The 57,671-nt window shown below is 43.1% G+C and carries 52 protein-coding genes, 1 tRNA gene and 1 rRNA gene (1 of these 54 running past the window's edge); 34 read left to right on the top strand and 20 right to left on the bottom strand.

Annotated features, from left to right (window positions below; all coding sequences use genetic code 11):
- Positions 1-2,164: the 5' portion of a Na+/H+ antiporter subunit A gene (locus tag LCL96_RS22185; protein WP_224945418.1), read on the bottom strand. Its footprint begins 242 nt before the window's first position; 2,164 of the gene's 2,406 nt are visible here — the first part of the coding sequence; it begins with the start codon at positions 2,162-2,164; its stop codon lies off the left edge, out of view.
- A gap of 305 nt (positions 2,165-2,469) precedes the next feature.
- On the opposite strand from LCL96_RS22185, the gene LCL96_RS22180 reads away from it, so the two are divergent.
- A complete protein-coding gene (locus LCL96_RS22180) occupies positions 2,470-2,727 on the top strand; it encodes a hypothetical protein (protein WP_224945417.1) in 258 nt (85 codons plus the stop codon).
- 161 nt (positions 2,728-2,888) lie between these two features.
- Entirely contained in the window at positions 2,889-3,464 is a 576-nt protein-coding gene (locus LCL96_RS22175) for a DUF5366 family protein (protein WP_224945415.1), read from the top strand.
- Positions 3,465-3,826: 362 nt separating this feature from the next.
- On the opposite strand, the gene LCL96_RS22165 is transcribed toward LCL96_RS22175, so the two are convergent.
- Positions 3,827-5,674, bottom strand: a complete 1,848-nt coding sequence (locus tag LCL96_RS22165; RefSeq protein WP_224945411.1) for a transglycosylase domain-containing protein — start codon at positions 5,672-5,674, stop codon at positions 3,827-3,829.
- A gap of 16 nt (positions 5,675-5,690) precedes the next feature.
- Positions 5,691-6,902 (bottom strand): MFS transporter, encoded by a 1,212-nt coding sequence (locus tag LCL96_RS22160; RefSeq protein ID WP_224945462.1) that lies wholly within the window; start codon positions 6,900-6,902, stop codon positions 5,691-5,693.
- 305 nt (positions 6,903-7,207) lie between these two features.
- Here LCL96_RS22160 and kapD point away from each other — a divergent pair, with 305 nt between their 5' ends.
- Positions 7,208-7,828 carry a 3'-5' exonuclease KapD gene (kapD, locus tag LCL96_RS22155; protein WP_224945408.1) on the top strand — a complete coding sequence of 207 codons (621 nt, stop codon included), beginning with the start codon at positions 7,208-7,210 and terminating at the stop codon, positions 7,826-7,828.
- Between the two features lie 49 nt (positions 7,829-7,877).
- Here kapD and LCL96_RS22150 read toward each other — a convergent pair whose 3' ends face one another.
- A complete protein-coding gene (locus LCL96_RS22150) occupies positions 7,878-8,276 on the bottom strand; it encodes a kinase-associated lipoprotein B (RefSeq protein ID WP_224945407.1) in 399 nt (132 codons plus the stop codon).
- A 95-nt stretch (positions 8,277-8,371) separates the two neighbouring features.
- Between LCL96_RS22150 and LCL96_RS22145 the strand changes: the two genes are divergently transcribed.
- The 3 genes from LCL96_RS22145 (at position 8,372) to LCL96_RS22135 (ending at position 10,157) form a co-directional block, all read left to right on the top strand.
- A complete protein-coding gene (locus LCL96_RS22145; protein ID WP_224945405.1) occupies positions 8,372-9,103 on the top strand; it encodes a peptidylprolyl isomerase in 732 nt (243 codons plus the stop codon).
- Positions 9,104-9,293: 190 nt separating this feature from the next.
- Positions 9,294-9,494, top strand: a complete 201-nt coding sequence (locus LCL96_RS22140) for a hypothetical protein (protein WP_224945403.1) — start codon at positions 9,294-9,296, stop codon at positions 9,492-9,494.
- 135 nt (positions 9,495-9,629) lie between these two features.
- Positions 9,630-10,157, top strand: a complete 528-nt coding sequence (locus tag LCL96_RS22135) for a superoxide dismutase family protein (RefSeq protein WP_224945401.1) — start codon at positions 9,630-9,632, stop codon at positions 10,155-10,157.
- 98 nt (positions 10,158-10,255) lie between these two features.
- Here the strand turns inward: LCL96_RS22135 and LCL96_RS22130 are convergent, their stop codons facing one another.
- Together LCL96_RS22130 and LCL96_RS22125 are read right to left on the bottom strand one after the other, a co-directional pair.
- The gene (locus LCL96_RS22130; RefSeq protein WP_224945399.1) at positions 10,256-11,419 is read right to left on the bottom strand and encodes a MalY/PatB family protein; all 1,164 of its coding nucleotides are present in this window, start codon (positions 11,417-11,419) and stop codon (positions 10,256-10,258) included.
- Positions 11,420-11,554: 135 nt separating this feature from the next.
- On the bottom strand, positions 11,555-12,463 hold the full coding sequence (locus LCL96_RS22125; protein WP_224945398.1) for an alpha/beta fold hydrolase: 909 nt from the start codon (positions 12,461-12,463) through the stop codon (positions 11,555-11,557).
- A gap of 179 nt (positions 12,464-12,642) precedes the next feature.
- On the opposite strand from LCL96_RS22125, the gene LCL96_RS22120 reads away from it, so the two are divergent.
- Positions 12,643-13,143 carry an Lrp/AsnC family transcriptional regulator gene (locus LCL96_RS22120; RefSeq protein WP_224945397.1) on the top strand — a complete coding sequence of 167 codons (501 nt, stop codon included), beginning with the start codon at positions 12,643-12,645 and terminating at the stop codon, positions 13,141-13,143.
- On the top strand, positions 13,140-14,309 hold the full coding sequence (locus LCL96_RS22115) for an aminotransferase (RefSeq protein WP_224945396.1): 1,170 nt from the start codon (positions 13,140-13,142) through the stop codon (positions 14,307-14,309). Before LCL96_RS22120 ends, LCL96_RS22115 begins: the two co-directional genes overlap by 4 nt.
- A gap of 185 nt (positions 14,310-14,494) precedes the next feature.
- Here the strand turns inward: LCL96_RS22115 and LCL96_RS22110 are convergent, their stop codons facing one another.
- The gene (locus LCL96_RS22110) at positions 14,495-14,866 is read right to left on the bottom strand and encodes a helix-turn-helix domain-containing protein (RefSeq protein ID WP_224945395.1); all 372 of its coding nucleotides are present in this window, start codon (positions 14,864-14,866) and stop codon (positions 14,495-14,497) included.
- Positions 14,867-15,007: 141 nt separating this feature from the next.
- Positions 15,008-16,336, bottom strand: coding sequence for a sodium-dependent transporter (locus LCL96_RS22105; protein ID WP_224945393.1), 1,329 nt, complete (start codon positions 16,334-16,336; stop codon positions 15,008-15,010).
- A gap of 322 nt (positions 16,337-16,658) precedes the next feature.
- On the opposite strand from LCL96_RS22105, the gene LCL96_RS22100 reads away from it, so the two are divergent.
- The 6 genes from LCL96_RS22100 (at position 16,659) to LCL96_RS22075 (ending at position 22,574) form a co-directional block, all read left to right on the top strand.
- A complete protein-coding gene (locus tag LCL96_RS22100; RefSeq protein ID WP_224945391.1) occupies positions 16,659-16,946 on the top strand; it encodes a spore morphogenesis/germination protein YwcE in 288 nt (95 codons plus the stop codon).
- 306 nt (positions 16,947-17,252) lie between these two features.
- On the top strand, positions 17,253-17,660 hold the full coding sequence (gene yugI / locus LCL96_RS22095; protein WP_224945389.1) for a S1 domain-containing post-transcriptional regulator GSP13: 408 nt from the start codon (positions 17,253-17,255) through the stop codon (positions 17,658-17,660).
- Between the two features lie 628 nt (positions 17,661-18,288).
- On the top strand, positions 18,289-18,852 hold the full coding sequence (locus LCL96_RS22090) for an MEDS domain-containing protein (RefSeq protein ID WP_224945387.1): 564 nt from the start codon (positions 18,289-18,291) through the stop codon (positions 18,850-18,852).
- A 199-nt stretch (positions 18,853-19,051) separates the two neighbouring features.
- Complete coding sequence (gene adh / locus LCL96_RS22085) at positions 19,052-20,572, top strand: aldehyde dehydrogenase (protein ID WP_224945386.1); 1,521 nt, start codon at positions 19,052-19,054, stop codon at positions 20,570-20,572.
- Between the two features lies 1 nt (position 20,573).
- A complete protein-coding gene (locus LCL96_RS22080) occupies positions 20,574-20,906 on the top strand; it encodes a DUF779 domain-containing protein (RefSeq protein WP_224945384.1) in 333 nt (110 codons plus the stop codon).
- Positions 20,907-21,113: 207 nt separating this feature from the next.
- Positions 21,114-22,574, top strand: a complete 1,461-nt coding sequence (locus LCL96_RS22075; RefSeq protein ID WP_224945382.1) for a catalase — start codon at positions 21,114-21,116, stop codon at positions 22,572-22,574.
- A gap of 304 nt (positions 22,575-22,878) precedes the next feature.
- Here LCL96_RS22075 and LCL96_RS22070 read toward each other — a convergent pair whose 3' ends face one another.
- Positions 22,879-24,261: a sigma-54 interaction domain-containing protein gene (locus LCL96_RS22070; protein ID WP_224945380.1), complete on the bottom strand. Its 1,383-nt coding sequence runs from the start codon at positions 24,259-24,261 to the stop codon at positions 22,879-22,881.
- Between the two features lie 310 nt (positions 24,262-24,571).
- Here LCL96_RS22070 and LCL96_RS22065 point away from each other — a divergent pair, with 310 nt between their 5' ends.
- From LCL96_RS22065 to LCL96_RS22055, 3 genes are all read left to right on the top strand, one after another.
- The gene (locus LCL96_RS22065) at positions 24,572-25,765 is read left to right on the top strand and encodes an ornithine--oxo-acid transaminase (RefSeq protein ID WP_263628286.1); all 1,194 of its coding nucleotides are present in this window, start codon (positions 24,572-24,574) and stop codon (positions 25,763-25,765) included.
- A 152-nt stretch (positions 25,766-25,917) separates the two neighbouring features.
- Complete coding sequence (locus LCL96_RS22060) at positions 25,918-27,162, top strand: Glu/Leu/Phe/Val family dehydrogenase (RefSeq protein WP_224945377.1); 1,245 nt, start codon at positions 25,918-25,920, stop codon at positions 27,160-27,162.
- A gap of 210 nt (positions 27,163-27,372) precedes the next feature.
- Positions 27,373-28,776, top strand: a complete 1,404-nt coding sequence (locus tag LCL96_RS22055; protein WP_224945375.1) for an aldehyde dehydrogenase — start codon at positions 27,373-27,375, stop codon at positions 28,774-28,776.
- Between the two features lie 45 nt (positions 28,777-28,821).
- Here LCL96_RS22055 and LCL96_RS22050 read toward each other — a convergent pair whose 3' ends face one another.
- Positions 28,822-29,055, bottom strand: coding sequence for a DUF378 domain-containing protein (locus LCL96_RS22050; RefSeq protein ID WP_224945374.1), 234 nt, complete (start codon positions 29,053-29,055; stop codon positions 28,822-28,824).
- 199 nt (positions 29,056-29,254) lie between these two features.
- On the opposite strand from LCL96_RS22050, the gene LCL96_RS22045 reads away from it, so the two are divergent.
- The 3 genes from LCL96_RS22045 to LCL96_RS22035 all read left to right on the top strand — a co-directional run bounded on the left by LCL96_RS22045 (position 29,255) and on the right by LCL96_RS22035 (position 32,654).
- Positions 29,255-30,418 carry an iron-containing alcohol dehydrogenase gene (locus tag LCL96_RS22045; protein ID WP_224945372.1) on the top strand — a complete coding sequence of 388 codons (1,164 nt, stop codon included), beginning with the start codon at positions 29,255-29,257 and terminating at the stop codon, positions 30,416-30,418.
- A 383-nt stretch (positions 30,419-30,801) separates the two neighbouring features.
- Positions 30,802-32,151 carry a glucose-6-phosphate isomerase gene (locus tag LCL96_RS22040; RefSeq protein ID WP_224945370.1) on the top strand — a complete coding sequence of 450 codons (1,350 nt, stop codon included), beginning with the start codon at positions 30,802-30,804 and terminating at the stop codon, positions 32,149-32,151.
- Positions 32,152-32,246: 95 nt separating this feature from the next.
- Entirely contained in the window at positions 32,247-32,654 is a 408-nt protein-coding gene (locus LCL96_RS22035) for a YugN-like family protein (RefSeq protein WP_224945368.1), read from the top strand.
- On the opposite strand, the gene LCL96_RS22030 is transcribed toward LCL96_RS22035, so the two are convergent.
- The 5 genes from LCL96_RS22030 to LCL96_RS22010 all read right to left on the bottom strand — a co-directional run bounded on the left by LCL96_RS22030 (position 32,647) and on the right by LCL96_RS22010 (position 37,425).
- Complete coding sequence (locus tag LCL96_RS22030; RefSeq protein WP_224945366.1) at positions 32,647-33,639, bottom strand: potassium channel family protein; 993 nt, start codon at positions 33,637-33,639, stop codon at positions 32,647-32,649. The two genes, LCL96_RS22035 and LCL96_RS22030, sit on opposite strands and share 8 nt — an antisense overlap.
- A gap of 60 nt (positions 33,640-33,699) precedes the next feature.
- Entirely contained in the window at positions 33,700-34,245 is a 546-nt protein-coding gene (locus LCL96_RS22025) for a GNAT family N-acetyltransferase (RefSeq protein WP_224945364.1), read from the bottom strand.
- A gap of 163 nt (positions 34,246-34,408) precedes the next feature.
- Entirely contained in the window at positions 34,409-35,608 is a 1,200-nt protein-coding gene (locus tag LCL96_RS22020; RefSeq protein ID WP_224945362.1) for a lactate 2-monooxygenase, read from the bottom strand.
- Positions 35,609-35,772: 164 nt separating this feature from the next.
- A complete protein-coding gene (locus LCL96_RS22015) occupies positions 35,773-37,179 on the bottom strand; it encodes a vWA domain-containing protein (protein ID WP_224945361.1) in 1,407 nt (468 codons plus the stop codon).
- Positions 37,180-37,352: 173 nt separating this feature from the next.
- Positions 37,353-37,425 (bottom strand) — tRNA-Ala (locus LCL96_RS22010).
- Between the two features lie 311 nt (positions 37,426-37,736).
- On the opposite strand from LCL96_RS22010, the gene LCL96_RS22005 reads away from it, so the two are divergent.
- A complete protein-coding gene (locus tag LCL96_RS22005; RefSeq protein WP_224945359.1) occupies positions 37,737-39,092 on the top strand; it encodes an arsenic transporter in 1,356 nt (451 codons plus the stop codon).
- 71 nt (positions 39,093-39,163) lie between these two features.
- Here the strand turns inward: LCL96_RS22005 and nagB are convergent, their stop codons facing one another.
- Complete coding sequence (gene nagB, locus LCL96_RS22000; protein ID WP_224945357.1) at positions 39,164-39,913, bottom strand: glucosamine-6-phosphate deaminase; 750 nt, start codon at positions 39,911-39,913, stop codon at positions 39,164-39,166.
- Complete coding sequence (gene nagA / locus LCL96_RS21995) at positions 39,900-41,108, bottom strand: N-acetylglucosamine-6-phosphate deacetylase (RefSeq protein WP_224945355.1); 1,209 nt, start codon at positions 41,106-41,108, stop codon at positions 39,900-39,902. Before nagA ends, nagB begins: the two co-directional genes overlap by 14 nt.
- 216 nt (positions 41,109-41,324) lie before the next feature.
- On the opposite strand from nagA, the gene nagE reads away from it, so the two are divergent.
- Complete coding sequence (gene nagE / locus LCL96_RS21990) at positions 41,325-42,707, top strand: N-acetylglucosamine-specific PTS transporter subunit IIBC (RefSeq protein ID WP_224945353.1); 1,383 nt, start codon at positions 41,325-41,327, stop codon at positions 42,705-42,707.
- A gap of 131 nt (positions 42,708-42,838) precedes the next feature.
- Positions 42,839-43,564: a GntR family transcriptional regulator gene (locus LCL96_RS21985; protein ID WP_224945351.1), complete on the top strand. Its 726-nt coding sequence runs from the start codon at positions 42,839-42,841 to the stop codon at positions 43,562-43,564.
- Positions 43,565-43,612: 48 nt separating this feature from the next.
- Here the strand turns inward: LCL96_RS21985 and LCL96_RS21980 are convergent, their stop codons facing one another.
- Positions 43,613-44,356, bottom strand: coding sequence for an SIS domain-containing protein (locus LCL96_RS21980; protein ID WP_224945349.1), 744 nt, complete (start codon positions 44,354-44,356; stop codon positions 43,613-43,615).
- Positions 44,357-44,487: 131 nt separating this feature from the next.
- Here LCL96_RS21980 and LCL96_RS21975 point away from each other — a divergent pair, with 131 nt between their 5' ends.
- The 8 genes from LCL96_RS21975 to LCL96_RS21940 all read left to right on the top strand — a co-directional run bounded on the left by LCL96_RS21975 (position 44,488) and on the right by LCL96_RS21940 (position 54,697).
- Positions 44,488-45,435: an aminoimidazole riboside kinase gene (locus LCL96_RS21975; RefSeq protein ID WP_224945347.1), complete on the top strand. Its 948-nt coding sequence runs from the start codon at positions 44,488-44,490 to the stop codon at positions 45,433-45,435.
- Between the two features lie 122 nt (positions 45,436-45,557).
- Positions 45,558-46,379 (top strand): Cof-type HAD-IIB family hydrolase, encoded by an 822-nt coding sequence (locus LCL96_RS21970; RefSeq protein WP_224945345.1) that lies wholly within the window; start codon positions 45,558-45,560, stop codon positions 46,377-46,379.
- 135 nt (positions 46,380-46,514) lie between these two features.
- A complete protein-coding gene (locus LCL96_RS21965; protein WP_224945343.1) occupies positions 46,515-47,390 on the top strand; it encodes an ABC transporter permease subunit in 876 nt (291 codons plus the stop codon).
- 1 nt (position 47,391) lies between these two features.
- Positions 47,392-48,399 carry an ABC transporter permease gene (locus tag LCL96_RS21960; RefSeq protein ID WP_224945341.1) on the top strand — a complete coding sequence of 336 codons (1,008 nt, stop codon included), beginning with the start codon at positions 47,392-47,394 and terminating at the stop codon, positions 48,397-48,399.
- Positions 48,400-48,815: 416 nt separating this feature from the next.
- Positions 48,816-50,795, top strand: coding sequence for an LTA synthase family protein (locus LCL96_RS21955; RefSeq protein ID WP_224945339.1), 1,980 nt, complete (start codon positions 48,816-48,818; stop codon positions 50,793-50,795).
- Positions 50,796-51,154: 359 nt separating this feature from the next.
- Positions 51,155-51,907 (top strand): DeoR/GlpR family DNA-binding transcription regulator, encoded by a 753-nt coding sequence (locus LCL96_RS21950; RefSeq protein WP_224945337.1) that lies wholly within the window; start codon positions 51,155-51,157, stop codon positions 51,905-51,907.
- Entirely contained in the window at positions 51,904-52,815 is a 912-nt protein-coding gene (gene pfkB / locus LCL96_RS21945; RefSeq protein ID WP_224945335.1) for a 1-phosphofructokinase, read from the top strand. The genes LCL96_RS21950 and pfkB overlap by 4 nt, the downstream gene beginning before the upstream one ends.
- Positions 52,816-52,828: 13 nt before the next feature.
- Positions 52,829-54,697, top strand: coding sequence for a PTS fructose transporter subunit IIABC (locus tag LCL96_RS21940; protein WP_224945334.1), 1,869 nt, complete (start codon positions 52,829-52,831; stop codon positions 54,695-54,697).
- A 105-nt stretch (positions 54,698-54,802) separates the two neighbouring features.
- On the opposite strand, the gene LCL96_RS21935 is transcribed toward LCL96_RS21940, so the two are convergent.
- Positions 54,803-55,495: an MgtC/SapB family protein gene (locus tag LCL96_RS21935; protein WP_224945332.1), complete on the bottom strand. Its 693-nt coding sequence runs from the start codon at positions 55,493-55,495 to the stop codon at positions 54,803-54,805.
- Between the two features lie 107 nt (positions 55,496-55,602).
- On the opposite strand from LCL96_RS21935, the gene LCL96_RS21930 reads away from it, so the two are divergent.
- Both LCL96_RS21930 and LCL96_RS21925 read left to right on the top strand, forming a co-directional pair.
- A complete protein-coding gene (locus LCL96_RS21930; RefSeq protein ID WP_224945330.1) occupies positions 55,603-56,523 on the top strand; it encodes a DMT family transporter in 921 nt (306 codons plus the stop codon).
- Positions 56,513-57,013, top strand: coding sequence for a GNAT family N-acetyltransferase (locus tag LCL96_RS21925; protein WP_224945328.1), 501 nt, complete (start codon positions 56,513-56,515; stop codon positions 57,011-57,013). Before LCL96_RS21930 ends, LCL96_RS21925 begins: the two co-directional genes overlap by 11 nt.
- 40 nt (positions 57,014-57,053) lie before the next feature.
- Here the strand turns inward: LCL96_RS21925 and LCL96_RS21920 are convergent, their stop codons facing one another.
- Positions 57,054-57,230 (bottom strand): hypothetical protein, encoded by a 177-nt coding sequence (locus LCL96_RS21920; protein WP_224945327.1) that lies wholly within the window; start codon positions 57,228-57,230, stop codon positions 57,054-57,056.
- A gap of 339 nt (positions 57,231-57,569) precedes the next feature.
- Between LCL96_RS21920 and LCL96_RS21915 the strand changes: the two genes are divergently transcribed.
- A 16S ribosomal RNA gene (locus tag LCL96_RS21915) occupies positions 57,570-57,671 on the top strand; the annotation flags it as partial.

Here is a 57,671-nt window from a genome sequence, read left to right as displayed (position 1 = left end):
CGATCGAAATCAAAGCATTTCCAAGTTTAAACCGCATCCGCTCTTCGTGCCTGCTTAATTGAGGCAGGTGATAGAAACAAAGCAAGAATAATGCCACCGACACGGTTTCAATGACAAGCTGTGTCAGCGCAAGGTCCGGTGCACGGAATAAAACAAAGAATAGTGAAACCGTGTATCCCGCAGCTCCAAGTGAAATGATCGATGTTAAACGTGATTTCGCGAACAGAATGGTGACAGAACTAATCACGAGAAGTAGAGCGATCGCAATTTCATAGACACCGACAGGAGACAGGTCTTTCGTCTCGATGGCAAATGCACCTTTGAACCACATGGCAAATAGCGAGATAGCAATCAAAAACGAGAAGATGTATACGAGATACGTACGGATGAATCCTGTCATATAGCCGCTCGTGAAGTTCTTGGCACCACGTTCGCTCCTGATTAACCCTCCATCATAGAAGGAATTCAGCGTAAAGCGTTCCGGGATCCATGTGTATACCTTTTTCCAAGATGGAAGCAGGAGATATAACAGGACTCCAAAGAGAATAACACCAAAGGTCATGAATAACTCGGGTGTAAATCCATGCCAGAATGAGATATGCGTTTCGACTGCATGTCCCTCCTGAATCAGGCTTGGTGTAATGGCAGCCACTGCCGGCTCAATGATGCGCTCTGACAGGATATTTGGAAAGAACCCGAAGATGACGACGAGTGAAGCCAAAATGATTGGTGAAATCAACATACCAAGAGGGGCTTCATGCGGTTTCTTCTCGAGCTTCTCCGGCTGGTGCTTCCCGGTAAAGGTCTTGAATACCAGAAGCATGCTGTATATAAATGTGAACACACTTCCTACCCATGCAAGGAGCGGGAAGATCATGCCGAATGTATCCAGGTTGAAAATATCCATTTCAAGGACTCTAACCATTCCTGTAAAGAACATTTCCTTGGATAGGAACCCGTTGAATGGCGGAAGGCCTGCCATGGAGAATGCTCCGATGATGGCTATGGTGAATGTGATAGGCATGAAGTTCATCAACCCGCCAAGCTTCCGGATATCACGGGTGCCCGTTTCATGATCAATGATCCCGACGACCATGAATAAACTTCCCTTAAACGTCGCGTGGTTGATTAAATGAAATACAGCGGCGAGTGTAGCCACCATATAAATGTTTTCATCCAGCTGTGTGTAGTGAAGAGCTGCCGCTCCTACCCCCAACAGGGACATGATGAGACCAAGTTGACTGACGGTTGAGAAGGCAAGGATACCTTTCAGGTCCGTTTGTTTCACGGCATTGAAAGAACCCCAGAATAAAGTAAAGATCCCGACTCCTCCAACAAGCCATAACCATACGCTTGATTCGGCGAAAACCGGGCTCAAGCGGGCAACTAAATAAATCCCTGCTTTTACCATGGTGGCAGAGTGCAGATATGCACTGACCGGTGTCGGTGCTTCCATGGCATCCGGCAGCCAGATGTGAAACGGGAACTGGGCGGATTTCGTGAAAGCTCCCAGTAGAACGAGCAGCAACGCAGGGAGGAATAGTGCCTGCGTCATCAGCTGATCAGCTTGTACAACTAATTCCCTGATGCTGAAGGTCCCACCCATAAGGTAGAGAAGCAGGAATCCTCCAAGCATGCTCAATCCGCCAAATACCGTAATGAGCATGGATTTTTGTGCTCCGTAACGTGAACGCTCACGATGATACCAGTAACCGATCAATAAGAATGAAGAAATGGACGTGAATTCCCAGAACATATAAAGAACGATCAAGTTGTCAGATAAAACAACACCCAGCATCGCTCCCATGAACATCATTAAGTACACATAAAAGTTATGTAATTGCTCCTTCTTCTTATCTAAGTAATAAATCGAGTAAAGGACAACCAGTGAACCGATTCCCGTGATGAGCATGGCAAAAAGTAAACCAAGGCCGTCCACGTAAGCAATGAAGTTGATCCCGAAGGAAGGCATCCACTCCAAGGTTTCCTTAACAGTATCCCCATTTCTCGTTATGGGAATAAATTGAAAAAAATACGTAAATAAAGCTACCGGCAACAACAGTACGAACCAGCCGGTGTGCACATTCCGGAATGCTTTATAAAGAAACGGAATGAGTATGGCAAATAAAAAAGGCGATACAATTGCCCAATGTAGTAAAGTCATTTAAAACCCCCCTCATATAAAATTCATTTATTGTTAGGCATGGTCTCTATGTCAACCTTGTTCATTATATGACAACATTCTACATAACCTCGACCGAAGCTGAACCTCAAAGAGCATTATAACGTAAAAAATAAATGCTTGCATTACTCAGCATCCCATCCATATCACAACTTTCAAGAAGTATTAAATATGAAGAGAGGCGGAAATGAAGACTGAAAAATTTGTTGGATTTTCTCTTTTAAATTGGACACTTACAGAATAGTTTCGGTCAAATTGGAGAATCCTATCCATAAGGTGGTGAAGTTATGAAAAAGAAAACAGTAGCGGTTACGACCATATTTTTTGCTTTTTTTGGCTTTGCGTGGATGGTGGAAACCGAAGACCGATTCAATCGTGGATTTATTGAATCCGAAGATCCGACGAGCATGAACATCACGCCGGTTCAATATGGTGAAACAGAAGAAGTGGAAGAAGAGTTGAAGAAAGAACCTGTCCGTGGAAGACAACCATTTGGGTCCAGGGAATATATCAGAGTTGTTCCACATTCCAACATTCATCAATGAAGCTGTCCTTTCTTTGATTTCAGAAGGGGCAGTTTTTTATTTGTAAACGGCTGGATAGATAGGCATTTTGTCATCGTTCCTTCTGTTTCTATACCCTTTTCAAGATACCCATAAACGATTATGATGAGAGTGGATGTAGAATCGTAATGGGAGAGTTTTGAGTGAAAAATACATATTTAACAAGTTATTTACCCCTTTTTTCAATATTATTGTTCAGCCTTACATTTTCCGTATACGGTGTGGAGGTATTTGTAGACATATTTAAAAAGATTGGTGTTTATCCCGGAATGAGGGAGTTTTTATCTGATATCCAACTTAAGCTAGCTATCCTGATTCTGTTAATGGTCGCGTTTTTCATGGTGTTTGCCGCTTTGAAGCTGATTGCAGAGACCATTAATGGTGTATCGATGCTGTTTTTTGCCACAGATTCTGATGGTCAATTGTATAATCTTGTTCGTTCAGGATCCATGATTTATTTCATCGGGGGCCTTGTGTCTGTTGTAAGCCTGAAGTCCTTCCTGGGCCTTCTCGTCATCTTTGCAGTTAGTTCAATCGCTTATTTTATTTATTTTGTTTATAAAATAAGTCCGTCCCTCTCTAAATGGGGGATATTCGGAGTAGTGAGTTTGCAAGTATTCTCATGGTCATCGTTATTTTTGACGATTTTCTTCGTATTTCTAAAGCTATATAACGGAGTGATGGCCAGCTTGCCGATTATGTCAAAGGTGAAATTATAATGGAAATAGAATCAGAGACAAACGAGTCTTAGTCATAGAAAAATCCGAACGATCATTCGAAATTCTATTGTGAAAATCGAAATCGTTCGGATTTTTTATTGCGAAAACATATGTCATGAATATAGCTGGTTCTAGCTATTGATTGGAGTGCAAGACGAAGACTCCTACGGGAAAAGCGGAATAGGTGAGACCCCACAGGAGCGTCAGCGACGAGGAGGCTCACCGGCCGCCCGAGGAAAGCAAAGTCTTGCACGGAAATCAACAGCGGTGTTTAGAAATCATAACAGGTCACTCATTCAGGTTGTTCGTTTTTCGATTGAATGGATTTCGTTATATCCTTGCATATTTTTTTCTCGCGAGGATCATTCCATGATTTCCTTCCAGATGTTATGACTTGGACGCTGTCGTTCGATCGCACTCATGTCACGGGGGATATCATGCCCGACCCACACACCAGTTGTAAGGGTATCGGTCAAGCCTATCACCCAATAATCATGATAATTATTCGTCGTCCCGGTTTTGATTCCCACATAAGGCTTGGATACGTATGCGGCTCGTCCGGTTCCGGTTGTTGCCCCCTCATGGAGCATTTTCCGAAGTTTCGATGTGGTATCACTCGACCAAACCTTTTTCGGTTCCTTTTTCCATTGATAGATGACTTTGCCCTGGGAGTCCTTTACATGAATGATGGCGTGACTCTCCTGATAGCTTCCATCAATAAATGACGTATAGGCATCCGTTAATTCAAGGGGACTCATTCCATACGTGAAACCACCTATGGAAGAGGCGTATGTTTTGTCATCGCTTATCACCCTTTCAAAGGAAAAAGGGGAGATGGATTGGAAGGCTCCTTCTATCCCGACTTTTTCCATAAGACGAACAGCCGATCCATTATAAGATTGTGCCAGGGCTTGATTCAATGTCACAGTACCCGGTTGGACTCCTCCGTAGTTGATCGGACAATAGTCACCGATGCAATATTGATTGGCGTTTACCTTGTCATAGATCCCTGCCTTGAATTTCTCGATATAGGGAGCGTATACAAGGAGGGGCTTTATAACCGAACCAGGTTGTCGAAAGGCTTGAAACGCGTGATTGAAATTATACTTTTTGTAGTTCCTTCCACCCGATAAGGCAACGATGCTCCGTGTCTTGTTGTCGATGGTGACGGTTGCTCCCTGTAATTCTTTCTGGAGCTGCGCATTCAGTGCATGGACGCTCTTCTGTTGAAGGATGGGGTCCAAGGCTGTTTGAATCCGTACCCCGGATGAAATGACCTCCTGAAAACGCTCCTCCAGCTTTTCTGCAATGCGATTTTTTTCCTCTTGTGAAGAAGCGTTTTCCATTTCCACTTTGAAGCCTTCGTTTCGTGCAATCAATTCTTTTAACTCATTTTCAACATAGAAGGCATAGTCTGGATAAAGATCGGTTCTCTTACGAACATTCAGGGAAATCGGAACCTTCTTCCATTTCTCCGCATCATCACTGGATAACTTCCCTGTACTCACAAGAATATCAAGGAGTCGTTCCTGACGAATCTTTGCTTGATCGAAATGGTCCAGTGGATCATATTTTCCAGGGTTATTTGGTATCGATGCAAGAAACGTCATCTCCGCTTGATTGAGCTCAGTGACACTTTTCTGGAAATAGTATTGGGAAGCTGTTTCAATTCCATATACTCCATTACTGAAGTAAATTACATTCATATACAGCTCCAAAATCTCATCCTTTGATAAGGACTGTTCGATTTCATGGGCGTAGAATAGCTCGGTCAATTTTCGGTTGTATGTTTTTTCCTGTCCTAAATATAAGTTGCGGGCCAGCTGCTGCGTAATGGTGCTGCCGCCCTGCTGAATGTGGGTGAACACCAGGTTTTTCACGACAGCCCGCAGGATCGCACCCGCATCGAAGCCGACGTGCTCGTAAAAGTGCTGATCTTCTGAAGCGACCAGAATATCCTTTAGGAATGGTGGAATCTGTTCATCCGGCACATAGAGGCGATAAGGACGATTTACCTCTGAAAATATCTTTCCGTTTTGATCCAGGAGCAGGCTCGTACGATTTAAATCGATCGTATCCGTACTCACTGCATGTTCTAACTCGTGTTGAAAGCTCTGAACCTTCTTCCACTCATCCGTTGCAAAAAACAACGTGGAAAAAAAGATGAGCATAAGCCCGATCACCGTTACATAACCTGCAAAAACTCTCATATCTCACTCTACTTTTCTAGTAATCTCTCACATGGCTGGTAGTTTCAGAATGACGTATACTCCACCATAATAATCCAAACGCTCCCAAGAATAAAGCACCTGTTACATAAAATACGGAAGAAATGCCAATATATCCGGATACGATGCCGCCAAAGGCAGGACCGATCACATTTCCGAGAAATCGAAAACTTTGATTATACCCGAGAACCTCCCCCTGCATGCTTAATGGGGCCTCCTGACGGATATAAGCCGTGACGCAGGGGATCATGCCTCCGATGGCTATCCCGAACAGGAACCGGAACAGAACAAGCTGCCACAGTTCGACTGCCAGTGCCTGTGGAACGATGAAGATGGAGGCAAGAATGAGTAGGATTGACAATACCTTTTCATACCCGATATCGTCACCGAGCTGTCCCCATCGTCTCGTCGCAATCAAATTTCCGAATCCAGTAGCTGAGAAGGCAATCCCGGCTAAAAAGGCAAGATTCGTAGATGAGGTGAGTTCATCGACATATAGGGCCAGAAGCGGCTGAATGCTGAAATTCGCCACTTGAATAAGGAAAGAAAGCAGTAATACAGTCACGAGTAATTTGTGGCTGAATATATGCTGCAGGACTTCTTTACTGGAATACTTATTTCTTTGATTTCTCTGCTCTTTGCTGCGCTCCTCATTAATCCCAATTAAGACAACGGTGGCAGCGGTTGCTATGGCAATGGAAGTGAAAATGAATGTATAAGAAAATCCTACATTGTCTGCTAGTAGGCCGCCGATCACCGGTCCGAATAAGCCGCCTGAAACAGTTCCCATCTGAAGGGTGCCAAGGGTTCGTCCAGCTTCTTCTTTAGGGGTCTGGGATGAGATAAGGGCCATAGAGGTAGGAATGAAGCCTGTCACTGCCCCCATGATCATCCGAAGTATAAACAGTCCCCATACCGAGTCCATAAAGCCCATCAAGAAAATGGACGTGGCAATCCCATAGCCCGTGATGAGAAGGATCGGTTTGTAGCCAAACCGGTCGCCGATCCGTCCCCATAGTGGAGAAATGAAGAATGCCGTCAAGAACGTAACCCCAAATACAAAACCTGACCAGCGCTGCACATATTCGTGACTGTAAGTGCCGAATGTTTCAATATAAAGTGATAAAAAGGGCAGAACCATGGTTGCACTTGCTGCCACCAGAAAATTGGCCATAAGCATGATCGTCAAATTCTTTTTTTTGTTGGTAATGGTTAACACCTTCTAATTGGATTTTATTTCGGTTACCTAAATATTCATTTTATTAAAGATCTGACTCAGAGTCCAACAAATAACATTTATTACTGTGGAAAACCCGGAATTAGTCATAATTTCTAGGCTTAGCATGATATAATGTAAGAATAAGAGGTATGGAGAAACGGCGTATTATTTGAAGATGACGGTTTTCCGAGCGTGATAAAGCAAGGACTTTGAAATACAACCATCATCCATCGTGAAAAAATTCTTTTATTATAGATGAATTGGGGTCTTATCTACATTTTGAGGAGGGAGTTTAAGTGGCGAAAGCGGAACAGCTGGTGTTTATAGATTTTGAGTTTTCTATGCCCGAACGACATAGAGTCCCCAAAGGTTTCTTCCCTGAAATCATCGAAGCCGGGGTAGTGGTTGTAGAGAATGGGAAAGTGTCAGATACGTTTTCATCATACGTAAAACCGACTGCATTTCCCAGACTGACCAACCGGTGCAAACGATTCTTATCCATTAGCCAGAATGAAGTTGATTCAGGGATATCGTTTCAATGCCTGATTGATTACTTTAAAGGATTAAATGACAAGGGTGTCGCGAAGGTAGTGACGTGGGGAAATATGGATATGAAGGTACTGCGAGATAATTGTGCCCAGTCCGGCATACCATTTCCTTTCCAAGCTCACTTCGTCGATTTATCCATGGAATACAAGCGCTTCTTTGGTGATCAAAACCAAACGGGTCTTTGGAAAGCGGTCCAGGAATATGGAAGGGAAGGAGTAGGTAAGCATCATAAAGCATTGGATGATGCACTAACCACGCAACATATCTACAATTTAGTCGAAAAGGACAAAAAATACCTCGACAAAGCCGAGCCCACCACCATCGGGGACAGAATCGACCTCTCCAAATTCTATAATCAGCTCGCATGACAAGACGAGGGACGGACCTTCACGTTGAAGGTCCGTCCCTCGTCTTTGTTTAAAATGTGAGGTTATACATCAGTTCGTATTCCCTTTGAATGGATTGCAGGGTTTCCAGACTCTTTAGGGCATGAGGGGAAGCATCGTTTTCGAGTTCGTTCTTTAGAGTCAAGTAGGTTTGAATCAAGGTTTCATTGTAATCAGGGACGTCACCATCAAATGGTTTGACCATTTTCTCGGGCATATTGGCGCGCTCACCGTGTGCAAGGGCTTTACGTTCATGGAATAAGGGAACGTCCACCTCTTGGGGATTGTGCAAGTCGCCTTGCCGGGGATGCTTTAGAACAGCAAGGATCTTTACCACATAGGCACCGGGGCGTTCGCCCGTGACTTCCCCGATATACTTACCGGTTTTATAAAAAGCTGTGACATAATCACCAATTTGAATGTTTTTCATAAAAAACCTCCTCTATTACATCGATCTCTATTATAATGAAAACAGAATGAAACTGAGAAATAACTACTATAAAGGTAACATGTGGAGGTACATATATGAAGCGTTTAATGATCGTCATCCTATGTTTACTAGGTTTAGTCCTTGCTGCTTGTGGACAAACAGAAAAAGGAGATACCACAAAAGATAAGCAGAAAGCAGACGAGAAGACTGCAGAAGAATCCAAAGGAGATGAAAATATGACATATCCTCAGCTTACGACAGAAGTTGCTGAAAACGAAAAATTAGTCGAAATGAACACATCAATGGGAACCATCAAAATCAAATTATTCCCCGAGCAAGCGCCTAAAACGGTGGAAAACTTTATCACTCATAGTGAAGAGGGCTATTATGACGGATTGAAATTCCATCGTGTCATCAAAGACTTTATGATTCAAGGTGGAGACCCGAACGGAAACGGAACGGGTGGAGAAAGCATTTATGGTGAATCATTTGAAGATGAATTCTCACCGGAATTATTCAATCTTCGCGGTGCACTTTCCATGGCCAATGCAGGTCCTGACACGAATGGAAGTCAATTCTTCATCGTTCAAAAAAGTGACATCGATCCGCAATTGGAAGACCAAATGAAATCTGCGGGATTCCCGGCAGAAATCATCGACGCATACATGGAAAATGGCGGTACCCCTTGGCTGGATCAAAAACACACTGTATTTGGACAAGTGGTTGACGGAATGGACATTGTGGATAAAATCGCGAATGTAGAAGTCGGCGCAAACGATCTGCCGAAAGAAGATGTTGTGATCAAGAACATCAAAGTTGTAAAATAATCGTTGAATAGCTGTGAACCCCATTAATGGGTTCGCAGCTTTTTTTATGGAGAGAATGAGTGAGTATTTCCTCGGAAATTGTCGGATGACCGTTCATTAAATCGTTAAAAACGTGACCAATTGAAGTTGGTTTGTCCTTTGCAGTGTTGTTATAATGGACAAAGAGTTTGTTTTTCGAAAGGAGCTTACCATGCTTTCTTCATTTGTATTGAATTTATTTCTCTATTTTCCTGAAGATAAGACAGAATATATCCCAGCCGCCATCACGATGGCCATCTTTGTAATCGCTGCCCTCTTGACATTCCGCATCATCCAGAAAGCTTCAAAGCGAGAAGAATTGAAAACGAAGAAAATGGAAGAAGAAGCAAGGATTCAGAAGAGAACAGAATGATGATAAAACCGAAACACGCCTTTGAGCGTGTTTTTTTTGATTTAGGTGCTGTACTTCCTTTATAGAAGTACGAATAATTTTCACCGCGGGAGTCAACAATGGTGTAAGAGTATGCAAATTTGGAGGAAGAGCATTATGAAAAAATCATCCCTATTATATATCATCATGGTGACAGTCTTAGCCAGTGGATGTGCCATTGAAAATCCTAAAAAAGTGGAAGTAGAAATGAAAAATGAGAACGGTGACGCCCTTGGTAAAGCAACACTGCAGGATCAATCAGACGGAGTGGAAATCGGGTTGGACCTCGAAGGGCTGCCACCTGGTGAGCATGGCATTCACATCCATGAAAAAGGGGTATGCAAGCGACCGGACTTTGTGTCGGCGGATAACCATTTTAATCCGGATGACACGAAACATGGACTGCTTCATCCTGAAGGTGCTCACGGCGGTGATCTCCCGAACCTCATCGTAGGGGATGACGGAACTGTGAAGGTGACACTCATGGCACCGATGGTTACGTTATCTAAGGGGAAAACATCGCTATTCACTAAAGATGGAACCTCACTTATCATCGATGAAAACAAGGATGATGGAATGACACAGCCTTCTGGAGACTCTGGGAAGCGAATTGCTTGCGGAGTGATTAAGAGTGATAAAAAATAATAATAGACGGTTAGGCATAAAAATGTACCAGGTACAATCGGATCGATTGTACCTGGTACATTTTTTTATTCAGGGCACTCTCAAGATAGACATTCACCTTATTCGAGTGCGGCCTTTAATCTTTCCAACCCATCTAGAAGCGTCTTTCGTGGACAAGCAATATTCATCCGGACAAAGCCTTCCCCTCCCGGTCCGTATTTCGTACCGGGTTCCAATGCGAGCTTTCCTTTATCCAGCAATCGGTTTTTCAAATCCTCATCGGATAATTCCAATTTCGTACAATCAATCCAAAGTAAATAAGTCCCTTCAGGATCAACAAGCTTCAATTCGGGAAGATGTTCTTCAAGAAAGTCCTTCGTCACTCTGACATTTTCCTGCAGATATTCCAGGATTTCTTCCAGCCATTCTTCTCCATGACGATAGGCTGCTTCCATTCCTATGATTCCAAACGTATTGAGGGTGAAGAATCCCTGCTTCCTATGAATAGAAGCGATTTTTTCCCGGATATCCGGATTGGGTGTGATCATGGCTGATGCCTGTAACCCGGCAAGATTGAACGTCTTGCTTGGAGCAATGCAGGTAATGGTCATATCACGAAAAGTATCATTTAGTGTTGCAAGTGGAGTATGGGTGTGGCTTTTATAAACTAAATCAGAATGAATCTCATCTGACACAATCACCACGTTGTATTTCTGACATAGTTCAGCCATCTTGGTGAGTTCTTCCTTCTTCCATACCCGTCCGCTCGGATTGTGAGGGTTGCAAAGGAGGAATAGCTTCACTCCGGTTTTAAGGGATTCTTCAAAAGCTTGAAAATCAATGGAATAGTTTCCGTCATGATACTCCAATTGAGTATTCACGATTTCCCGGCCATTGTCTTCTACCAGGGAGAAAAAAGGGGTGTATACCGGTGATTGGACCAGTACTTTATCGGATGGTTCAGTGAGTGCCTGGATAATGGTTGAGATGGCAGGGACGACTCCTGGGCTGTATTGCAGCCATGTTTTGTCTATTTCCCACCCATGTCGCCTTTTCATCCAGTCTTTGATACTGTCGGCTGTCAAATCCCCTACAAAGGTGTAGCCGAAGATTCCGTGCTCCAGCCTGTTCTTAAGTGCCCCCAACACGTCCTTTGGAGGCAGGAAATCCATGTCTGCCACCCACATCGGGAGGACATCGTCTCTTCCAAACACTGTTTTGGTTAGATCCCATTTAACAGAGGATGACCCTCTACGGTCAATGATTTCTTCAAATTTGCTCATCGGAAAATCCCCTTTCCATTATGTATTTATAGTCTAATCATATGATGGAAACGATAAAGATGGAAATCATATGTTTAGCATCTTTACTGATAAGCATCTTCAAAAACAAATAAGAAAGAAAAAAGGGACTTCTCCCTACGTTTCAGAAATAAGCGTTTGGGATAGTCCATTTTGAAATAGTGGTTCAGAGTGAGCTTCATCCGAAACTGCTTCTTCAGTTGAAGAGATAAATGCATAAATATGCTCCAATACTTCCGTTGGCTTTTCTTCTGGGACGAGGTGACCCGTTTCTTTCAGGACCACCAGCTTCGAGTTCGGGATATCCTCATTCAGCCTGTGCCCTGTTGACAAAGGCACTACCCTGTCATGCTCTCCCCAAACAAGAAGGCAGGGGGTTTGGATGTTTTTTAGGTCGTTCACCGATAGATCCCCTTCACGGTCCCGGATCATCCTCGTCAAGGCCTTGAAGATATCATCCTCCAGGAAAGGCTTCAGATAACCAAACATCATTTCATCATCGATTAAAGTAGAATCATGCACGACGTTTTCTAGGTTATTTCGCACCCCGGAACGGGTAAGCCACAGTTTTACATAAAGATGGAAAAATGGGATGTGGCTCAACATCGTAATGGGCCAATTCATCCTCTTCAAGTATCCTGAACTGCATAAGAGAACGCCTTTTTCTACTAGGGAAGGGGCTTTTTTCATAACGTTTAATGCGATCTGCCCACCCATGGAATGACCCGTCAAGTGAACATTGCTTACTTTTAGGTATTCCAATAAGGCGATGACCGTGTTGGCCAGGTTTTCATAAGAGTACGTAAACCGATTGTGCTTCCCGCTGTTCCCAAAGGGAGGGAGATCAATGGAAATGACATTATAATTCTCTTTTAAAAGAGGAGTTAGCCGCCTGAAGCTAAAGGTTGAGGAGAGGAAACCATGGAGAAGGACGAATGTTTCAGAGGAAGTAGGATGCTCATGGTGCTCAAAGTAAACATTTGCACCATTCACCTCAACCACTTTGGCAAAATCCAGTTCTTTCATACCTCATTTCTCCTCTCTGTCGATGTACAGATATTTTACCCGTATTTTCTCAATTAACACCTCGTTTCGAAAGTTGTAACATATCCCATCCTCTGATTGGGGAACATAACACTGCCTCTTTTCTTATGTGTGACTTCTGATATAATAAAACCATTTAGTGGTGATGAGGAGGAAGCAGAATGCAACTGAGAGAAATGGAGCTTGATTTATTAAGGATTTTACAAAAGGATGCCAGGATTTCCACTGAAGATTTAGGGAAAATGCTTCAAGTGCCAACCAAAGACATTGAAGAAGCGGTTGAAAAACTGGAAAAAGAGAATGTTCTCGTACGGTACAGTTCGGTTGTGGACTGGTCAAAGGTGGAAGGGCATGAAGGCGTCACGGCGATGATTGATGTGAAAGTGGCTCCAAAAAGGGGAGTGGGCTTTGATGAAGTGGCTCACCGTATATACCGCTATAAAGAAGTGAAAAGCGTCTATTTGATGTCTGGTGCATATGACCTTTCCGTTACAGTAGAGGGAAGATCCATGCATGAAGTGGCTACATTTGTATCGGAAAAGCTATCGACACTGGATTCTGTATTATCGACGACCACTCATTTTCAATTAAAGAAATATAAGCATGATGGAACGATTTTCGGTGATCATGGAGAAGATAGAAGAATCGTGGTGTCACCATGACAACCAAGACATCGTACATAGCGCAATCTGTGAAAAACCTGAAGCCTTCTGGAATCAGAAAATTCTTCGACCTGGCAGCTAATATGGAAGGTGTCATTTCACTGGGGGTTGGGGAACCTGATTTTGTCACTTCATGGACAGTGAGGGAGGCAGCAATCCTTTCGTTGGAACAGGGATATACTTCCTACACTGCAAACGCCGGGCTTCTTGAACTCAGGGAGAAAATAGCGACATATATGAAAAATGGATACTCAGTTGACTATGATCCGAAAACGGAAATCATCGTGACGGTAGGGGCTTCTCAGGCATTGGATATCAGTATGAGGGCCATCATCGATCAGGGGGATGAAGTGATTGTAGTGGAGCCGGGGTTCGTCTCATACGTACCTCTTGTACAATTGGCGGGAGGTGTACCTGTTACCGTAGAAACCAAGCCGGAAAATGGTTTCAAGGTAACAGCAGAAGAATTGGAAGAAGCAATCACTCCCCGGACAAAAGCTGTGTTGCTTTGTTCCCCTAACAATCCAACAGGGACGGTCCTTGAACGGGAGAATTTAGAAAGCCTGGCTAAAGTCATCCGAAAACATGATCTTGTCGTGTTTTCAGATGAAATCTATTCGGAGCTTGCCTATGATCATCATCATGTGTCGATCGCCTCTTTAGAAGAAATGAGGAAAAGGACCATCGTTATCAACGGCTTTTCGAAAGGGTTTGCCATGACGGGCTGGAGACTGGGCTATATATGTGCCCCTGTCGAGATTGCCTCTTCCTTATTGAAGATCCATCAGTACGCTATGATGTGTGCGTCTACACCTGCTCAATACGCAGCGGTCGAGGCACTGGATAAAGGAATGGACGATGTGATGGAAATGAAGAGAAGTTATCGTCATCGCCGTCACTATTTCGTAGATTCCCTGAATGAATGTGGATTAACCTGCCATACACCTGGTGGGGCATTCTATGCGTTTCCATCCATTCAAAAAACGGGGATGTCTTCAGAAGAATTTGCAGAAAAGCTATTGATGGAAGAGAAAGTGGCGGTTGTACCCGGAAATGTGTTCGGTAAAGGCGGGGAAGGGTATGTTCGCTGCTCTTATGCATCAAGCATGGAACAATTGCAGGAGGCTGTGAAACGGATCAAGCGGTTCGTGGAGAATCACAGTTAAAAGAACATGAAAGGGGCGCCGGGTACCAATCCGAATATTGGTGCCTGGCGCCTTTATTTAGACAAAAAAAATAGGACGATACCATGATCGTCCAACAAATGAAAACAAAAGGGGGAATACTTAGAAAGCTTATTTTCAGTATGTCCGCCCTTTTTTCTTTTTATACATTACTTTTATAAAAGTTTTTATGATTCGCTTTTTTCATATTTCAATTCATAGAGCATTTGCATCACGCGCAGAAAATCTTCCTCTGTGAATTCTTTGGCTTTGCGAAGGATGAGCTTTGTTCGTTTGGGTCCCAATTCCTTGATCAGCTGCTCCATTTCTGTATCGATCCCTGCAGGAGGATATTCTTTCATTTCCCGTTCCATGAGTTCGGAAGCGGGGATATCGAGAACGGTGGAAAGTTTAAGAATCGTTTGTGTATCAGGGATTTGCAAATCGGATTCATATTTTTCAATCGTTTGCGTACCCAATCTTGCCCGTAATGCAAGTTCCTGCTGAGACAATTTACGCTCTTCTCTTACTCGTTTCAGATTCTGACCAAAATGTGACATGCCAAAGTCCCTCCTCATAAAATTCCTTCCTTATATCTATAGTGTATCACCATTTGGAAAAAATTAGCCCGGGAATACGTGAACAAAATGTTAAATAAATAAGAGGTCCGTCCCTCAAACTGAGGGACGGACCTCTTAGATTCATGATAAGAAAACGAGTACGATGGCTACTGGTACGATGTAGCGCAGGAGGAAGATCCAGCTGTTGAAGAGGCCGGTGGATATGGATGAACCTGATTGAAGTTCGTTCCAGACGTCCTCGCGCTTTAAACGGTACGATACGAAAATAGAAATGAGTAATGCTCCTATCGGTAAGCCGAAATTACTCGTGATATAATCGGCAAAGTCAAAAAAGTTCTTTCCTCCGATAAGGAATTCATCGAAAACACCAAATGACAGGGCACTCGGGATACCTGCGATGAATACTAGGATCCCGATCAGCCACGTAAAAGGCATTCGCTTCTTCTGATTTCCTTTTGATAGGGCAGCTACCCCGATCTCGAGGATGGAGAAGGCCGATGTCAGGGTGGCAAACAATAACAGGATCAAAAATACAGTTAAGAATATGCCCCCAAAGGCCATCTCATTGAAGACGGCGGGAAGGACGACAAAGGCAATCCCGGGACCTTCATCTGGCTTAAAACCTAGAGCATATACGGCCGGGAAAATGACCAGTCCAGCAAGTAATGAGATAAAGATATTCAGTCCTGAAACACTGATGGCGGACCTTGGCATGCTGTCCTCTTTCGATAGATAGGATGCATACGTCACCATGACGGAAAGACCCACAGTTAAAGCGAAGAATGCCTGACCTAACGCAAGTAAAACCGTTTCCCCGTTTAAGTAACTCCAATCCGGGAGCAACAGGAAGCGGACCCCTTCCATCGCGCCTTCAAGCGTCAGAGATCGAATCACCAGAATAATAAATAAGATGAATAATGCCGGCATCATATATCGGCTAGCACGTTCAATCCCTTTTTGGATCCCGCCTTGTACAACAAGAATGGTGAGGACGATAAAGGCGAACTGGGCAATCATCACTTCTTTAGGGTTTGCTATGATACTTTCAAACAATGCCCCATACTGTTCTTGAGACATTCCGCTCAGGGAGCCTGTCAAACTTCTGGCCAAATAGGAAAGAATCCATCCCCCGACTACACTGTAAAAGGATAGGATGATGAAAGACACTACAGTGCCCAGATAACCGATCCAGTGCCATTTCGAATTTGGGGCCAGTATTTTATATGAAGTGACGGCATCTGCGCCTGCACGCCTCCCGATGACAAATTCAGCGAGAAGAATGGGGGCTCCGATTAATACAGTAAATAGAATAAAGAGCAAGAAGAAAACACCCCCACCATTCGCACCAGCCATATAAGGGAATTTCCAGATGGCGCCGAGCCCGATTGCGGAACCTGCCGCTGCCAGAATAAAGCCTAACTTAGAAGTCCATTGATCTTTCTTAGCCATACCTAAGATCCTCCTTTCAAAAAATAAGATTTTTCAATCGTACTATGTTTTAGTAGCCCTGTACACCGGATTTTAAATTTTCAATAAATGGGGTAAAGGAATGAAAAGGCAGTATGAGAGTAGTTGAATTTCCATTTATTATGTGTGCAAACGCTTAAATTCATTACTTTTCAACTAATTTTTAGAAAAGAAGTCAAAAAGATGTTAAATAGGCTGGAAATTTTCGCAATATGTAGTATACTAATTGTAACAAAACGTTCACAAAGTATTCTTTTTTTCGCCACAATTGAAAGCGTTTACTAAGAGATTGGAGGAATTAGAAATGGATGTCTTTCTTGTATATCTATTCGTCGCAACAGCAACCCCGCTTTTTCTATGGGTCGAGCATCGTAAATGGGCGGTTCTTCACATCCCATTCGTTATAGCATTATGGTCAGTCTTTATCTATTATGTAGCCGTACCGGAGCTCGGAGGCTGGGGACATGTAACATTATGGAGCCTGTTTGTTGCCAATCTTGCTTTCGCACATATCGCAGCCTTCATGTTATATGCCGTTCCATTTATTCAAAAGCAAAGAAAGAAAAGATCAACGGCTATCAAAAACGTTTAGTCTGACCCATTGATGAGTGGGTCGGTCTTTTTTTTTGTTTTAAAAAGAGAAAAAAGAAAATACGTCATCAGATAGTATTTGCCTGAACAGGAAGTGCGTTCGATAGATCCTTATGATCGCTGGGGTTACACTGTTTTAAGAATATGAATAATGGGGAAGCATAACTAGTGAGAATGCAATGATAGACGGATGATAGAATATGGATGTAATGGAAAAGAATATATCTTTGCCGAAATTCCGATTCTATGATATAATCTACAATTGCGTGTAAAGACGAAAAATAATATATATACTAGGAGTGTTACCATGACTACAAAATTCGAAACAGGATCTGTTGTAACAGGTAAAGTTACAGGCATTCAACCATACGGTGCATTCGTTGCACTTGACGAAGAAACTCAAGGATTAGTTCACATCTCTGAAATCACTCACGGATTCGTTAAAGACGTTAGTGAGCACCTTTCAGTAGGCGATGAAGTAAAGGTTAAAGTATTATCAGTGGACGAAGCAGCTGGTAAGATCAGCCTTTCTATCCGTGCTACAGAAGAAGCTCCTGCTCCACAGGCAAAGCCTGCAGCAGCGAAAAAGCCTCGTCGTCAAGGAAGTGTGAAACCAGCAGCTGAAGAAACTACTCCAGCAGGCTTCAACACTCTTAAAGACAAGCTTGAAGAGTGGATCGAGCAATCTGAACGTGAAGATCTAATCAAGAAATAATATAATGATAAAAAGACTGCCTTTCTAAAAGGTAGTCTTTTTTATTGGCTTTTTCCGCAAAGATTGTTGTTATTTATACACAAACTTTGATTTACGAATGCTCTGCCATTTAGGGTGTGCAGGAGGGTGAGGGGAACTGCTCCGCTTTCCACGGACGTTCGGCCGAGCCTCCTCAGCAAAGAACGCTTCCGGGGTCTCGGCACGCCCGTTTTCCGTAGGAGTCTGCGCAGTTCCCTTCACCCTCTAAAGTAGCAAGTGTTGACAGAGCAAAGAGGTAAATGAACATCAGTTAAGAAAGAGTATTGGCTATAATCGGTCAAAAAGAAGGGTTGATATAAATAATCTTGAATTTTCACTGTTATAGTGAACACTTAGACTTTTAAAGTTGATTGGAGCGGAAGGTGCTCGACTCCTGCGGGAAACGCTCACCGCCAGCCCCGCGGAAAGCGAGCACCTGGAGTGGAAATCAACCACTACTCGCTACATCCAAAGCAACAATCTTTATAATACAACTTTTTATTATATCAAACTCCTTACAATTCCAAGAATTCCTTATATAAAAGAGGATTTTCCCAATATAGTATAGAATAAATACTAATAGAAGATGAAATGGGGGAGGTGGCAAGACTTGAAAGAGAAAATACGTGATCTTATAGCAGACAATGAATGCACCCATGTTCTATATGCCTATCAGGATAGAGAAAAGTATTTGAAAAATGCCATCATTTATACTCTCGAAGGAATTGAAATGGGGGAAACTGTCATTTTAATTGAAAACGAGAGGAATATGAACGTACTACAAAAACATCTAAACAGACAATTAACCAGTAGTCAATTGAAGAAGGTCCACGCTATCAGTAACTTTGACTTTTATCAATCAAGTGGAAGTTATCATCCGCCAGCCATTTATGAGCAATTAATGAAAACGATCACTCCATATTTGGAAAATCAAATATCATTCAGGTCCTGGACAAATGTGGAATGGGGAACATTAGAGGATCCCTGCTCCATCATCGAGTGGTTTGAAACAGAAACTGATCGCGTAGTCCATGAGCATAAACTGAAAGTGGTCTGTGCATATGATTATGAGAAAATGCCGGAATATTTAGGAGAGGCCTTAAAGAAAAGTCATGGGCATCTGATGACGGATGAAAACATACTGTCATCAAAAGTTTACAGTGAAAGTAAATAGTCAGTGATTGAAAGCGATAATCCTTATAAGGATTATCGCTTTTTTATGAACTTTATGGGACTATTAAAAAATATATCGATAATTAACGAAAAATAAAGAATTTTTGAACAATATACTTGTCCGTACCTCCTAGATAACTTATAATGAAAATGAAAGCGCTTAAATAGTTAAAAAATACATAAATACAGGAGGATCTTAGATGCTTTATAATAACCCGAACACGGAAGGCTCGCTGGTACAATTTAAAGACAAGTATGAGAACTATATCGGTGGGGAATATGTCCCGCCGGCAAGTGGGGAATATTTTGAAAATGTATCTCCGGTAACGGGGAAGGTTTTCACCAAAATTGCCCGCTCCAATAAAGAGGATGTTGAAAAGGCATTGGATGCGGCACATGCTGCGAAAGATGCTTGGGGGAAAACCTCTGTAACTGAAAGATCCATCATCTTAAATAAAATTGCAGATCGCATGGAAGAAAACCTGGAAATGCTGGCTGTAGCTGAAACGTGGGATAATGGAAAGCCGGTTCGTGAAACAATGGCCGCAGATTTACCACTCGCGGTTGATCACTTCCGTTATTTCGCAGGTTGCATCAGAGGGCAGGAAGGATCTCTTGGTGAAATTGACAATGATACCGTTTCTTATCATTTCCATGAGCCGATCGGAGTCGTAGCCCAGATCATCCCTTGGAACTTCCCGATTCTGATGGCGGTATGGAAGATCGCTCCTGCCCTTGCTGCAGGAAACTGTGTTGTATTGAAACCGGCAGAACAAACACCGGCTTCCATCATGGTTCTTCTTGAACTGATTGAAGACCTTCTGCCTAAAGGCGTACTGAATGTAGTGCAAGGATTTGGAGTAGAAGCAGGCAAACCCCTTGCCCAAAGCAAGCGCGTTGGAAAAGTAGCCTTCACGGGTGAAACGACAACTGGGCGTCTGATCATGCAGTATGCTTCACAGAATATCATCCCTGTTACGTTGGAGCTTGGTGGTAAGTCTCCAAATATCTTCTTTGAAGATGTCATGGATCAGGATGATGACTTCCTTGATAAAGCAGTGGAAGGGTTCGTCATGTTTGCCCTTAACCAGGGAGAAGTGTGCACATGTCCATCAAGAGCACTGATTCAGGAATCAATCTACGATAAATTCATGGAACGCGCAATCGAACGCGTGAAACAGATTAAGCAGGGTAACCCGTTGGATACTGATACAATGCTCGGAGCACAGGCTTCCCAGGAGCAATTGGATAAAATCCTTTCTTATATTGAAATCGGTAAAGAAGAAGGGGCAGAAGTCCTTATTGGCGGAGAGCAGAATAAACTGGAAGGCGATCATGAATCCGGATTCTATGTAAAGCCTACAGTCTTCAAAGGCAACAACAAAATGCGCATTTTCCAAGAAGAAATCTTCGGACCGGTTGTTTCTGTTACAACCTTCAAAACGAAGGAAGAAGCCCTGGAAATCGCCAACGATACCCTGTATGGACTTGGAGCGGGTGTATGGACGCGTGACATGAATACTGCTTACCGTTTCGGAAGAGAGGTTCAGGCAGGTCGCGTTTGGACAAACTGTTATCATCAATACCCGGCACATGCAGCATTCGGTGGCTACAAAATGTCAGGTATCGGTCGTGAAAACCATAAAATGATGCTCTCACACTATCAGCAAACAAAGAATTTACTAGTCAGCTATAGTCCTAAAGCGTTAGGATTCTTCTAAAATGGAACAGCGACTAGAGGCAACGGAACAAGCCCTCCAGCTGATTGAAACGTTAAAGGGAAAGCACGGTGCCCTCCTGTTTCATCAGTCAGGTGGATGTTGTGATGGCAGTTCTCCTATGTGTTTAAGTCAAGATGATCTGATCATCGGTGACAGTGATGTATTGGTAGGTACTGTAGCCGACTGTCCTTTTTACATGAATGAGCAACAGTATGAGTATTGGAAACATTTCCGTATCTTATTGGATGTAAGAGAGGGAAGGGGAGGAGTGTTCTCCCTGGAATCCACGGAAGGCATGCGCTTTATCACGGATTCTAAATTGATCAAAGCCTGACATGTGATGTTATGGTTTTCCTTTTCTAAAATTCTTTTTTGGAGACAACCTATTGTATAGGTTGTCTCTTTTCTATTGTCTGAATCTACTATTTTTAATCATTACTAATTTAAAATAATTATAATTTGTGATTGACTTTCATTCTCAATTGAGTAGAATATAACTGTAATCACATAATAATAATTATAATTTAGAGGAGTGTTTGTAGTGGATAATAGAAAACTAACAACGAATCAAGGCGCGCCAATTGGCGATAATCAGAACTCAATAACAGCAGGAGAAAGAGGGCCTACACTGCTAGAAGATTATCAACTAATTGAGAAGCTTGCCCACTTCGACAGAGAAAGGGTTCCAGAAAGAGTCGTCCATGCAAGAGGAGCGGGAGCGCACGGGGTATTCGTGACGAAAAACAGCATGAAGAAATATACAAAAGCCGCCCTTTTTCAAAATGCCGGTAAAGAAACCCCTGTATTTGCTCGTTTCTCTACGGTTGTCCATGGTCAGCATTCTCCGGAAACATTGAGGGATCCCCGTGGATTTGCTGTAAAATTTTACACAGAAGAGGGAAACTGGGATTTCGTGGGTAACAATCTTCCCGTTTTCTTCATACGGGATGCCATGAAGTTTCCGGACATGGTTCATTCCTTAAAGCCCAATCCTCAAACAAATATCCAGGAACCTGAGAGGTACTGGGATTTCATGTCCTTGACCCCGGAATCAACGAATATGCTGCTTCATCTCTATACGAATGAGGGCATTCCTGCAAACTATAGACAAATGCGGGGATCGAGTGTTCATGCCTATAAATGGGTAAATGAAGCGGGGAATTCCGTATATGTAAAATTAAGATGGAAACCTAAACAAGGCATTGAGAATCTATCTTCTGAAAAAGCAGGAGAAATTCAGGGGAAGGACTTTAATCATGCAAGTCGTGATTTATATGAATCAATTGAGAATGGGGATTTTCCTGAATGGGATCTTTATGTGCAGGTACTCGATCCAATGGAAATGGATGAATATGATTTCGATCCCCTGGATGCAACAAAGGATTGGCCGGAAGATGACATTCCACCACAAATTGTCGGAACGATGATGTTGAATCGAAATCCTGAGAATGTCTTCGCGGAAACAGAATCAGTCGGTTTCAATCCCGGAGTGCTGGTGAATGGAATGTTGCCGTCAGAAGATAAATTATTACAAGGAAGACTTTTCTCCTATTCAGACACACAACGTTATCGAATCGGAGCCAATTACCTTCAGCTCCCTATCAACTGTCCATTCGCTCAGGTCGCGAATAATCAGAGGGACGGGCATATGCCAATCAAGCAGCAGAAGGGGTCTGTGAACTATGAGCCAAACAGCTTTGATGATACGCCGAAAGAGGTTGCTGGCTATACAGAAGTGCAGCAGCCGATGACTGGTGAAAGAGGGAGGCAGAAGATCCGTAAAACAGATGACTTCGGTCAAGCGGGAAGCATCTACCGAAGTTATCCTGATGAAGTGAAAGAACAGGTGGTGAAAAATATTTCTGCAGAGTTATCCACCATTGACGAAAGAATCGCCCTTAGAGCCATATGCAATTTCTTTCGGGCAGATGAAGAACTTGGAAAGAGGCTGGCGGATCGAATTGGTATGGATTTGTCTCCTTATTTGCAGCATATGTCATAAAATGAAAATGGAATGGAAGGGTACCAGACTCTTAATGAGGACTGGTGCTCTTTTTTTGGAAAGGATAGAGGAGTAAATGGGAGAGGTTTTTATATATGAACCGTTATGTTGACTTATCTACCGTTTAGGAAATTTATTAACCCTAAATCTGAATTTATCGACCGTATTTTCAATTTATCAACCGTAATTTCAGGATATCGACCATTCTACATAAATCGACAAAATCACCGGACTCCATTCGAAAATCCCCTATACCATAACAAAAAACCACTTCCCCAAAAAAGAAAGTGGCCCCCAAAACCCATCAAAATGAACTCCGCTCAATCCCATACTTCCGGATCCGGTACTGCAGATTCTGCCTGCTCATCCCGAGTGATTTCGCTGTTTTGGTGATATTGAACTCGTGGTACTTCAGTGCTTTCTGGATATAATAGGTTTCAGCTTCTTCCATGAAAAGCTCCAATGGCTTGATTTCTGTTCCTGATTGATAGAGAAACTCCGATTCATCCTGGTTTTGATGACCGATTGCTGCATGATGGATTCTCTGCCTGAAACCGAATGGAAGGTGGTTGAATCCGATTTCTTCTTCGAATCCCACCAGATTAAATGCCCCCTCGATGACGTGCTCAAGCTCACGGACATTTCCCGGCCAGTCATACTGTTGGAATATCTCCCACACTTCATCGGAAATCCCTTTGATGTTCATAGCAAAATGATGATTGAACTGATCGATGAAATAGTTCACAAGTTCCGGCATATCTTCTTTTCTCGAACGGAGAGAAGGGATGAAGACCGATACGATGCTCAGTCTATAATAAAGATCCTTCAAAAGGCGTCCCTCTGCAATGGCATCGATTGGATCTTCGTTCACTGTCGCCATCACCCGAACGTCAAATGGAAGGTCCGTCCCTTTCGAAAGGAAGTTTAATAGCTTCTCCTGAAGGGAAGGGGTTAATGAGTTGATTTCATCAAGCAGGAGTGTTCCGCCCTGGGCCTGCTGGAATAAAGACGGTCGGTGATCTTCAGAGGATTCCACTTCACCTTCAATGGTAAAGAGCATTTCTTCAAGCATATCGTCCCGCAAAGATGAACAGTTTTGCGTAATAAAAGGGTGGTTGGCACGGGCACTGTCATTATGAATACTTTGAGCGAACAATTCTTTTCCTGTTCCGATCTCCCCACAGATCAAAACCGGGGAAGAGGTCCTCGTCGCCTGTTTTCCGGTTTCTACAGCTACCTGTAGGCGGGGATGCTTGCCGATGATGCTGTCAAAGGTGAAAAAGCTGCTGGACTTTTTATGTACTTGATCTCTCATCACTTTTTCAAGCTTGGTGATGTCCCTGGCAATTTCAATGGCTCCGATCAGCACATCACCGTGAAAAATCGGAAAGGTGTCATTCATTGTCGTGATTTCAATTCCGTTCATATTGAAATATGTTTGCTTCACATTGAGAGTGGGTTCTTTTGTAGTTAGGACCTTCAGAAGGGTGCTTTCTTCCTCGGAGTGGAATTGGAAAACATCCAGCAAATTCTTATCCAGGACGTCTTCGATTTCCATCCCTTCAATTTCACGCATCTTTCGATTGTAGATGATGGTCCTTCCTGTCGAGTCGATGACATGAACGCCTGATTCCAGATGTTCGGCGACTTTCTCGTACATATACAACCGTTTTTCAAGTTCCAGCATACGGTCTCTCTCCTTTTCAAAGTCTTGGATTCTAATGGCAAATGTATTTGCTGATCTATAGTCACTTCAGGTTATATTTTCAAAAAGAATGGGATAATAGAAAATTTTAAAAAAACTCTTGAAAAACGCAACTATCTTTTGCATTATTATAAGTGTAAGGGTTTTCTAAATGCAAATATTTTTTGCATACCTGTTAATGTCCCTTGTCACTCCGGATTAAGTGTGGAAGTTGGAGAAGCCTGTTGATACAGGGGCTCTCTCCTTGTATATAAATATTGAATTGTTTTTACTACGTTAGGAGGAACCTATTATGGCAGTTAGTACTCATTCGATTATTGAACAAACAGAAAAGTATGGTGCGAAAAACTATCATCCCCTACCAATCGTCATCTCAGAAGCTGAGGGTGTTTGGGTGAAAGATCCTGAAGGAAATAAGTATATGGATATGCTAAGCGCTTATTCAGCAGTAAACCAGGGACATCGCCATCCAAAAATCATTCAGGCGTTAAAGGATCAGGCAGACCGTGTGACGTTAACATCCCGTGCATTCCATAATGACCAATTGGCCCCTTGGTATGAAAAGATTTGTAAACTGACAGGTAAAGACATGGCTCTTCCAATGAACACCGGTGCAGAGGCAGTGGAAACGGCAATCAAAACGGCTAGACGCTGGGCTTATGATGTGAAGGGTGTAGCTGAAAACAGTGCAGAAATCATCGCATGTAACGGTAACTTCCACGGAAGAACGATGACAGCTGTTTCCCTTTCTTCAGAAGAGGAATACAAGCGCGGCTTCGGCCCGATGCTTCCAGGGATCAACTTGATTCCTTACGGTGATCTGGAAGCGTTGAAAGAAGCGATCACTCCAAACACAGCAGCTTTCCTTATTGAGCCAATCCAGGGGGAAGCAGGAATCGTATTTCCTCCTAAAGGCTTCATGAAAGCGGCATATGAGCTATGTAAGGAAAACAATGTCCTATTCATTGCAGACGAAATCCAGGCAGGTCTAGCCCGTTCCGGTAAAATGTTTGCGTGTGAGTGGGAAGATGTGAATCCTGATATGTACATCCTAGGAAAAGCATTGGGTGGAGGAGTATTCCCGATTTCATGCGTTGTAGCAGACGAGGAAGTGCTCGGCGTATTCAACCCTGGCTCACACGGATCTACTTTCGGAGGAAATCCAATGGCATGTGCTGTTTCAGTTGCATCCCTGGATGTGTTGATCGACGAAGATCTCGCCGGCCGTTCCCTGCAAATGGGAGAATACTTTATGAGTAAACTTCGTGAGATAGATAATCCTATGATTAAGGAAGTTCGTGGCAGCGGTTTATTCATTGGTGTTGAGCTAAGTGAACCTGCTCGTAAATACTGTGAACAACTGAAAGAAGAAGGACTGCTTTGTAAAGAAACACATGACACAGTGATTCGTTTTGCTCCACCGCTTGTCATCTCACAAGAAGACTTGGATTGGGCAATTGAGAGAATCAAGAAAGTATTGTCTTGATACTAATTCGGGTAAGAAGATTTTTTTCTGAAATGGGTCAAAACACATAGGAAAATAAAAATTATTTCTTTCCCAAGTCAATGGTTTAAGATACGGTAATATGTTACAATTACAACGTTTCAGATCACATAATAAAGAGGCGAATGTTTACAATGGGAGAAAACCTTAATCTGTTTACTTCTACACAGCATGTCATTAATGATGCTTTATCGAAGCTTGGATATACGGAAGAAATGTATGAACTTCTGAAAGAGCCTATTCGTATGTTGACCGTCCGGATCCCTGTAAGAATGGACGATGGCAGTATCAAAGTATTTACGGGCTACCGTGCTCAGCATAACGACGCAGTCGGTCCAACAAAGGGTGGGGTACGATTCCATCCTGAAGTGGATGAAGAGGAAGTAAAGGCTTTATCTATGTGGATGAGTTTGAAATGCGGTATTGTGGATCTGCCATACGGTGGAGGAAAAGGCGGGATCATCTGTGACCCGAGAACGATGTCTTTCACTGAACTGGAGAAGCTGAGCCGTGGTTACGTTCGTGCCATTAGTCAGATTGTCGGTCCGACGAAGGATATCCCGGCACCTGATGTGTACACAAACTCTCAAATCATGGCATGGATGATGGATGAATACAGCCGTCTTCGTGAAAATGACTCACCAGGGTTCATTACTGGAAAACCGATTGTCCTTGGTGGTTCCCAAGGTCGTGAAAAGGCAACAGCTCAAGGTGTGACCATCTGTATTGAACAGGCAGCAAAGAAACGTGGCATCGATATTAAAGGTGCACGCGTCGTCATCCAAGGTTTTGGAAACGCCGGCAGTTTCTTAGCGAAATTCATGCATGATGCCGGTGCGAAGGTAATCGCCATTTCAGATGCTCATGGAGCCCTCCATGATCCGGCTGGCTTGGACATTGATTATCTGTTAGATCGTCGGGATAGCTTCGGTACTGTTACGACTTTATTTGAAAACACAATTTCGAATAAAGAATTATTGGAGCTCGAGTGTGACATTCTTGTGCCTGCAGCGATTTCAAACCAAATCACGGAAGAAAATGTCTATGACATTAAAGCATCCATTGTGGTAGAAGCTGCGAATGGTCCGACTACCTTCGAAGCAACACGAATTCTTTCTGAAAGAGGGATCCTCCTTGTTCCGGATGTACTTGCGAGTGCGGGAGGGGTAACGGTTTCTTATTTCGAATGGGTTCAGAACAATCAGGGGTATTACTGGACAGAAGAAGAAGTAAACGAGAAGCTTTATGCTAAACTTGTCGAAGCTTTCAACAATGTATACGAAACATCTCAGAATCGTCGAGTGAATATGCGACTAGCCGCATACATGGTCGGCGCACGCAAAATGGCTGAAGCCTCAAGATTTAGAGGTTGGGTGTAACGATCGCATGAATGAAAGAACGTATTCTCATTTTCCAATGAGATGCGTTCTTTTTTTAGTCTTAGAAGGAATTTATGTAAGAATGTAGAAATGGTTAAGAAGCGTTGAATTTGGGTAAAATCATTGAAATTGACAATGAAATGATTGTGATGCATGATATTTATGTTCTTGTGTTTAAACCATTAAACATTAAAGATTCGGAGGGGAAATATGTCTACTGAACTATTGATAGAAGAAGCTTCTTCTGAAGCGATTGAATCCAGTCTGCAAACGCATAAGAAATACTTCAAGTCCGGGGTGACCCGCCCCATTCAATACAGAAAAGATTTGTTAGAGAAATTTTCTACCGTTATTAAGGAACATGAAGCAGAAATCATCAATGCCCTTAAAAAAGATTTAAATAAGTCGGAGATGGAGACGTATGCGACGGAAATCGGCATCCTCCTCGAGGAAATCCGATTCGTGCTGAAGCATATCGATGAGTGGGCAGAACCCAAAAAAGTAAAGACGGCGAAAACACATATTGGTTCTAAAGCGTATACGGTACCGGAGCCCTACGGAGTCACATTGATCATCGCACCATGGAATTATCCGGTCCAGCTTGCATTGGCCCCGGTCATCGGAGCGATTGCAGCAGGAAATACAGCGATCATTAAACCGTCGGAGCTCACACCTACCACCTCTGCACTACTGGCTCAAATGATCAACACACACTTTGATCCAAGACAGCTTTTTGTCATTGAGGGAGGAGTGGAGACGACACAAAACCTTCTGAAGCAACCGTTTGATTATATCTTTTTCACAGGAAGTGTGCCGGTCGGGAAAGTGGTCATGGAGGCAGCCGCAAAGCAGTTGATCCCCGTAACCCTCGAATTGGGTGGAAAAAGCCCCTGTATCGTGGACGAAACGGCGGATATCCCCCTAGCCGCAAAGCGGATCGCTTTCGGGAAAGTGACGAACGCCGGGCAAACCTGTATTGCACCGGACTACCTATTTATCCATAGTAGCAAGAAAGATGAGTTCATCACTGAATTTAAGAAAACCGTGATTGAATTCTATGGGACGGAACCATTGAAGAGTGATAAGTTCGGGCGAATTGTAAACGAACGGCATTACAATCGTTTAACAAGCTATTTGGAAGATGGGGAAATCCTTTTGGGAGGGAATGTGGATCCTGTCGGTTTGAAAATCGAACCTACGTTAATGAAGCCAAGAGATTTCTCGGTAGCGGTGATGCAGGATGAGATATTCGGTCCTGTCTTTCCTGTCATTGAGTATGACGATCTGGAAGAAGTCATCGACTTTGTGACAGAGCGTCCGAAACCCCTTGCCCTTTATCTATTCACGAGCAATCCCATAACTGAAGAGAGGATCAACGGATCGATCTCCTTTGGTGGAGGGTGCGTGAATGATACACTTATGCATATCGTCACACCTTACCTTCCTTTTGGAGGGGTAGGCGAAAGCGGAATCGGGAATTATCACGGAGAATCAAGTTTTTCAACCTTCTCCCATTATAAGAGCATTTTGAAGCAGACGACGAAATTCGATATGAGCTTCCGTTATCCAAGTGGAAGATTCGGTATGCAGATCATCAAAAAGTTGTTGAAATAGAAAAGGTGACCCGGGATGGGTCACCTTTATTTGTTGAGGTGCTTTTTATCTTGTTGGTTCTGTATGTGGTTCTCTTTCAAGCTCTTCCGTCGGTTTGAATAACAAACCAAGGTTGATGAGGCCGGCGATTCCGACTAAACCGTAAACGATCCGGGATAAAGCTGCACCTTGTCCACCGAATATCGCTGCGACAAGATCGAATTGAAAGAAACCGATAAGTCCCCAGTTGACAGCCCCGATGATGGTAAGAACCAATGCAATACGTTGAATTCCACTCATGTTGTTTTCCTCCTATTTTCAATGGCTCATTTATAAGTTTCCCCTTCCGTCCATTCCTATTCAATGTGCCCATAGTAAAATTTCCTTGTGCAAGTTCTTTGCAATTTGGGGATGATATATTCGATAATAGAAAATGTGTTGAAAACATTTTGGGTTACGAAACAAGTGGACCCTTATTAATACAAGGAGGTAACAAGCAATGAATGAATTTACTTTTTATAATCCGACTAAATTAATTTTTGGTAAAGGACAAGTAGAGCAGTTGAAAGAATTGGTACCTCAATATGGTAAAAAGGTGCTCGTCGTTTACGGTGGTGGAAGCATCAAACGTAATGGTCTTTATGACCAGGTCATGTCTCTTCTCAACGAAATTGACAGTGAAGTATTCGAGCTATCAGGTGTAGAACCGAACCCGCGTCTTTCTACAGTTAGACGTGGTGTGGAGATGGCCAAAGAAAATAATATCGATTTCATTTTAGCCGTTGGAGGCGGAAGTGTCATCGATTGTACGAAAGCCATCGCTGCCGGTGCAAAGTATGAAGGAGATGCGTGGGATCTTGTGACGAAGAAGGCTTTTGCCAAAGAAGCACTTCCGTTCGGAACGGTTCTTACCCTTGCGGCGACGGGTTCTGAAATGAATGCCGGGTCGGTTATCACAAACTGGGAAACAAACGAGAAATATGGCTGGGGCAGCCCTGTGACATTCCCTCAGTTCTCCATCCTGGATCCTGAAAATACGTTCACTGTACCAAAGGATCATACAATCTACGGAATGGTCGATATGATGAGTCACGTGTTTGAACAGTATTTCAATAATGCTACAAACACACCGCTTCAGGACCGTATGTGTGAATCTGTCTTGAATACTGTTATTGAAACGGCACCAAAGCTGATTGAGGATCTTGAAAACTATGAGCTACGTGAAACAATCCTTTACTCCGGTACAATTGCCCTTAATGGGATGCTTCAAATGGGCTACAATGGTGACTGGGCAAGTCATAACATCGAGCATGCCGTGTCAGCCGTATATGACATCCCGCATGCCGGTGGACTTGCGATCATCTTCCCTAACTGGATGAAGCATAACCTGAAAGTGAATCCTTCACGTTTTGCCCAACTGGCAGTGAGAGTATTCAATGTAGATTCAGCAGGTAAATCAGAAGAGGAAGTGGCGCTTGAAGGAATCGAGAAGCTTCGTGAATTCTGGTCTAGCTTCGGTGCTCCATCACGCTTAGCGGATTATGATATTGACGACAGTCAATTAGATCTTATGGCCGACAAAGCAATGGCAAACGGCGAATTCGGTAACTTCAATAAATTGAACAAAGAAGACGTTCTTGCGATCTTAAGAGCATCACTATAAGAAATTGGGGAGGGACGGACCTTTTGAGGTCCGTCCTTTTTTTTGATGGGGTTTCAGTTCTAGAAAATAAAGTTAAATGGCTGGTTTTTGAGCGATTTCGGCTTAATTATCTTGTGGATTGGCTGGAATACTTCTCTTTTTAGCTGGAAAAAGTGGAGAATCGGCCGGATTTTCAAGTAAGGCAAGCAGAATCCCCATTTTTCTATTGTAGAATCCTTCAACAGGCGGTTTTCTTGTTAGTAAATAGGGGAATATAAGCGGGTGAGAACCGTCATGAATAAAAATTTTTCATGCACGCGCTTACATAAAGGGAGCTTTCTTGATTCTCAGGTCAGCTTTCGATAAAGTGAAATAGAAGAAAATAATTTAATCGGAGGATGGTTATGACACACATTCGTTTTGATTATTCAAAAGCGTTATCGTTTTTTGGAGAACATGAACTTACATACTTAAGTGATGCCGTTAAGGTTGCTCATCATTCATTACATGAACAAACAGGTGCAGGGAGTGACTTCTTGGGCTGGATTGACCTGCCAGTTGATTATGACAAAGAAGAATTTTCACGCATTCAGAAGTCAGCCGAGAAAATTAAGAGTGATTCCGACATTCTGTTGGTAATCGGAATCGGCGGATCTTACCTGGGAGCACGTGCAGCGATCGAAATGCTGAACCACAGCTTCTACAATGCCCTTCCGAAAGAGAAGCGTTCCACTCCTCAAGTGTTGTTCGTGGGACAAAACATCAGCTCCACTTATATGAGAGACTTGATGGATCTTCTGGATGGAAAAGACTTCTCCATTAATGTCATCTCAAAATCAGGTACAACGACAGAGCCGGCACTTGCATTCCGTATCTTCCGCAATATGCTTGAAGACAAGTACGGAGTGGAAGAGGCCCGTAAACGTATTTATGCCACAACGGATAAATCGAAGGGTGCCCTGAAAACATTGGCAACGGACGAAGGCTATGAAACATTTGTTGTTCCTGATGACATCGGAGGACGCTATTCGGTTCTGACTGCAGTAGGATTGCTTCCCATTGCCGTAAGCGGTGTAGAAATAGAGACGATGATGAACGGTGCTGCTCAGGCACGTGAAGATTTCGGAAAATCGGAACTGACTGAGAATCCTGCATACCAATACGCTGCGGTTCGTAACGCACTTTACAACAAAGGAAAAACAATCGAAATGCTCATTAACTATGAGCCTGGATTACAGTACTTTGCTGAATGGTGGAAGCAGCTGTTCGGGGAAAGTGAAGGGAAAGACCAAAAAGGGATTTATCCTTCCTCAGCAAACTTCTCTACGGATCTTCATTCTCTTGGTCAATATGTTCAGGAAGGCCGTCGTGATATTTTCGAAACGGTCATCAAGGTGTCAGAGCCCCGTCATGAGCTTAAAATCGAGAAAGCGGACAGTGACCTGGATGGCTTGAACTATTTGGCAGGTGAAACAGTGGATTTCGTGAACAATAAAGCGTTCGAAGGTACATTGCTTGCCCATACAGATGGTGGAGTCCCTAACCTGATCGTAGAGATTCCTGCTATGGATGCATACACATTCGGTTACCTCGTGTACTTCTTCGAGAAAGCATGTGCTATGAGCGGATATCTTCTAGGGGTGAATCCATTTGATCAGCCGGGAGTGGAAGCATATAAAGTGAATATGTTTGCCCTTCTTGGAAAACCTGGCTTTGAAGAGAAGAAAGCTGAACTTGAAAAACGCCTTAAATAATATAAAAAGAGCACCGAGTGGAAACTCGGTGCTCTTTTTACATTTTTCTTTCCCTTTAGGAGAAACTATCCCTAAAAGAAAGGGGATGCATCCATGTGATTGAGCTTTCATCGACTATCGAAGGAAAACATTATCAACTGTATAAGCTTGAACAGCTATTAAAGCCGCTTGGATATTCGATCGGCGGAAATTGGGATTATGATCACGGTTATTTTGATTATAAAATTGATGACGAGGTTGGATATCAATTTTTAAGAGTGCCGTTTACCTCAGTTGACGGGCAATTGGATTCAAGAGGGGCTACGGTTGAATTCGGAAAACCGTTCCTACTCTCCCATAAGTATCAGGTTGGTTTAGACGATTTTGCGTCAACAGGAAGCTTCTCGGGCTCTGTCAATCAATTCTCGGAACCGCAGGATCCAGATGCGAGCTTTCCTGAAGAATACATTTCTGTAGGAAAGGAACTTGTAAAAGAACTTGAAAATACGTTGTTTTCTAGTTAGAAATCACAAGCAGTTCGTCTGATTGTTCAACGATTGTCGTTAAAGGAGGATTCACAGTTGTGTTTTCTCCTTTTTTTATGCCTAAAAGGATGACGTTGTTCTTGAGAAGATGTCCACTAAGAGAATGGAAATTTTCATTGATGTACTCTTCTGCAACAGGAACCAGCTTCAGATTATTTCCTTTAAGGTGATTCAACAGCTTTAAGATCGTTTTAGACATACCTTGAGAAATGATGCTGTTCATCATTACATAGCTTGTCTGCATATTCGTCTGAATGACTTCATCGGCCCCTGCCCGCTTCGCATTCGCGACCTGATCTTTCTGAAGAATCTCGACCACTGTATACAATTCCGGGTGGTTCCCTTTAATGGCAAGAAGCGTCAAGACGGAATTCATATCCGACGTGATTTCATCTTTATTTTGATCGGCTGTAATAACGGCTATCGATGCTTCCTGCAAATTGACTTTCTTCAGGATCGCATCCTTGAAAGGGGTTCCCTTTACAAAGTGAATATGATGATTGTTATAAGGGTTCTTCTGGAGGGTTTCATCGACCAAAATGATATCACAACCTGACTGAAGGGAGGTAAGCTGATTGATCACTTCCCGTGCACGCTCATTCCAGCCTACAATCACGACATGTTCTTTTCCTTTGAACGTGGCCTTTCCTTCCAGGTAGGCATTTTGTGTCATGACGGTTTCCGCTGCCAGAGTGACAAAATAGGTGGAAAGAAAGCCTGCACCAACCAGGATAAGCACAATCCCGAGAAGTCTTCCTTCTAATGTTAATGGAACAAAATCGCCATATCCTACTGTGGATGTAGTAATGATCGCCCACCAGATGCCGTCGAATAATGAGGGAAAGGTGTCAGGCTCTATGAAATGAATGATGGTACCAAATGAAAGCATCAGCGTTATGGCGATCATGAATATCCGAATAACTAAGGGCCAGCGCAAGAACCCGTGAAACAATTGCTGTACCATTCTACCAGCTCCTTTTTCATCTGCACTGACCATTATTTCCTTTTCAGGTTCGTCTCATAACTACTCCAGCCATTCTTTCTTTAATAAACTGTACATATACGCATCATACGCATGGTCACCTTGAAGAATATAGTCCCTCAGCAAGCCTTCCTGCTTGAAACCAAGCTTTTCCACCACTCGCGAAGACGCCTTATTATAAGGGACGATCACCGCTCCGATGCGATTCATTCCTTTATCCATAAACAGATAGTTAAGTAAAGGAGAGAGTGCCTCACCCATGATTCCTTTTCCCCACTGATCAGGGATCAGATCGTAGCCTATCTCGCACCGCTTATAAGCCTTGGAAATGCCGTGAAAACCGCATGTCCCGATCATCTTATCTGTTTGTTTCTCCACAATGGCAAAGCGCATGGGTCCGCCTAAATCCAACTGCTTTTCATAATTCTCCACCATGCTGACGACAACGTCTTTGGATTGAATCGGGCTCATCCCGAAGTACTTCAGAACGTCGTCGGAAGTATAGAGTTCATAAAGGAAATCGACATTTTCCATGGTGATTTGTCTCAGTACCAATCTTTCTGTTTCAAATAATGGATATTTTTCCAAATATATCAACCCCTTGTAAAGGAAAGTATACCATGGAATATCTACAGGGGAACAAGAAAGTTTCATGGTATCCCTGACATCGTTTATGAGCCTACCTAAATCTTAAAATCGCTGAACTAGACATAAAAAAGCCCCTGTCTATCAGACAGAGGTGGAAAAATCTTTATACCTGCAAATTGTGTTTACGGTCTATCTTTCTTTGAAGATCATCCACATGAATGAGAAGTGAAGGATCCAATCCAGAGATGGATGATTGACCAGATAGGGCGAGGGTCAGATCAAGATCTGCCATGACATTCCGGATCACTTCCTTGACTCCTTCCTCACCGGCCAGGGTCAGTCCGTACATATAAGGTCTTCCTAACAGAACCGAACTTGCTCCAAGGGCCAATGCTTTCACGACATCGGCTCCCCGCCGGATTCCACTGTCGAATAATACAGGTATCTTTCCGTTCACAGCGTTAGAAATAAGCGGCAACGAGTCCAAGGCACCAATTGCTCCGTCCACCTGTCTTCCGCCATGATTGGACACAATGATTCCATCGATTCCATGATCGACGGCGAGTTTTGCGTCTTCAGGATGTAAAATGCCTTTAAGGAGGATCGGAAGGGTTGTGTGTTCTCTCAAAAAGCTTAAATCAGCCCAGGTCAGACGGGCATTTCCGAACACTTTGGCCCAAAGGAGGGCGGCTGCCTTCGGATCGGATTCGGGTGGATGTTTTAACCTTGAGCGAAAAACAGGATCGCTTACGTAATTACCGACTCCTTCCCCGGATAAGAAAGGAAGATACGTGTTTTCAAGATCTGATTCCCGCCAGGCCATCATAGGGGCGTCCAAGGTTACGACGATTGCAGAATATCCGGACGCTTCCGCCCTCCCAAGCATGCTGGCTGCAATCTCCGGGTCGCTGCTCCAATAAAGCTGGAACCATCTTGGGGCATCACCCATGACAGCAGCGATTTCTTCTAAAGAATAGGTAGAGGCGGAGCTTGCAATGAACGGGACATTCATGGAAGCTGCCGCGCGTGCAGAGGCCAACTCCCCTTCAGAATGAACGATGGATTGCACTCCGATCGGGGCAAGCATAAGGGGAGAAGAGTAGGTTTCTCCAAATAACGTCACTTCAAGGTCACGCTGCTCCACATTATTCAGCATCCGAGGAACAATCTGCCAACGGTCGAGGCTATCCCTGTTGGCACGCATCGTCTCTTCGCCGCCGGCACCTCCCGCAACATAATAATAAGGACCGTCTGCAAGTTTTTCCCGTGCCCGTTGTTCAAGCTCTTCAAACCGGAAGGGGATGGAGGGACGGACCTTCCCCTGATAGATTTCATTTTGGACTTTGTTTCCATATTGGCGCATGTATTCGTCTCCTTTCTATCATGCCGAAGGGGTGCTAATAGAAAAAGGAAGCGTATGTCATCGGCGGGGCTATCCTTTTATATGAAAATCGTACCGTCAATAGACAGAATAGTCAATCTATTTACGAAAGAAAGAGACCGACCACGTAGACCGGACTCCTTCGTTTATATCCCAACCTGCTCTTCAATCGCATCCAGCTTTTTATCAAGCTCATCAGAAACGGTCTTCACTTCTTCGTGTTTCTCTGATTCAAGGTCCGCCAGATAGTTTCTTATTTTCTCCTGACGATCATCTAAGAGAGAAGAGATGGCAGAGCGTTTCTCTGAATCAATGAGTGAATCCTTTTCAAGCTGATTGAGTGTTTGGGATAATCGATTGTCTTCATTTTGCAGCATGGACTGATAAGTGGAGACAATCCCCCTCAAGGCATAATAATGGTCGACTGTGGTCCACACATTATCACTGAACCGATTGACCGCCCACCATCTCCACGTGTTTTTATTGATCGCTTCTTTCCATACATTTTCAATCTCGGAAAGTTGTTGTTTCGTTTTCACGGACGAGTATTCTCCACCTCCGGTTTCTGCAACTCTCTTCAATTGTTCATCGGCTTCTGTGTCCACATCAAATCCGATGATATTGATTTTGACATTGGTATTGTCCTCTTTCACTTTTTGAGCTGCCGCAACCGGATTGCCATCGCAAGTTTCGATCCCATCGCTCACAACGTAGATGAAGTTCTCCGTATTTTCGTCACTTTGGGAAGACAGTTGTTCGTTGGCTAATTCGATACTTGATGCCAGCGGGGTCCATCCCTTTGGATCAAATTTATTCAATGAATCTGAAAAGGCCGAAACGTCATATGGTTGAAGAGGGTAGAATGATTCGACGGCTTTACAGGACATCTCTTTGTCTGCATCGCTTCCGGTCCCCTTGTGTCCGAACGCGATGAGGGAAACATTCACGGAATCCGGAAGTTCCTCTGCAAGACGAGCCAGGCTTTCCTTGGTAAGGGACATCTTGCTTTCACCGTCCACCTTGGCCTTCATGCTCCCGCTCGAATCAATCAAAAAGGCCACATTGACCTTCTTGTCTTGTTTCTGAGTGATTTCATCCATCTCGATATCCTGCAGGAGCCGGCCATCGGGCAATTTCAGTTCATCGTAGACGACTTCATAATTTTCAAGTTCAGAGGCAATGTCCCGGTATCCTGTTTGAAGGCTGGAGAGGATGGAGTGTGCCCACTCTTTTTCATTCCACTGTTCGGTTTCTTTCGAGTCGACACTATCTATATAGTGGTCGATGGCGCTACCTGTAGCTGCTTTATACTCTTTGGGATTTTTGGACCAACTTTGTTTCTTTATGTATTTTTGATAGAGTTCACCAGGGTCTGCGCTGATCCACTCTTCAGGGGTGATGCTTGATATATCCACTTCTTTAGAGACTGTAGTGGTTTCTTCCGGATGATTGGCTTCTTTGTCCTTTGAAGAGGCATGTTCTGAATCTTCCTGACATCCCGTTAATAGAATAAAAAGGGATGTACATAGTAAAAATGGTTTAAGGCTTTTCATTTCATGCTCCTTTTTCGTTTGTATTTTTATCCATAAATTTACTTTTATTTACTACCCGTTGGTTTGTGACCATAAACCAATCATTTGTTTAAGTGACCGTTGGTGAACGTCCTGTTTTTCGTACCCAATAAAAAAAGCGTCCTTATAAATAATAAGGACGCCTTTTTACGGTATGGAGCATAGCGGGATCGAACCGCTGACCTTTTGGCTGCCAGCCAAACGCTCTCCCAGCTGAGCTAATGCCCCGTGAATCGGTCAAGATTTATTATAAGGAAAATTCATGCTATTCGTCAATGTTTTTTTGAAATATTATTTGTTTTCGTTAGAAATTCTTTCACCTGGCCAAGTCGGATTCTTCCATGAAGGGTAAAAGGTGAGGCAATGATAGATTTCGTCCGCTCCTGTCACGGACTGACAAATAAACTAGAGTGACAAACATACATTTTACTAGATTTAGGTGATAAACCAGTCCATCTGTTTAAGGGTGAATATACATATAGGGAATAGGACATGCAGAGGAAACGGTGTATGTCATCTTTTTAGAAAGGAGGATAAATATGTCTTTCACGATCGGAATGACGATTTTTGTATTCGTGATGACGATGGTAGTGATTTTTTTGAGGCCGGGCGGGATGAATGAGGCGTGGCCAGCCTCAATAGGGGCGTTGATCATCTTTTTTATGGGGACGGTATCCCTTACTGACGTTGCAGATATCATTGATAAGATAGGGGGGGCATCCATTACCATCATGGCAACCATTGTCATGGCGGTCATATTAGAAAGCTTCGGGTTCTTTCATTGGGTAGCTGCCAGGATGGTGATATTGTCTAAACACTCAGGATATCGCTTATATTGGTACATTCAATTGCTTTGTTTCACCATGACTCTCTTATTCAATAACGATGGAAGTATCCTTATTACAACCCCTATCTTGATATTGCTCCTGAAAAACCTTCGATTAAAACCACATGAAATGATCCCGTATCTATTGAGTGGAGCACTCATTGCCACCGCATCAAGTGCACCGATTGGAGTAAGTAATATCGTGAACTTGATTGCACTTGAGATTGTTCACATGTCCCTCTATATGCATACCGCCATGATGTTTGTACCCGCAACATTGGGGTTGGTGTTCATGTCAGCGCTGATGTTCATCGTAGTGAAGAATAAACTACCGAGAACATTGCCGCAAACCACCTATGATGTGGAAGAACGTTTTTTCACAAAGAATTTCCATCCGCTGAAAGGGACGATTTCAGTGGAAACAAAGAAAAAACGAACAGCATTCATGTTGAAAGTGCTCCTGTTTGTCTTCATCATGCGCGTTCTCCTTTTCGTCGCTTCCTTCCTTGCCATTCCAATAGAATTGGTAGCCGTACTGGGATCCATCGTATTACTGCTATGGAGATGGTACCATTTAGGCACGAACCCATTGGATATTTTGAAAAAAACACCGTGGCATATACTGATATTTGCTTTTTCCATGTATGTCATCATATATGGATTGCATAATGCGGGTCTGACGGAGATGCTGGTTTCGTTTTGTGAGCCGATTGTCAACCAGGGGCTGATGCAGGCAAGCTTTATGATGGGGGGATTAGTTTCCATTCTTTCAAATCTATTTAATAATCATCCCGCTCTTATGGTTGGAACGATTACGTTGACGGAAATGGGGTTGGACCCCGTAACCCTCAAGACTATTTATTTGGCCAATGTCATTGGAAGTGACATCGGTTCCTTGCTTTTACCGATTGGAACCCTGGCCTCGCTTATATGGATGCATATATTGAGACAGCATAACATTAAAGTAAACTGGAAGGATTACTTCAGCGTTTCCTTAATCGTCATCCCTGCAGCAACGGTCGTATCATTATTCTTCTTATTTTATTGGGTACAGATGGTATTTGCATAATAATAAAAGCGGTAAACAATGTATTGTTCACCGCTTTTCGTGTTCCATCTTCATTTTGCATTCTTACACTTTCATTTATTCAACTGTTTTAAATCCTCCACCAATGTCAAAGCTTCTTCATCGGCAATCACGGTCACATTCGGATGGCGGTTTAAGATAGAAGCAGGAAAGTCCTCTGAGACTTCACCTTCCATTAATTTCTTCAATGCCTCTTGCTTAGCCTGACCAGAGATGAGGAGGAGGATTTCTTTACTTTTCAAGATCGTTGCAATCCCCATCGTAATGGCATGTGTCGGGACTTCATCAGTGGAATCGAAGTAACGGGCGTTGGCTTCACGAGTGGATTGAGCAAGTTCGACAATATGAGTCTCTGAATCAAAAGAGGTACCCGGTTCATTAAACCCGATATGACCATTACTCCCAATTCCCAGTACTTGAAGATCGATTCCGCCACAGGATTCAATCATGTGATCATACGCTTTGCATTCCCCGACAAGATCGACGGCTTTTCCTGAAGGAATATGGGTGTTTTCGGATCTTATATTGATATGATTGAATAAATTTTCCTTCATGTAATGGCAGTAACTGTTTGGTTGATCGCCGGATAGTCCGATATATTCGTCCAGATTGAAGGAGGAAACATGCTGATAAGATGTATTATTTTCCTTATGGTCCTGGATCAATGCTTCATACAGCCCTTGGGGTGTACCGCCTGTGGCTAATCCCAGGGTCAATTTATCGGATTTTTTGATGTTGGATAATAGATAGTCCGCAGCGACTTGACTCATTTCATGGTAGTCTTTCACTTCAATTAGTTTCATGAGTATCATCCTCTCGAATATAGGCAAATTTCCCTTTACATAGCGTTGTGTAAACGTCTTTGTTTTCGTCTAATATAACGATGTCTGCATCTTTCTGGAGGGCGAGACTTCCTTTCCGGTCAAAGACATTTAATTGTTTGGCCGGATTTTCAGAGGTCATTTTTATCGCACTGGTCATATCACTTGAGGTGAAATCCTGAATGTTCATGAATGCATCTTTCATTTTCAGGACACTTCCTGCCAAAGTGTTCTCATCCAATAACGCCTTTCCGTCCTTAACGGTCACCGTTTGTCCTCCAAGATCATACTGACCATTCTTCAAGCATTTCGCTCTCATGGAATCCGTGATGAGGATCAGCCGTTCATCTGATATCTGATTATATGCCAGCTGAATGACTTCCGGACGAACGTGGATGCCATCAGAAATCAACTCCACCATCAATTCCTTTCGTAAGAAGGAGGCGCCGACTATCCCTGGCTCACGATGATGAAGGCCGGTCATTTGATTGAACAGATGGGTCACATGGGATAAGCCGGCATCAATTGCCTCCCCGACCTCATCGAAGGAAGCGCTGGAATGCCCCACAGATGAGATGATGCCATGCTCTTTTAAATAACGGATCAATTCGTAGTCATGATCAAGCTCGGGTGCGAGAGTGACTACTTTTATTTGGTCTTCGGCAAGAGTCTGCCAGTGTTTGAATGTAGCGACACACGGCTTTCGGATTTGGCTGAGAGGCTGTGCCCCTGCCTTGTCCGGATTGATGAAGGGACCTTCTAAATGGAGGCCGAGTATTTCTGCATGACCTGCTCTTTGATGCTTTAAAATATAGTCTGCTGTAGCCTTCAAAGCCTTTTCAATGGCATCGGATCCTTCTGTCATGGTCGTTGCAAGAAAGCTTGTGGTCCCTTCTTTCGGAAGTGTCCCTGTCATCGTATCAAGGGCTTCCTGGGTCGCATCCATAGTGTCCGCACCGTTTACACCATGGATATGAATATCTATCATTCCCGGGACAACACTATACCCATTGGGAACAGTCAACACATGATACGATTTTGAGTCGGTTAGCTGGGAACGGGTTCCCATTTCGGTGATGATTCCATTCTCTATTTTCATAAAACCATATTCATAAACTTGATTTTCTGCATAGATGTTTCCACCTAGAATAAGCAGCTTCTCTTTATTTATGGTCATTGATATCACTCCTCGAGTACTCTACACCTATACAATACCACCATAAAGTATAGATGTCTATACCAGTTGGGTGTGGACTGTGAATATTTTAATGGGAGACAAGAGAGAGCCCATATAAATAAAATTAAATTCATAAAATTGGTATAGACATCTATTCCTTTTTAATGATATGATTCTGCCTAAGCGCTTTCATTTGAAACAAAAGGAGAGAATGATATGTTAGGTTTTTTACAACGAATCGGTAAATCGCTCATGCTTCCAATCGCGGTTCTTCCGGCAGCGGCACTATTGCTCCGCTTAGGACAGGATGATCTGTTAGGGATCGCTTTCATGTCCGAAGCAGGAGATGCTATATTTAAAAACTTGGCTTTAATCTTTGCCATTGGGGTGGCGATTGGATTTTCGAAAGATGGTAATGGTACAGCCGGATTGGCTGGTGCGATTGGTTATCTCGTCTTAACAGGCGGACTGAAGGCACTGGACCCAGATGCCAACATGGCGATTTTCGGAGGGATTATATCGGGGGTTGTGGCTGGACTATTATACAACCGCTTCAATGATATTAAACTTCCGGCATGGCTCGGTTTCTTCGGAGGCAGACGTTTCGTTCCGATTGTGACGGCTGCATCCATGGTCGTCCTTGCAGGTATATTTGGGATTGTCTGGCCGCCGATCCAGAGCGGGATCAATTCTATCGGTGAATGGATCATCGGTGCCGGAGCAACGGGTGTAGGTGTATTTGGTTTATTAAACCGTCTCCTCATCCCGGTTGGTTTGCACCACGTATTGAATACATTGGTTTGGTTTGAATTTGGGACATTTAAAGATGCAGCAGGAGAAATCGTGAAGGGGGATATCCCTCGCTTCTTCGCAGGGGATCCAACAGCCGGGTCGTTCCAAACAGGATTCTTCCCCATTATGATGTTCGGTCTTCCGGCAGCTTGCCTGGCCATGATCGTAACAGCTAAAAAGCACATGCGTGCAAATGTAGCGGGAATGTTGATCGGATTAGCTCTTACTTCTTTCTTAACAGGGATCACAGAGCCGATTGAATTCAGCTTCATGTTCTTATCGCCCGTACTTTATGGGATTCATGCAGTACTGACAGCGAGCTCGATGGTCATCACTTACGTACTTGGCATTCACCATGGCTTTGGTTTCTCTGCGGGTGCCTTTGACTACATTCTGAATTTCAGTATCGGTCAAAAACCGTTGCTATTATTAGGAGTAGGATTACTTTATGGAATCATCTACTTCCTCTTATTCTCCTTCTTGATCAAGAAGTTCAACCTGAAGACTCCGGGTCGTGAAGATGAGGAAGAAGTGGTCGTAGCAGATCAGGGTTCAAACGGTAACAGTAAATACGAAGTGATGGCTGCTCATTTCATGCAAGACCTGGGTGGTAAAGATAACCTTGCGGCGATCGATAATTGTGCCACACGATTACGTTTGCAAATCCATGATGTCACTCTGATAGACGAAAAAGCCTTGAAAGCTCATGGGGCGAAAGGTGTGATGAAGGTGAATGATAAAAATCTTCAAGTCATCGTAGGGACCGATGTAGAATTCGTCGCTGACGAATTGAGAAAGTTGTATTAAATGGAGCAGGCTTAATACTCTTAAATGAACCGTCGGCACGATTCTGATAGCCCCGGAGAATTGTCTGTTATTAACATCGTGATTATAATAAAATAGAACATAGATCCGTTAGATTGAAAGGAGAAACGTTCGTGGTTAATAAAAATTCTCCTCTTCCTTTGTATTATCAGTTAGAAGAACATCTTAAACACTTAATACAGTTTGAAGAGCTAAAACCAGGGGATGCCCTTCCTTCTGAGAGGGAGCTTGCCGAATCGTTTAAAATCAGCCGGATGACCGTGAGACAGGCGATCACCAATCTGGTGAATAAAAATGTACTATACCGAGAAAAAGGGCGTGGAACATTCGTCTCCCACCGGAAGATCGAACAAAGCTTGCAAGGATTGACAAGCTTCAGCGAAGACATGAAGAGCCGGGGGATGGAACCTGGTAATAAATTGCTGCATTTCGAAATCTCTCCTGCAGGAGATGATATCCAGGAACTTCTTTCATTGGAGGAAGAAGAACTTGTGTATACAATGAAGCGTATCCGACTGGCAAATGGTGAGCCGATGGCACTGGAAACGAGTTATATCCCGGTGAAACTCCTACCAGGACTGAATCAGGAAATATTGGAGAGATCCCTGTATCACTATATAGAAAGTGAACTGAACCTTCACATCAGCCATGCCACTCAATCGGTGGAAGCGGCGATCGTGTCTGAAGCAGATACGAAGCATCTGAAGGTGAAGAGCGGAGAGCCGGTGCTCTTCATTCAACGGGATTCATTCCTGGAAGACGGTACTCCTTTTGAGTTGGTGCGATCCATTTATAGAGCAGACAAATATAAGTTTAAAATCAATTTGGACAGACTGTAAAAAAAGAGCAGGGGCCCCGCTTCATAAGGGTTCCTGCTCTTTTGTATCTTATAGTCCTTTTGTTAACAGGGGTATCCGCCTGCTGTACTTCTCAATCAATCCTTCGTTATGATCGTTTGAACCATCCACGTTTCCGCTGATGAAGATAGGCGGCTCAAAACCTTCTTCAACCATATGTTCAATGGCCCCGGCCATAACGCTGTTCAAAATCGCAGCCCCGACGACGGTCGAGGAAGGGGAGAATGGAACAGACACCCGTTCGTCGGTCAGGACAGCATCTCCTACGACCGAGTGATTGTTAATGGCAAGATCCACTACTTCACTTAAAAATTTTCCGCTTTGATGTCTGGATGTTTCATTCTCAACGTAGTCAAAGGAACTGATGGACACAACATAAGCTCCCGTCTCTTTTGCGAGAAGGGCAACCTCGATGGGAACGGGATTTTTCCCGGAAGTGGAGATGACAATCACTACATCTTGGTTCTGAATATCCTGCCCATTCATGAAATCGGCCGCATATCCTTCCGATTTTTCTAGTTGGGAAGAACGTACGGCTCCTTCATGTAGCATGAGGGGCTCGACTAAAATGGGGTTGATGGGAACCAGTCCCCCCGCCCTGTAGAATACTTCTTCAGAAAGGATGTGAGAATGACCGCATCCGAAGAGATGGATGATGCCATCTTGTTGAATACAGGAAGAGATTTTTTGAGCAAGTCTAGCTATTTTATCAGCTTCGGTTGTTTGAACAGCTTGCAGCTTTTCCTGGATTTTTTCAAAGTAGGTTGTAATCATGTTCTTCCCACTTTCCTTTTTTCTTTCAGCATAACATATTGATCATGAAATGTTTCACTCAGGTCCACTACCTGCTTCGTAATGTTTGTTATAGTGTAAGTACAACATTATGAAACAGGGAGGAACTTGATATGAAACAAGGTATCATAACGCTTGGAGAAGCCCTGATAGACTTCATCCCAATGGATGAACAAAATACAGTCTACCAAAAAAGTCCAGGTGGAGCTCCTGCCAATGTGGCTGTTGGGCTGGCTCGTTTAGGCATGAAATCAACCTTTTTAGGGAAAGTAGGAGAGGATGTATTAGGGAGATTCCTACAGGAAACGCTTAAAGGTCATAGAGTAAGAATCAATCAAATGCATTTGACACCTGATGTTCGAACCGGTGTGGTATTGGTAACGAATGGGGAAGATGGGGAACGAAGCTTCGAATTTTATATCGATCCCAGTGCAGACAGGTTTCTCCTGGTGGATGATATAGATGAAGAAGATCTCATTTCTCATAAAATCCTGCACTTTGGTTCCATTTCCATGATCAGTTCGCCTGCCAGGGAAGCGACGCAATATGCGGTGAAAATAGCGAAAGAGAATGGGTTACTTATATCGTATGATCCGAATCTACGGCTGGGATTATGGGATTCGGAGGAAGCGGCCCGGGACACGATTCAGCTCATGCTGGGTGAAGCCGATGTAGTAAAACTCTCTGAAGAAGAACTAGAATTTATTACAGGGGAAAAAGAACTCGACGCCGGGGTAAAGAAGCTGAGTTCATACGATATTCCTTTCTTGATTATCACCATGGGGGCAGATGGAAGCTATGTATTCACAGGAGAGGCTCGTCAATATGTTCCTGCCATGAAAGTACAAGCCGTGGATACAACAGGGGCAGGGGATGCGTTTGTATCCGGGATTCTTTATTCCATCCATGAACATAAAGGTGGAATAGAATCCTTATCAATAGACGAAGCCGTCCGCATGGCTCGGTTTGCTTCCGTATCAGGAGCACTTGCAGCCTCAACAAAAGGAGCCATGACAGCTTTACCTTCTCTGGAGGAAGTGCAGGTTCGTTTAAAGAAATAAACGGTACATTATGTAAGCGGAAGATAGGCTGCCAAGGGCAGTCTATTTCTTTTTTTTCAAACGGAACAATAGATGTTATAGTAAGATAATAAAAAATGAATTTCCCGAAAGGATTTTTCGATATGACCTATAAAATGATTGTTCTTGATTTAGATGATACATTGTTACGTGATGACCAAACGATTTCAAAGCGTACAAAAAATGCGTTGCTCCAAGCCCAGGAAGCAGGGGTGAAAGTGGTCCTGGCATCCGGTCGTCCGACCTATGGTATGCGATGGGTGGCGGAAGAATTGAAGCTCGATCAATATGGAAGCTACATTCTTTCCTTCAACGGATCAAAAATCATAGATTGCAAGACAGATGAAGAGAAATATAGCCGTACACTGTCATCTGAGACGGTTCACCGATTGTATGACCTAAGTAAGCGTGAAGAGGTAGGTATTCTGACTTATGCAGAAGACGCCATTATAGTAGAAGAAACTAATCAATATGCTTCCATTGAAAGTGAACTCACAGGACTACCGGTGAAGGTCGTTCCTGATTTCAAGGAGGCCATCACAGGGCCGGTCGTTAAAGCATTGATGCTGAAAGAAGCGGTTCACTTAGCGGAAGTTGAGAAAAAACTTCAAACCGAGCTTGACGGTGAGCTCAGTGTCATGCGATCGAAGCCGTTCTTCCTTGAATTCACCCAGTTGGGGGTCACAAAAGGAGCAAGTCTCGACTATTTGATCACGCCTATGGGGATTACATCAGATGAAGTCATTGCCATCGGGGACAGCTACAATGATCTTACGATGATCGAGTTTGCCGGCCTTGGAGTCGCCATGGGCAATGCGCCGGAGGATATTAAAGAGAAGGCGGATTACGTTGCACCTTCCAATATGGAAGATGGTGTAGCGGAAGTCGTTGAAAAATTTGTTCTGAATGAGTTATCAAGAATATGATCAAGTGTTACGTTACCGGAATCCATTAAGAGGGTTCCGGTCTTTTTTTAACATATTAAACAAAAGGAAAAAAATGTATAATCCACCTCTTTCTATGATACTATTAGAAGTACCATTAAAAGGGAGGACAAATGATTGAAGGTACTGGGGGGCTTCATACTTAAATTTCTACTGTCGATTACAGGAATCATCTTTATCGGGGGAATGCCCGTCCTGCTCTCAGGTATCGGTGAACGTGAGCTGAGGATTAGGGAGTACTGGCAGTCTATAAAAGAAATCATCTATGCCCTGTTTCATACCGGAGATTTGACATACAAGGTGATCGGTGGACAAAAGGAACGAGACTTATTTCCTTATTTATGGGAACCGATCATGTATTCTTTGATCATACTATTTGCCGCTTTTCTTCTCGCGAGCTTCTTAAGCATTCTCCTCACGATCTTCACCATGTTGTTTTCTCAGAAGAATCGAAACCGGATCAAGTTCATCTTTTACTTAATTGAAGCCATGCCGGATGTGCTGGTGATCTTACTTTCTCAGCTTTTCGTTCTCTACCTGTACAAGCAGACAGGGATTCTGTTTTTTGAAATTGCTTCTATTGCGACGGAGAAGGCATATCTGCTTCCCATTCTTGTTTTAGCCGCTTTGCCGACCGTTCAACTGTTCAGGATTTGTATTCTTTCATTTGAAAATGAAGAAAGAAAAGATTATGTGACACTGGCTCAATCAATCGGACTCGGAAAGCTTGTGATCTTAACCTTTCATATATTAAGGAATGCGATTATTTCCGTGTTTTTTCAATCTAAAAAGACGGTTTGGTTCATGCTGTCCAACTTATTCGTTCTGGAGCTGCTATTCAATATCGCCGGCATTACCCGTTTCCTAAAGTCGACGTTACAGCCAAAAATGTTTACGATCGCAATCCTTTCCATTTTTATTCCTCTCTTTGTTTTTTATTCGGTGGGAGAAATGGTGCTTTCAAGAAAAGCGAACAAAGGGGAGGAGATTTAGAATGAATAAAAGTGTCTGGAAGAATCCATTCTTTCTTACTGGGTTAACCTTTATTGTTTTGATTCTCTCGTCCAGTTTCGTTTACTCCATGCTATGGGGCAACGAGGTCCGCAGACTGTACTTTATTTCTGTAGAAGGATCAGTCGTTGAATCTTCCCCTATTTCACCTAAGTGGTTATTTCCATTCGGGACCGATGCCCAGGGACTGGACATGTTTGGCAAAATCATCATCGGTGCCAAGTATACGATTTTATCGGCATTTGTCATTGCCTTCTTACGGGTATTTTTGGCAATCCCCGTAGGTTTGATACTTGGAACGTACCTGATGAAATATAAAAAATACATCAACGGTTGGATCGATTCCTTCCATTACATCCCTTTGACGATTCTCGCATATTTTCTACTATTCCCGGTGCTGTGGGAACCTTTTGAAGGGTTTTCTACTTCGATCATCGAGCGCTTCGTCATCGAGATCCTGATACTTAGCCTCCTCATTGTCCCGATATTGTCTGCGTTACTGGGAAATGAAGTGTCTTTATTGTATAAGCAGGAATTCATTATGAGTGCTAAAACACTCGGTGCAGGAAAATGGAGAATCATATTCAAACATATCCTGCCCTCAATGAAAGAAAAGCTCGTCATATTATTAGGGCAGCAATTCATGCAGACACTGATTATCTTCATTCATCTTGGATTGCTCACATTATTTCTTGGAGGTACTGACGTAGACTATCAATTGGTCGCCGATCCTCCAAGATCAATCACATACGAATGGTCCGGCCTGATCGGGGACTCCTTTCGTTACCTGCAAGGCGCACCTTGGATTCCATTGACGCCGATCCTGTTTTTTTCAGCGACGATGTTATCCGTGTCACTCATGATTGAAGGATATGTCCAGGCAACAAGCGGACAATCCTATTACAAGAACAAATTCAAATCGGCCTACCCTCCTGTAGAAAAAAAGTTGGGGCAGCTGAACAAGTCCGACTTTCAAAAGGTAAATATGTGAACTTGGAGTATACTAAGCATGAATGGTCCAAACCTGATTTGGTAAAAACTTCATTCATCTTTTAGGTTTCATGTAAAGGAATGTGGGGAATAAGTTTACACTGAGTAAACATATCAGGTGATTTCTTTAAAAATATTTGCATATTTTAGCGGGGAAATGGGAATAGTTGGGGCGTTCACTTATTGTTCACTAATCTCCAGTCCTTGCGGGACAAGGCATCGACAAGCGTATAGGCAAGGAATGTCGAATCCCCATGAAATATTTTTGTTACATTTACCGCAAATTGTTATACACATGAAATTAATTTTTGTTATAATACTCGTTGTTGATTCAAATGAATTTACATTTGCTAAACATTTTCTTAATGAATTTACATTCATAGATGCTTTGATTAAATATAAAAAAGGTGATGAAGTATGAACTTCTTTAAAAGACAATTTGAAGATATGCGCACTGGGAAGTTATCGTTCTTCTTTACAGTCGTAGTATTATTCTGGATTAAGACATATGCAGTTTATTTAGCCGAATTTAACCTGGGAATACAAAATGCGCTTCAGCATTTTCTTTTATTTCTAAACCCATTAAGTTCAGCCATGTTATTCTTTGCCCTCGCATTATTCTGGAAAGGCAAAGGACGGTATATTGCATTCATCGTCATTAACTTGTTAATGTCCTTTGTCCTGTATGCCAACGTCGTGTACTATCGTTTCTTTAATGACTTTATTACGGTACCGGTACTACTTCAGGCGAAGACAAATAACGGACTTGGCGGCAGTGCTCTTGAACTCTTGAATCCTGTAGACATCCTATATTTCTCAGACCTGTTCATTATCATCGGACTAATGGTCCTGAAGAAGGTAAAGCCTCAGGAAAAATTAAAATTCCGTTCGGTATTTGCGGTCATGACATCTGCAGTCCTTGTGTTCTTATTAAACCTAGGTCTTGCTGAGATCGACCGACCAGAATTACTGACACGTAGCTTTGATCGTAACTATCTAGTGAAGTACCTTGGTACACACAACTTTACGATTTACGATGTCATCCAGAACTCCAAGACTTCTGCAAAGCGTGCCCTTGCAGACAGTAATGAAGTTTCAGAAGTAGAAAACTATGTAAAAGCAAACAAAGTGGAACCGAACCCTGAATACTTCGGTAAAGCGAAAGGGAAAAACGTCATTTATGTTTCGATGGAATCCCTTCAGAACTTTGTCATTGGTAAAGAAATCAATGGTCAAGAGGTAACGCCATTCCTTAACTCATTAGTGGAAAAAGAAGATGCGATCTACTTCGATAACTTCTTCCACCAGACGGGCCAAGGGAAAACATCCGACGCTGAGTTCATCATGGAAAATGGATTATTCGGTTTACCTCAGGGTGCCGTTTATATGACGAATGCCAACAACACATTGCAATCAGCTCCCGGGATCTTAAAAGGTGAAGGGTATACTTCAGCAGCGTTCCACGGAAACTATAAAACATTCTGGAACCGTTCTGAAATGTATCGTACGATGGGATATGATGAGTTCTACGATGCAACATATTATGACATGAGTAAACCTGAAGAACAGCTTCCGTATGGATTGAAGGATAAACCATTCTTCGAAGAGTCCATGCCGATGCTTGAGAAATTACCAGAGCCGTTCTATACAAAATTCATCTCACTTTCCAATCACTTCCCGTTCGACCGTCATGAAGATGATACGGACTTCGAACCAGGTCAATTTGGAGATGGAGTAGTGAACCGTTATTTCCAAACGGCCAATTATATGGATTCCGCTTTGGAACAATTCTTTAATGATTTAAAAGAAAGTGGTTTATATGAAGATACTGTCATCGTCCTTTACGGTGACCACTATGGTATCTCTGAAAATCATAACAAGGCAATGGAACAAGTCACAGGCGAAGAAATCACAGATTTTAAAAATGCCCAGCTTCAACGTGTTCCTTTATACATCATCGCTCCTGGAGTCAAAGGTGAAGTCAACCACACATACGGTGGTCAAGTCGACGTCCGTGAAACATTATTCAACCTTCTTGGGGTGGATAACAAAGACTACATCAGCTTCGGTCAAGACTTATTGTCTAAAGAACGTAAGCAGATTGTACCGTTCCGTAACGGTGACGTCATCTCTCCTGAATACTCTGAAATTAAAGGAGTATGTTATGATAACGAAACAGGTCAACCTGTTGAAGAAGGAAGCAACGCATGTGAAGATGTGACGAAAGAAGCGAATAAGCGTCTGGAACTATCAGACAAGGTCGTATATGAAGACCTGCTTCGCTTCTACAAGCCTGAAGGCTATAAACAAATCGACCGTTCAGATTATCAATATATAAACCCGAATCCGAAGAGCACAGACAACCCTGAAGCAAATCAGGAAGGCTCTCACGAGTAATTTTGGGAATCATAAGCCAGCCCTTTACGCCATAATGGTGGAGGGCTGGCTTTTTTGTTGTGGACTTAATATGGCTGGAGGTTCAGCTGCTGATAATTTGTGAAAAATCAGCAGCTGAAAAATCGAAGGAATTAGACTGCTGAATGATCAAGCCAATTCACCTGTTAAAAACACCAAAGAATTCACCTGCTGAATATACCTCAAATATCAACAGGTAAACAAAGAACAAGCAAGATGAAATGACCGATTATGAACGTTTTTAAATGTATATTGATTGAAAATGACTATTTTTGATTGATTTTTGCAAACGTTATCATTATAATGAGGATATCAACAATCGGAGAAAGAAGGGAAATACCATGTTAACCGAGGAACGGCATCGAATCATTTTAGATTTGTTGAGGGAGAAGGAAGCCATTAAGATCCAGGATATTGTGGACGCCACTAATGCTTCCGAGTCAACGATTCGCAGGGACTTGACTCAGCTGGAGGAGGAAAAATTCCTTAAACGGGTTCATGGGGGTGCATCCAGGCTTCAAGGAAAGCTGATGGAATTGAGCGTTTCTGAAAAATCATCCAGAAACTTTCATGAAAAGCAGGTAATAGGTCAATACGCAGCCTCGCTGGTGGAAGAAGGAGACTGCATTTATCTGGACGCTGGAACAACAACGCTGAGTCTCATCGACCATTTACCTAAAATTGATATTGTTGTTGTCACAAATGGGTTGACCCATGGGGAAGCCCTTATCCAAAAAGGCTTTAAAACCTATATGATCGGAGGGTGCATTAAGCCAATAACAAAAGCGATGGTTGGAAGTGGAGCCATCGAAGCCCTGCGCCAATACAGATTTGATAAAGCCTTTATGGGGGCGAATGGCGTCCATGAGCAATATGGATTTACAACACCTGACCCGGAAGAGGCACAGGTTAAGCGCTTAGCGATTGAGTTAGCAAGGGAAGCCTTATTTCTTACAGATGGGACAAAATTTGGAGAAATCGCTTTCAGTAAGATCGTGGATCTTGATAGAGCTATGATCATCACAAACGGAATGGATGACGAGCATCGCACAACGATGATGAAACAAACGACGATAAAGGTTGTGACACCATGATTTATACATTAACGCTGAATCCTTCTGTGGATTATATTATGGAACTGGACTCCTTTCAAAAAGGCGGTCTGAACCGGAGTAGTATGGAAAGTGCCTTTCCGGGGGGGAAGGGAATCAATGTCTCACGTGTATTGAACATATTAAACGTCAGTAGTGTGGCTCTCGGATTTGCAGGGGGATTTACCGGGGAGTATATTAAACAATTCTTAGGCAAAGATGACGTCCGCACTGATTTTGTAGAAGTAGAAGAAGCCTCACGCATCAATGTAAAGGTGAAAGCGGACGATGAGACGGAAATTAACGGAAGAGGCCCTTCCATTGCCGAGGAGCATATCGGGCAGCTTTTCGATCGGATATCATCCTTAACGGGAGATGATATTGTTGTACTGGCGGGAAGCATACCTGGTTCAGTGCCGAAAACATTTTATCAGGAGATTACCGCACAATGTCAAATTCAGGGGACGAGAGTGGTCATCGATGCTGAAAAAAACTTAATTCAACCTGTTCTTGACTTGAAGCCATTTCTCATCAAGCCAAATCATCATGAACTTGGAGAAATGTTTGACACTGAAATCGACACCATTGAAGAGGCAGTTCACTACGGTAAGAAACTAAAGGTATACGGTGTTGAAAACGTCATGGTCTCCATGGCTGAAAAAGGTGCGCTCTTACTGAATGGCGACGAAGTATATTATTCCTCTGTACCAGAAGGAGAATTAAAGAGTTCAGTAGGTGCCGGGGATTCCACGGTTGCAGGATTCCTTGCCGGCCTGTCAAGGGGCTGGAGCGTTGAAGAATCTTTCCGTCTAGGAACGTCAGCGGGATCAGCTACCGCTTATTCGATTGGGCTTTGTTCAAAGGATAAAGTGGAAAGCTTATTTGAAGAAATTCAGATTACGAAATTATAGAGGGGGAATCACAATGAGAATCACTGAATTGCTGACAGAGGAGACGATTCAGCTTCATTTATCTTCACAAACCAAAGATGGCGTCATTGAAGACTTGGTATCCGTTTTAGATAAAAGTGGTAAATTGCAAGATCGTAAAGAATTTAAAAAAGCGATATTGACTCGTGAAGCCCAGAGTACGACGGGTATCGGGGAAGGAATCGCCATTCCTCATGCGAAGACATCGGCTGTTAAATCACCTGCCATTGCATTCGGTAAATCAGAGGATGGAGTAGACTATGAATCTCTTGATGGTGCACCGGCTCACCTTTTCTTCATGATTGCAGCGACAGAAGGGGCGAATCAAACCCATCTGGAAGCGTTAAGCCGACTATCATCCATGCTGATGGATATGGATGTCCGTCAAGCACTTCTCAAGGCAAAGTCGAAAGAAGAAATCCTTGAGATCATTAACCGTCACGATGGGGAGGAAGAAGAGGCGCCACCTGAAAAAGCAGACAGCGGAGAAATGATTCTTGCAGTAACCGCCTGTCCGACTGGTATTGCCCATACCTATATGGCTGCAGATGCACTAAAGGCCAAGGCAAGAACGATGGACTTGAATCTAAAGGTAGAGACAAATGGTTCAGGTGGTGCAAAGAATATTCTCACTACAGAGGAAATTGAAAGCGCTACAGCTATCATTGTCGCAGCCGACACGAAAGTGGAAATGGACCGGTTCAAAGGAAAGCACGTCATAGAAGTACCGGTTGCAGAAGCGATCAGACGTCCTGAAGAACTATTGAATAAAGCTTTGAATCAGGATGCTCCTCTATATAACGGGGGAAACCAAGAAAAAGAACCCAATGAGGGATCTGAGAAGAAACAAAAGTCCGGATTCTATAAACATCTGATGAATGGTGTATCCAATATGCTTCCGTTTGTTGTCGGAGGAGGAATCCTGATTGCGATTTCATTCCTATTTGGCATACAGTCAGCGAATCCTGATTCTCCGGAATACAATGAATTTGCCGCTATCTTGAATACAATCGGGGGAGGCAATGCCTTTTACCTGATGGTTCCTGTCCTTGCAGGATTCATCGCCATGAGTATTGCTGACAGGCCCGGCTTTGCCCCTGGTATGGTTGGTGGATTGATTGCAGCAACAGGCCAAAGCGGATTTTTAGGCGGGATCATCGCCGGTTTCTTAGCAGGTTATGTGGTACTTGGAATCAAGAGGTTAACACATAATTTCCCTCCGGCACTCGAAGGGATTAAACCTGTATTGATTTATCCTTTACTCGGTATCTTCATTACTGGATTCATCATGCTTCAATTCCTGGTCGAACCGTTAAGTGCCGTCAATACCGGTATACAGAACTGGCTGGACGGTCTCGGAACAGGAAATCTGATCTTACTTGGGTTGATCCTTGGTGGAATGATGGCAGTCGATATGGGAGGACCGATCAATAAAGCGGCATTTACTTTCGGGATTGCCATGATTGAAGGTGGAAATCTTGCCCCCCATGCGGCCATCATGGCAGGAGGGATGGTACCTCCGTTAGGATTGGCCTTGGCTACGACATTATTTAAGAAGAAATTCAATGATAGTGAGCGAAAAGCGGGTATCGCGGCTTACTTTATGGGAGCATCCTTTATTACCGAAGGAGCCATTCCGTTTGCTGCAGCCGATCCATTCCGGGTGATTCCTTCCATCGTCACGGGCTCGGCTGTTGCAGGGGCACTGACAATGTTCTTTGGAATCGGGCTGCCTGCACCACACGGAGGATTATTTGTCTTCCCGGTAGTGGAAGGAAATCCGTTTCTGTATCTTCTGGCGGTGCTGGTCGGTTCTCTGATTACAGCACTTATGGTGGGTTTATTAAAGAAACCGATTAAATGAGTCGACGAAGAACCAGGTGAACAATTGTTCACCTGGTTCTTTAAACGTTTATTGAGATGCTTGAAAATAAGAAACGGGAGGATGATTGTCCTCCCGTTCTTTCGGCTATAGACTTTCAATCTCCACATCTTTAATTCCTTCAATATCAGAAATTGTATAGTAGATATCCACCGTCTTTTTTCTAAAGTCGACTATGATTTTTAACTCTAACAAATGATGCTGATTCTTTAAATCTTTGATCCGGATACTTTCAATGGCGATTTCTTCGGATTTTATTTTCTCAATGATTGATTTGATCTCCTGCTTTTTTGCAATGGTCGCACGGAGAGACAATTCCTTTTCCCTAAGTCGTTTTGGACCTAAATAGGTTATGATGATCGGTACCACCTCTACAGATACAATCAGGAGGATGACCCCGGCAGTCGCCTCGATATAAAAGCCTGCACCGACGGCAATCCCGATTCCGGCAGCTCCCCATATCATGGCAGCCGTAGTCAATCCTGAAATACTGTCGTTGCCTTTTCTGAGGATGACTCCAGCTCCTAAGAAACCGATCCCGGAAACGATCTGGGCGGCCAGTCGCAACGGGTCCATGGTGATATTCACTTTGTCAGAGCTTTCAGCCAAATAGGCAGATTCCATGGACACAATAGTCAATAAACAACTCACTATACAGATAACGAGAGACGTCTTTAATCCTACGGGTTTCCTTTTTAATTCCCTCTCTAGTCCAATGATCAATCCTAAAACGGCCGAGACACCCAGCTTTATCATAAATGTCGTGTCTAGTAGTTCCATCCGTCCCCCTCCAGTTCTCCAATGCCTGCTTTGAAAAATTCTGTAGTATTTCGACTCGACTGATTATAAAATAAGAGCAATGAACCACACATATCAGGAGGTCTACCATGTCAGAAACAAAGGTTAATCCATATCTCATACTTGCTATCGGGGTCATCTCCGTTTCTACCTCTGCAATTCTAGTAAAGGTATCGAGTGCACCAGCAGGCATTTTGGCATTTTATCGACTGTTTTTCACAGTTCTTCTAATGTCCCCGGTATTTTTCTTAAAGTATGTGAAGGAATTGAAACTTATTACACGAAGGGATTGGATGTTTTCGATTTTAGCTGGGGTGTTCTTGGCCTTTCATTTCATACTCTGGTTTGAATCCTTACAGTACACTTCAGTGGCAAGTTCGACGGTTCTTGTCACGCTGCAGCCGTTATTCGCATTTATCGGGGCGTATCTGTTCTTTCAAGAGAAGCTGACAGGCAAGGCCCTGCTTTCTGCCGTCTTAGCTGTGGTTGGCAGTTTCATTATCAGTTGGGGGGATTTTCGGATAAGCGGAAGCGCTCTTTGGGGTGATATATTAGCCTTGGCTGCATGCGCCCTGGTGACCGGATACCTCTTATTCGGCCAGGCAATCAGAAAACGCCTGTCCCTTATTACGTATACCTATGTTGTATATGCCATCAGTACAGCCGTTTTATTCATATATGCCCTAATGCGCTCAGATAGTCTTGGGCCATATCCGAAAGAGGACTGGATTTACTTCCTCCTTCTTGCGATCATCCCGACACTTCTGGGGCATTCGTTATTTAATTGGTCCTTAAGATGGTTAAGTACTTCGACCATTTCAATGGCCATCCTCTTTGAGCCAATCGGTGCTTCCATCCTTGCTTATTGGCTCTTGGCAGAAAAAGTACTTATGACTCAAGTGATAGGAGGGGGTGTCATTATCATCGGTGTCACACTCTTCTTATTAGAAGAAAGGAAATTAAAAAAGATGGTACAGCCAGTCAGTGAGGTGAATACAGATGTACTTTAGAAAAGCAGAATTACAGGACGCGAAAAGATTGGCGCATGTGCACGTCCATAGTTGGCGGACCACCTATCAAGGGATCGTGTCAGACGAATATCTTCAATCTTTATCTGTTGAAGAAAGGGAAGGAAAGTGGACACAAATTCTCTCAGGCTCTCATGATACTCATGTGTGTATGGTGGAAGAAGATGAAATCGTCGGGTTTGTTTCATTTGGGAAAGAGCGTTCAGGAGAATTCGAAGGGGAGTTGTATGCGATTTACCTATTGAAGGATCATCAAGGTAAAGGCATAGGAGAGAAGCTCTTTGACATTGCTGTAAGTGGACTTAAAAAACAGGGCTTCAATACTATGTGGATATGGGTGTTGAAAGAAAACCCCTCCAAGCATTTTTATTACAGGTATAAGCCTGTCTTGATAAAGGAAGAAATGTTGACGATAGGAAAAGAGCGTCACCGTGAAGAAGGTTTATTGTTAAATCTTAATGAAAAAGAGTAAGGAGTGAACTCCTTACTCTTTTTTAGATACGTCAGTGTATTCAAGAGAAAACATATGTAAAACCGGAAAATACAAATGCCATGACAACGGACATAATAAAAGTCATTCCTCTTACAGGTGCAGTGCTTTCGCAGATGATGAGGGCTTGTACATAAGAATACGCAAAAAGATACACAGCCATAATGAAAGATAGAAATAATGCAACGTTTGGAAGCATGTAGAGGGAGCTCCTTTCAGATATGGGTAGTATTACTATATATATGGAGATGAACCAATTTACAGAACACCTCTATACTTTATTAATTCTTTAAAGTTTTTCTTAAAAATATATTGCAATAGCATTAACAGCGTGTTATATTAATAAACGTCGCTGATACAGCAGATAACATTTTGAAATATAAATGAAAAAAAGCTATTGACGCGAGAGCGAAAGATGTGTTAAATTAATAAAGTCGCTTCTTTAAGAAGTGGACAAACATTGAACCTTGAAAACTGAACAAAACAAGACAATACGTCAACGTTAATTCTAGATTTATTTTAAGAGCTATTCAAACTTTTATCGGAGAGTTTGATCCTGGCTCAGGACGAACGCTGGCGGCGTGCCTAATACATGCAAGTCGAGCGGATTGATGGGAGCTTGCTCCCTGATATCAGCGGC

It is taken from the genome of Rossellomorea aquimaris (genome assembly GCF_020172085.1).
In the GTDB taxonomy this organism is placed as follows: domain Bacteria; phylum Bacillota; class Bacilli; order Bacillales; family Bacillaceae_B; genus Rossellomorea; species Rossellomorea aquimaris_E.
Note: the sequence above shows the minus strand (reverse complement) of the source record. Positions and strands in the feature narration are given on the sequence as shown.

Coding starts and splice junctions, on each gene's coding strand:
- LCL96_RS21925 (WP_224945328.1), top strand. CDS start 56,513: ATGTACTTTAGAAAAGCAGAATTACAGGACGCGAAAAGATTGGCGCAT.
- LCL96_RS22135 (WP_224945401.1), top strand. CDS start 9,630: ATGAAAAAATCATCCCTATTATATATCATCATGGTGACAGTCTTAGCC.
- adh (WP_224945386.1), top strand. CDS start 19,052: ATGCTTTATAATAACCCGAACACGGAAGGCTCGCTGGTACAATTTAAA.
- LCL96_RS21975 (WP_224945347.1), top strand. CDS start 44,488: ATGAAACAAGGTATCATAACGCTTGGAGAAGCCCTGATAGACTTCATC.
- LCL96_RS22070 (WP_224945380.1), bottom strand. CDS start 24,261: ATGCTGGAACTTGAAAAACGGTTGTATATGTACGAGAAAGTCGCCGAA.
- LCL96_RS22110 (WP_224945395.1), bottom strand. CDS start 14,866: ATGTCACATTTTGGTCAGAATCTGAAACGAGTAAGAGAAGAGCGTAAA.
- LCL96_RS21920 (WP_224945327.1), bottom strand. CDS start 57,230: ATGCTTCCAAACGTTGCATTATTTCTATCTTTCATTATGGCTGTGTAT.
- nagA (WP_224945355.1), bottom strand. CDS start 41,108: ATGACCATAAATAAAGAGAAGCTGCTTATTCTAGGTGGAAACATCTAT.
- LCL96_RS22065 (WP_263628286.1), top strand. CDS start 24,572: ATGGCAGTTAGTACTCATTCGATTATTGAACAAACAGAAAAGTATGGT.
- LCL96_RS22015 (WP_224945361.1), bottom strand. CDS start 37,179: ATGAAAAGCCTTAAACCATTTTTACTATGTACATCCCTTTTTATTCTA.
- LCL96_RS21930 (WP_224945330.1), top strand. CDS start 55,603: ATGTCAGAAACAAAGGTTAATCCATATCTCATACTTGCTATCGGGGTC.
- LCL96_RS22100 (WP_224945391.1), top strand. CDS start 16,659: ATGGATGTCTTTCTTGTATATCTATTCGTCGCAACAGCAACCCCGCTT.
- LCL96_RS21970 (WP_224945345.1), top strand. CDS start 45,558: ATGACCTATAAAATGATTGTTCTTGATTTAGATGATACATTGTTACGT.
- LCL96_RS21935 (WP_224945332.1), bottom strand. CDS start 55,495: ATGGAACTACTAGACACGACATTTATGATAAAGCTGGGTGTCTCGGCC.
- LCL96_RS22005 (WP_224945359.1), top strand. CDS start 37,737: ATGTCTTTCACGATCGGAATGACGATTTTTGTATTCGTGATGACGATG.
- LCL96_RS22180 (WP_224945417.1), top strand. CDS start 2,470: ATGAAAAAGAAAACAGTAGCGGTTACGACCATATTTTTTGCTTTTTTT.
- LCL96_RS21950 (WP_224945337.1), top strand. CDS start 51,155: ATGTTAACCGAGGAACGGCATCGAATCATTTTAGATTTGTTGAGGGAG.
- LCL96_RS22080 (WP_224945384.1), top strand. CDS start 20,574: ATGGAACAGCGACTAGAGGCAACGGAACAAGCCCTCCAGCTGATTGAA.
- LCL96_RS21960 (WP_224945341.1), top strand. CDS start 47,392: ATGAATAAAAGTGTCTGGAAGAATCCATTCTTTCTTACTGGGTTAACC.
- yugI (WP_224945389.1), top strand. CDS start 17,253: ATGACTACAAAATTCGAAACAGGATCTGTTGTAACAGGTAAAGTTACA.
- LCL96_RS22120 (WP_224945397.1), top strand. CDS start 12,643: ATGCAACTGAGAGAAATGGAGCTTGATTTATTAAGGATTTTACAAAAG.
- LCL96_RS22040 (WP_224945370.1), top strand. CDS start 30,802: ATGACACACATTCGTTTTGATTATTCAAAAGCGTTATCGTTTTTTGGA.
- LCL96_RS21980 (WP_224945349.1), bottom strand. CDS start 44,356: ATGATTACAACCTACTTTGAAAAAATCCAGGAAAAGCTGCAAGCTGTT.
- LCL96_RS22145 (WP_224945405.1), top strand. CDS start 8,372: ATGAAGCGTTTAATGATCGTCATCCTATGTTTACTAGGTTTAGTCCTT.
- LCL96_RS22055 (WP_224945375.1), top strand. CDS start 27,373: ATGTCTACTGAACTATTGATAGAAGAAGCTTCTTCTGAAGCGATTGAA.
- LCL96_RS22165 (WP_224945411.1), bottom strand. CDS start 5,674: ATGAGAGTTTTTGCAGGTTATGTAACGGTGATCGGGCTTATGCTCATC.
- nagE (WP_224945353.1), top strand. CDS start 41,325: ATGTTAGGTTTTTTACAACGAATCGGTAAATCGCTCATGCTTCCAATC.
- LCL96_RS22105 (WP_224945393.1), bottom strand. CDS start 16,336: ATGGCTAAGAAAGATCAATGGACTTCTAAGTTAGGCTTTATTCTGGCA.
- LCL96_RS22150 (WP_224945407.1), bottom strand. CDS start 8,276: ATGAAAAACATTCAAATTGGTGATTATGTCACAGCTTTTTATAAAACC.
- LCL96_RS21940 (WP_224945334.1), top strand. CDS start 52,829: ATGAGAATCACTGAATTGCTGACAGAGGAGACGATTCAGCTTCATTTA.
- LCL96_RS22050 (WP_224945374.1), bottom strand. CDS start 29,055: ATGAGTGGAATTCAACGTATTGCATTGGTTCTTACCATCATCGGGGCT.
- LCL96_RS22020 (WP_224945362.1), bottom strand. CDS start 35,608: ATGCGCCAATATGGAAACAAAGTCCAAAATGAAATCTATCAGGGGAAG.
- LCL96_RS22060 (WP_224945377.1), top strand. CDS start 25,918: ATGGGAGAAAACCTTAATCTGTTTACTTCTACACAGCATGTCATTAAT.
- LCL96_RS22115 (WP_224945396.1), top strand. CDS start 13,140: ATGACAACCAAGACATCGTACATAGCGCAATCTGTGAAAAACCTGAAG.
- LCL96_RS22140 (WP_224945403.1), top strand. CDS start 9,294: ATGCTTTCTTCATTTGTATTGAATTTATTTCTCTATTTTCCTGAAGAT.
- nagB (WP_224945357.1), bottom strand. CDS start 39,913: ATGAAACTAATTGAAGTGAAAGACTACCATGAAATGAGTCAAGTCGCT.
- pfkB (WP_224945335.1), top strand. CDS start 51,904: ATGATTTATACATTAACGCTGAATCCTTCTGTGGATTATATTATGGAA.
- LCL96_RS21955 (WP_224945339.1), top strand. CDS start 48,816: ATGAACTTCTTTAAAAGACAATTTGAAGATATGCGCACTGGGAAGTTA.
- LCL96_RS22130 (WP_224945399.1), bottom strand. CDS start 11,419: ATGAGCAAATTTGAAGAAATCATTGACCGTAGAGGGTCATCCTCTGTT.
- LCL96_RS22030 (WP_224945366.1), bottom strand. CDS start 33,639: ATGGTACAGCAATTGTTTCACGGGTTCTTGCGCTGGCCCTTAGTTATT.
- LCL96_RS22125 (WP_224945398.1), bottom strand. CDS start 12,463: ATGAAAGAACTGGATTTTGCCAAAGTGGTTGAGGTGAATGGTGCAAAT.
- LCL96_RS22045 (WP_224945372.1), top strand. CDS start 29,255: ATGAATGAATTTACTTTTTATAATCCGACTAAATTAATTTTTGGTAAA.